39 protein-coding genes, 1 tRNA gene and 1 pseudogene are annotated in these 46,064 nt (G+C 60.1%); 25 read left to right on the top strand and 16 right to left on the bottom strand.

Going from position 1 to position 46,064, the window contains the following annotated elements:
* Positions 1-579: 579 nt before the first annotated feature.
* Both HMPREF2975_RS03325 and HMPREF2975_RS03320 read right to left on the bottom strand, forming a co-directional pair.
* On the bottom strand, positions 580-2,304 hold the full coding sequence (locus HMPREF2975_RS03325; RefSeq protein ID WP_193599968.1) for a YihY/virulence factor BrkB family protein: 1,725 nt from the start codon (positions 2,302-2,304) through the stop codon (positions 580-582).
* Positions 2,305-2,431: 127 nt separating this feature from the next.
* A complete protein-coding gene (locus HMPREF2975_RS03320) occupies positions 2,432-2,974 on the bottom strand; it encodes a 2'-5' RNA ligase family protein (protein ID WP_070725743.1) in 543 nt (180 codons plus the stop codon).
* A 304-nt stretch (positions 2,975-3,278) separates the two neighbouring features.
* Here HMPREF2975_RS03320 and galT point away from each other — a divergent pair, with 304 nt between their 5' ends.
* From galT to HMPREF2975_RS03275, 9 genes are all read left to right on the top strand, one after another.
* Positions 3,279-4,487: a galactose-1-phosphate uridylyltransferase gene (gene galT / locus HMPREF2975_RS03315; RefSeq protein WP_058237845.1), complete on the top strand. Its 1,209-nt coding sequence runs from the start codon at positions 3,279-3,281 to the stop codon at positions 4,485-4,487.
* 1 nt (position 4,488) lies between these two features.
* A complete protein-coding gene (gene galK, locus HMPREF2975_RS03310; RefSeq protein WP_413772594.1) occupies positions 4,489-5,790 on the top strand; it encodes a galactokinase in 1,302 nt (433 codons plus the stop codon).
* 141 nt (positions 5,791-5,931) lie between these two features.
* Complete coding sequence (gene pth / locus HMPREF2975_RS03305) at positions 5,932-6,543, top strand: aminoacyl-tRNA hydrolase (protein WP_070725740.1); 612 nt, start codon at positions 5,932-5,934, stop codon at positions 6,541-6,543.
* A 94-nt stretch (positions 6,544-6,637) separates the two neighbouring features.
* On the top strand, positions 6,638-10,315 hold the full coding sequence (gene mfd / locus HMPREF2975_RS03300) for a transcription-repair coupling factor (protein ID WP_070725739.1): 3,678 nt from the start codon (positions 6,638-6,640) through the stop codon (positions 10,313-10,315).
* Positions 10,316-10,508: 193 nt separating this feature from the next.
* Positions 10,509-11,105, top strand: coding sequence for a hypothetical protein (locus tag HMPREF2975_RS03295; protein WP_070725737.1), 597 nt, complete (start codon positions 10,509-10,511; stop codon positions 11,103-11,105).
* A gap of 200 nt (positions 11,106-11,305) precedes the next feature.
* Entirely contained in the window at positions 11,306-12,586 is a 1,281-nt protein-coding gene (eno, locus tag HMPREF2975_RS03290; RefSeq protein WP_058237087.1) for a phosphopyruvate hydratase, read from the top strand.
* 162 nt (positions 12,587-12,748) lie between these two features.
* Positions 12,749-13,654, top strand: coding sequence for an FtsB family cell division protein (locus HMPREF2975_RS11920; RefSeq protein ID WP_193599967.1), 906 nt, complete (start codon positions 12,749-12,751; stop codon positions 13,652-13,654).
* Entirely contained in the window at positions 13,651-14,190 is a 540-nt protein-coding gene (locus HMPREF2975_RS03280; RefSeq protein WP_070725734.1) for a DUF501 domain-containing protein, read from the top strand. Before HMPREF2975_RS11920 ends, HMPREF2975_RS03280 begins: the two co-directional genes overlap by 4 nt.
* A gap of 62 nt (positions 14,191-14,252) precedes the next feature.
* Complete coding sequence (locus HMPREF2975_RS03275) at positions 14,253-15,266, top strand: Ppx/GppA phosphatase family protein (RefSeq protein ID WP_083314377.1); 1,014 nt, start codon at positions 14,253-14,255, stop codon at positions 15,264-15,266.
* A 105-nt stretch (positions 15,267-15,371) separates the two neighbouring features.
* Here the strand turns inward: HMPREF2975_RS03275 and nhaA are convergent, their stop codons facing one another.
* On the bottom strand, positions 15,372-16,793 hold the full coding sequence (nhaA, locus tag HMPREF2975_RS03270) for a Na+/H+ antiporter NhaA (protein WP_227469173.1): 1,422 nt from the start codon (positions 16,791-16,793) through the stop codon (positions 15,372-15,374).
* A 196-nt stretch (positions 16,794-16,989) separates the two neighbouring features.
* Between nhaA and HMPREF2975_RS03265 the strand changes: the two genes are divergently transcribed.
* The 3 genes from HMPREF2975_RS03265 to HMPREF2975_RS03255 all read left to right on the top strand — a co-directional run bounded on the left by HMPREF2975_RS03265 (position 16,990) and on the right by HMPREF2975_RS03255 (position 18,773).
* Positions 16,990-17,063: transfer RNA gene (locus HMPREF2975_RS03265), tRNA-Leu, on the top strand.
* Positions 17,064-17,372: 309 nt separating this feature from the next.
* A complete protein-coding gene (locus tag HMPREF2975_RS03260) occupies positions 17,373-18,332 on the top strand; it encodes a Bax inhibitor-1/YccA family protein (protein ID WP_070725732.1) in 960 nt (319 codons plus the stop codon).
* A 42-nt stretch (positions 18,333-18,374) separates the two neighbouring features.
* The gene (locus HMPREF2975_RS03255) at positions 18,375-18,773 is read left to right on the top strand and encodes an FKBP-type peptidyl-prolyl cis-trans isomerase (protein WP_058237082.1); all 399 of its coding nucleotides are present in this window, start codon (positions 18,375-18,377) and stop codon (positions 18,771-18,773) included.
* A 130-nt stretch (positions 18,774-18,903) separates the two neighbouring features.
* Here the strand turns inward: HMPREF2975_RS03255 and msrA are convergent, their stop codons facing one another.
* Complete coding sequence (msrA, locus tag HMPREF2975_RS03250) at positions 18,904-19,524, bottom strand: peptide-methionine (S)-S-oxide reductase MsrA (protein ID WP_070725730.1); 621 nt, start codon at positions 19,522-19,524, stop codon at positions 18,904-18,906.
* 301 nt (positions 19,525-19,825) lie between these two features.
* Here msrA and HMPREF2975_RS03245 point away from each other — a divergent pair, with 301 nt between their 5' ends.
* Positions 19,826-21,334 carry an AI-2E family transporter gene (locus HMPREF2975_RS03245; RefSeq protein WP_070725729.1) on the top strand — a complete coding sequence of 503 codons (1,509 nt, stop codon included), beginning with the start codon at positions 19,826-19,828 and terminating at the stop codon, positions 21,332-21,334.
* 199 nt (positions 21,335-21,533) lie between these two features.
* Here HMPREF2975_RS03245 and greA read toward each other — a convergent pair whose 3' ends face one another.
* Complete coding sequence (gene greA / locus HMPREF2975_RS03240) at positions 21,534-22,019, bottom strand: transcription elongation factor GreA (RefSeq protein ID WP_058237079.1); 486 nt, start codon at positions 22,017-22,019, stop codon at positions 21,534-21,536.
* Positions 22,020-22,223: 204 nt separating this feature from the next.
* Positions 22,224-22,907 (bottom strand): PAQR family membrane homeostasis protein TrhA, encoded by a 684-nt coding sequence (gene trhA / locus HMPREF2975_RS03235; protein WP_070725751.1) that lies wholly within the window; start codon positions 22,905-22,907, stop codon positions 22,224-22,226.
* Between the two features lie 249 nt (positions 22,908-23,156).
* On the opposite strand from trhA, the gene HMPREF2975_RS03230 reads away from it, so the two are divergent.
* Positions 23,157-23,918 (top strand): isoprenyl transferase, encoded by a 762-nt coding sequence (locus tag HMPREF2975_RS03230; protein WP_058237078.1) that lies wholly within the window; start codon positions 23,157-23,159, stop codon positions 23,916-23,918.
* A 15-nt stretch (positions 23,919-23,933) separates the two neighbouring features.
* Here HMPREF2975_RS03230 and HMPREF2975_RS03225 read toward each other — a convergent pair whose 3' ends face one another.
* The 3 genes from HMPREF2975_RS03225 to xseA all read right to left on the bottom strand — a co-directional run bounded on the left by HMPREF2975_RS03225 (position 23,934) and on the right by xseA (position 26,817).
* The gene (locus tag HMPREF2975_RS03225) at positions 23,934-24,887 is read right to left on the bottom strand and encodes a PfkB family carbohydrate kinase (RefSeq protein ID WP_070725726.1); all 954 of its coding nucleotides are present in this window, start codon (positions 24,885-24,887) and stop codon (positions 23,934-23,936) included.
* Positions 24,888-25,146: 259 nt separating this feature from the next.
* Positions 25,147-25,431: an exodeoxyribonuclease VII small subunit gene (locus HMPREF2975_RS03220; protein WP_070725725.1), complete on the bottom strand. Its 285-nt coding sequence runs from the start codon at positions 25,429-25,431 to the stop codon at positions 25,147-25,149.
* An 84-nt stretch (positions 25,432-25,515) separates the two neighbouring features.
* Positions 25,516-26,817 (bottom strand): exodeoxyribonuclease VII large subunit, encoded by a 1,302-nt coding sequence (xseA, locus tag HMPREF2975_RS03215; protein ID WP_193599969.1) that lies wholly within the window; start codon positions 26,815-26,817, stop codon positions 25,516-25,518.
* A 179-nt stretch (positions 26,818-26,996) separates the two neighbouring features.
* Here xseA and HMPREF2975_RS03210 point away from each other — a divergent pair, with 179 nt between their 5' ends.
* The 3 genes from HMPREF2975_RS03210 to HMPREF2975_RS03200 all read left to right on the top strand — a co-directional run bounded on the left by HMPREF2975_RS03210 (position 26,997) and on the right by HMPREF2975_RS03200 (position 30,910).
* The gene (locus HMPREF2975_RS03210) at positions 26,997-28,115 is read left to right on the top strand and encodes a 4-hydroxy-3-methylbut-2-enyl diphosphate reductase (RefSeq protein ID WP_083314372.1); all 1,119 of its coding nucleotides are present in this window, start codon (positions 26,997-26,999) and stop codon (positions 28,113-28,115) included.
* Between the two features lie 177 nt (positions 28,116-28,292).
* Positions 28,293-29,378, top strand: coding sequence for a redox-regulated ATPase YchF (ychF, locus tag HMPREF2975_RS03205; protein ID WP_058237074.1), 1,086 nt, complete (start codon positions 28,293-28,295; stop codon positions 29,376-29,378).
* 20 nt (positions 29,379-29,398) lie between these two features.
* A complete protein-coding gene (locus HMPREF2975_RS03200; protein WP_070725723.1) occupies positions 29,399-30,910 on the top strand; it encodes a recombinase family protein in 1,512 nt (503 codons plus the stop codon).
* Between the two features lie 540 nt (positions 30,911-31,450).
* On the opposite strand, the gene HMPREF2975_RS03195 is transcribed toward HMPREF2975_RS03200, so the two are convergent.
* Positions 31,451-31,855: a MerR family transcriptional regulator gene (locus HMPREF2975_RS03195; protein WP_048733850.1), complete on the bottom strand. Its 405-nt coding sequence runs from the start codon at positions 31,853-31,855 to the stop codon at positions 31,451-31,453.
* A 169-nt stretch (positions 31,856-32,024) separates the two neighbouring features.
* Between HMPREF2975_RS03195 and HMPREF2975_RS03190 the strand changes: the two genes are divergently transcribed.
* Positions 32,025-33,584, top strand: coding sequence for a SulP family inorganic anion transporter (locus HMPREF2975_RS03190; protein ID WP_034664651.1), 1,560 nt, complete (start codon positions 32,025-32,027; stop codon positions 33,582-33,584).
* A 169-nt stretch (positions 33,585-33,753) separates the two neighbouring features.
* On the opposite strand, the gene HMPREF2975_RS03185 is transcribed toward HMPREF2975_RS03190, so the two are convergent.
* Entirely contained in the window at positions 33,754-34,230 is a 477-nt protein-coding gene (locus HMPREF2975_RS03185) for a hypothetical protein (protein ID WP_034664648.1), read from the bottom strand.
* Positions 34,231-34,325: 95 nt separating this feature from the next.
* On the opposite strand from HMPREF2975_RS03185, the gene HMPREF2975_RS03180 reads away from it, so the two are divergent.
* The 4 genes from HMPREF2975_RS03180 (at position 34,326) to HMPREF2975_RS03170 (ending at position 36,823) form a co-directional block, all read left to right on the top strand.
* Positions 34,326-34,799, top strand: a complete 474-nt coding sequence (locus tag HMPREF2975_RS03180) for a recombinase family protein (RefSeq protein WP_080972893.1) — start codon at positions 34,326-34,328, stop codon at positions 34,797-34,799.
* A gap of 170 nt (positions 34,800-34,969) precedes the next feature.
* Complete coding sequence (locus HMPREF2975_RS03175) at positions 34,970-35,995, top strand: DUF4192 domain-containing protein (protein WP_070725722.1); 1,026 nt, start codon at positions 34,970-34,972, stop codon at positions 35,993-35,995.
* Positions 35,996-36,156: 161 nt separating this feature from the next.
* Positions 36,157-36,300, top strand: a complete 144-nt coding sequence (locus HMPREF2975_RS12455; RefSeq protein WP_193599966.1) for a hypothetical protein — start codon at positions 36,157-36,159, stop codon at positions 36,298-36,300.
* Between the two features lie 91 nt (positions 36,301-36,391).
* The gene (locus HMPREF2975_RS03170; RefSeq protein WP_070725720.1) at positions 36,392-36,823 is read left to right on the top strand and encodes a single-stranded DNA-binding protein; all 432 of its coding nucleotides are present in this window, start codon (positions 36,392-36,394) and stop codon (positions 36,821-36,823) included.
* 391 nt (positions 36,824-37,214) lie between these two features.
* Here HMPREF2975_RS03170 and HMPREF2975_RS03165 read toward each other — a convergent pair whose 3' ends face one another.
* Positions 37,215-39,155 carry a heavy metal translocating P-type ATPase gene (locus HMPREF2975_RS03165; RefSeq protein ID WP_070725718.1) on the bottom strand — a complete coding sequence of 647 codons (1,941 nt, stop codon included), beginning with the start codon at positions 39,153-39,155 and terminating at the stop codon, positions 37,215-37,217.
* 66 nt (positions 39,156-39,221) lie between these two features.
* Positions 39,222-39,467, bottom strand: a complete 246-nt coding sequence (locus tag HMPREF2975_RS03160) for a hypothetical protein (RefSeq protein WP_070725716.1) — start codon at positions 39,465-39,467, stop codon at positions 39,222-39,224.
* Positions 39,468-39,576: 109 nt separating this feature from the next.
* On the opposite strand from HMPREF2975_RS03160, the gene HMPREF2975_RS03155 reads away from it, so the two are divergent.
* The 3 genes and pseudogenes from HMPREF2975_RS03155 (at position 39,577) to HMPREF2975_RS03150 (ending at position 41,010) form a co-directional block, all read left to right on the top strand.
* The gene (locus tag HMPREF2975_RS03155) at positions 39,577-39,960 is read left to right on the top strand and encodes an ArsR/SmtB family transcription factor (protein WP_051904784.1); all 384 of its coding nucleotides are present in this window, start codon (positions 39,577-39,579) and stop codon (positions 39,958-39,960) included.
* Between the two features lie 208 nt (positions 39,961-40,168).
* A pseudogene (locus HMPREF2975_RS13055) lies at positions 40,169-40,306 on the top strand (Tn3 family transposase); the annotation flags it as partial.
* Positions 40,307-40,359: 53 nt separating this feature from the next.
* Entirely contained in the window at positions 40,360-41,010 is a 651-nt protein-coding gene (locus HMPREF2975_RS03150; protein ID WP_141757268.1) for a hypothetical protein, read from the top strand.
* Positions 41,011-41,687: 677 nt separating this feature from the next.
* On the opposite strand, the gene HMPREF2975_RS03140 is transcribed toward HMPREF2975_RS03150, so the two are convergent.
* The 3 genes from HMPREF2975_RS03140 to HMPREF2975_RS03125 form a co-directional block, all read right to left on the bottom strand.
* A complete protein-coding gene (locus HMPREF2975_RS03140) occupies positions 41,688-43,430 on the bottom strand; it encodes a coiled-coil domain-containing protein (RefSeq protein ID WP_227469171.1) in 1,743 nt (580 codons plus the stop codon).
* A 959-nt stretch (positions 43,431-44,389) separates the two neighbouring features.
* Positions 44,390-44,683, bottom strand: coding sequence for a hypothetical protein (locus HMPREF2975_RS03130; protein WP_070725707.1), 294 nt, complete (start codon positions 44,681-44,683; stop codon positions 44,390-44,392).
* Positions 44,684-44,854: 171 nt separating this feature from the next.
* Positions 44,855-45,163, bottom strand: a complete 309-nt coding sequence (locus HMPREF2975_RS03125; protein WP_070725705.1) for a helix-turn-helix domain-containing protein — start codon at positions 45,161-45,163, stop codon at positions 44,855-44,857.
* Between the last annotated feature and the right edge of the window lie 901 nt (positions 45,164-46,064).

The raw sequence follows: 46,064 nt of genomic DNA, 5'->3' as shown, positions 1-46,064 counted from the left end.
GCAGCAGAACCCTCTTCAGATCGACAGACGGGGAGGAGAGAAGAGGACAAGCATGCGGGAAGAAGAATTCCCAAAATGTGGGAAAGAACCACCCACGCTTGCACCCCGCGCGGAAGACCCCTCAGGCCCCGCAATGAGACACAAGGTTCACTCACCCCGCAAGCCGCGGGCCTTGTCTCCCCTCGACAATCACGCGAGCGACGATCACACGAGGCCCCGGGCATGTTCCCCCAGGTTCGAACTCGACACACACCCACAGCCCAAAGGACCCGCACTGACCCCACTGGCCAACCATTCCTGCAGGTCACAAGCCCACCCACCCAACGGCGCGTAGCACCCACAGCCTCACAACGAACCTACCGCCACGCCAAATCGAACCTCGGGGACGAAAAGAGGAAAGGCGCATCTCTCACCTCGCACTCGAGACAAAAAGCGAGGCACTCATGCCTTCGCGAAAGACGTTACAAGAGGGGGAGGACACCTACCCTCCACGCACGGTGACACGAGGGCCAGTCCTCACCCACGACGACACAAGGCACGAGGAGAGTGGACATCCCCGCGCGGGGCTTGAAACTACTGCTACTTGTCGGCGCGGTCGATAACCTCGGACGTACCTGACATGTCGGTGTTCTGAGCGGAATCCTTGCTTGACGTGCTCTCAGCATTGTCAGGAGCAGTGCCGGCAGCCTCGCGCTCCTGGAGCAGCCGTTCGCCCAGAGCCAAAGCATCACGCCGATTCTCATCTTCGTGACGCTTAGTGGCGTCATCTTTCAGTGCGTCAACTTGTTCGCGCGCATCGGCCTGACGACGCTTCTCCTCTTTTTCGCGCTTGGCGTCCTCGACGTTCCACGGAGTTTTTTCACCGCGAGCTTCACGTTCGTCAGCCAGATTCTCTCCACGTTTCATTGCCTGATGGAAGTTCATACGAGCCTGCTTCTCCTTACGGTGTTCAGAAATTTCTTCCGGCGACATGCTGGCTAGAGCCGCCAATTCGCCCTCGCTGAATGAGGGGTGGTATGAGGCGTCAATGGCCAGCGGAGCATCGGAAAGCTTGGGGGGATCGGGGGTCGGTTCGACCTCTCCGGTCACAGCGTGGTGTGGCCACTCCAAAGTACGAGGGACACCCAGCGTGACATAGTTCGGCGTCTCATTGAAGTGAATCAGAGAGGACTTATCGGTCGGCGGGATTGCAGGCGGATTCGCAACCCACGCACTGATCTGCAAAATGACACGCATCTGCAGGTTAATCCACAAAATGAGCGTGACCAGCGTCGTCGCAGTGGTCAACACTGCGCCCGACACGGCGCCAACAGCGGACGTTCCCAAGAAGCGCAGCACCCCGGCGGCGAGGGCAGCCAATGCGGCACCCCACATGAGGTCGCGTCGAGGTGGATGAACGAGCGCCACGATTCGAATCAGAACAATGAACACGCCGAAATCAACCGCAAAACCGACCAGCAGGCTCGCAATGTTCAATGCAATTTTACCGAAACCGGCGTCGATTCCCAGAGTCGAGAAAATCCAATCGCCAAACACTCGCAGAGCTACGGAGGAAACGGCGCTCACCAGCACTCCCACGCCCAGGCAGAGAGCGCCGACCAGGTTACGCGGCATCGACTTGTAGATGGGAACCGGGGCACTCACCAGCCCAAACATCGAACGAATCGCCATGCCCAGCGACCCCACAACCGACAGAGCGGACCACACCAAGCCGACGAAGGCAACGATCGACGTGATTGACATTGCGGTGGAGACCTGCAGACTGTCGGGGTTGACCAGTCCGCCGTTCGTGCCGTCATCTATGACGCCCGGCATCGCATTGTTGACACCGTTGATGACAGCCTCTTTGAGCTCCGCGTTATTGCCCAGCACCGCCATGAAGATGGTCCAGCCGACGACCAGTGCTGCGGACAGCGACAGGAGCGTTGTCAGCGCCATACCGCCTGACATCAAGCCACCGGAACGCTTACTGTATCGCGCCAATGCTCGCGCCAGGCGCGTCCGGTTCCACCACTGAATCAGTGCCTTGATCTTGTCGACCAGACCCGGAGTAGCGAGGGTCTCGCGCAATCCCGGGCCGCGCAGATGCGAGGCGCGCTTGGTTTCGTCGGAATATGTGCCGGCCAGTTCGGCTGAATGATAACCGGGAGCATTCGGAGATGGCTCATCACGATAGGTCAGATCCGATTCGCGCACGGTGCCCGTGAACGTTCCGGGTACTGAGCGCGGGCTCGGCGGCGCAACGGTGGATCCCACGTTGGTAGCCGACAAATCGTGTTGAGTATCGTTCGTGCTTGCCGTCATATTCATAATCTACGGTGTTGACGCGGCGCGCGCTCGCTATGCATAGGCAGAATTTGCTCAACAGGGGACGGCCGTCTCCCCTCGTCGATCACGAAAATTGACGAGGGAGGCTGCCGCATCCGCGTTCCTACTTCGTTTCGAAATCGAAAAGGGCGAGCGAGGAATACATGCCAGTGGGGTCCACGCGGTCCAGGCGAAATCCTGGAACCATCCAAGAGGCCTCGAAATCTGCGGCGACGTCGAGAGCCAGGTCAATGGCTGGGTCATCAACATCCTGAGCCAGTGTGACGTGAGGGTGGTAGGGGAATCGAAGGGTGTAGTCAAGTGGGCCGGTGCGCACATCGTCTGCAAGGCTGCGGCACTCATCCATGCCTTGCGTCACAGTCAGGAACGCCACCTGGGACAGAGGGCGGAACGTGTCAGTACCTTTAATGGTGATGCGGAACGGCTGGCGGCGTTGCGCGACGGAGCGGAGGTGGCGAATGATTCGGGTGCGATCTTCCACCGGCACGGCAATCGGCGGCATGACGGTGATGTGGGCGGGGACACGAGAGCCGTTGACGTCACCCAGCCCGAGACGCAACTCTGTCAGTTCGCTGACCCAAGGCTCCGGAATGGCGATGACTGCTCCCATCCATTCCTGGCCGTCAAGGCGCGGAGGCAGGAACATGGATCACCGCCATTTCTGCAATGAGGTAGCTGCGTGGCGAAGCGGCCGGGGTGCCGCTGCGCGACTGACCTTTTAAGAGTACATGGGATGGCGCGGCTGTGAGGTGAAGGCGGTGCGGCTGTGAGGTGAAGGTCGCAACGCAGGTAGATGCCATGACCTAGGTCACGAGCCGTCCCCGTGGTGGTGACAAACCTCTATGGCAACGTAAACTTATGACGTGGCCTGCCTGTGGGGACACGGACGGGACACCGAGAAATGAACGTCTCTCAAGAACTTCGTTGACAACGTGGAAGGACACACAGCGATGAGTGCTCAGGTGCGCAAAACTGCCACCAAACTTGCCGATGGGCGAGACCTCTTTTATTTCGACGATTCCCCCGAATATGTATCAGGACAGCGCACTCGTCGCCTCGATGACCCGCGGCCCTTGCCGGATCGTTTCGCACCGATTGAAGGGGAGGACGGGACCGTTCATCCCGTGACCGGACCTCAGATGCGCAAAGACCCGCTGACCGGGGACTGGATCCCGATGGCGACCCACCGCATGAACCGCACATTCCTTCCGCCAGCAGACGCGAACCCACTGGCGCCGGCACGACCGGGCGCCGAATACTCCGACGGGGAGATACCCGACACAGACTACGACGTCGTCGTCTTCGAAAACCGCTTCCCCTCCCTCATGGCAACCCCAGAACAGGCGCAGGAAATCGCAGCAGCTGACGGTGTGATCCCCGTGAACGGTCTCGACGGTGATGACCTGTACCGCAGGGCGCCAGCCGCGGGACGATGCGAAGTCATTTGCTTCACCCCGAACCTTGAAGACTCACTGGCCACCGTCTCCCATGAGCGCATGCGCACCGTGATCGAAGCGTGGGCGGACCGTACCCGCGAACTGTCAGCAATGCCCGGCATCAAACAGGTTTTCTGCTTTGAAAACCACGGCAAGGAAATTGGCGTCACACTCTCGCACCCACACGGCCAGATCTACGCCTACCCCTATCTGACGCCCCGCACCCGCCAAATGCTGACTCAGGCTCAGGCCCACCGCGAAGCGACTGGTCGCAACCTGTTCGACGATATCGTGGACACCGAGCTGCGCAGTGCGCGCCGTATCCTCGATCAAAGCGAACACTGGGTGCTGTTCACACCCGGAGCCGCGCGCTGGCCCGTCGAAGCTCACCTCGTCCCACGTCGCCACGTACGCGACATTGCGCATCTGACCGAGGAAGAACGTGAAGAACTGGCTGACCTCTACCTGCATTTGCTACAGGCAGGTAATCGCTTCTTCGTCAACCCGGACGGTTCGGCCATCGAGCTGCCGTACATCGCGGCCTGGCATCAGGCGCCAATCGGACCTGAAGGCGACGAACTGCGCCTGCACCTGGAGTTCTTCTCATTCCTGCGCGCGCCGGGCAAACTGAAGTACCTGGCTGGTTCGGAATCAGGTATGGGTGCGTGGATTTCCGACACGTCTCCCGAAAAGATCGCTGACCGTTTCAAGGAGGTGTGGTGATATGACCACCCCACACACACCCGAGCAGGCTGACTCCATGCACGAGGGCGGCTCAGCCAAGACAGAGGACCTCACGTTCAACGACCCCTTGACATTTGACGAGGGGGCCCTCGCCGCGCGCACCCTGTTCCGCGAAACATTCAACGCAGATGCGGATGGCGTGTGGCACGCACCTGGCCGTGTCAACATCATCGGTGAGCACGTGGATTACAACGGTGGCATCTGTCTGCCGATCGCGCTGCCACACCGTGCATTTATCGCTGCCACACCGCGATCTGACCGCCACGTACGCCTCGTGTCTCCGCAGACGCGCGACCATATCGACGAGTTCGACCTCGACACCGTTGACCGACGCGGGACTGACGGCGAAGTATCCGGCTGGGCTGCGTACCTTGTGGGCGTGGCATGGGCCCTGGAGCAGGCCGGCTTTGGGCCGCTGCGCGGCTTCGATGCGGCGCTGCATTCCTGTGTGCCTCTGGGTGCAGGACTGTCGTCTTCTGCCGCTTTGGAATGCGCGATGGCCGTGGCGATCAACGACATGGAAGACCTCAACCTGCTCGGTGGTGACGATGATGATGCGGGCCGCGCACTCTTGGTGGATGCCGCACGGCGCGCTGAAAACGACATTGCGGGCGCCAATACAGGTGGGCTGGATCAGTCTGCATCGATGCGCTGCACGAAGGGACACGCACTGGAGCTTGACTGCCGCGATATGTCCGTGCGGTCGATCCCATTTGACCTGGCTCACGACCGCCTGGCACTCCTGGTGATCGACACGCGCGCCGAGCATTCGCATGTAACCGGCGAATACGCCCAGCGCCGACAGGCCTGCGAAGACGCCGCAGGCATCCTCGGTGTCGATCTGCTGGCCGACATCGACGATGAACAAGCGGCATTGGATCAGCTGCCTGACGAGGTGATGCGCGCTCGCGTGCGTCACGTTCTGACGGAGATTGATCGCACACGCACGTTCATTGATGAGCTGGCTTCCGGCTCGCTGGTCGGGGAGCGGCTGGATCGCTGCGCCGCGCTCTTGGACGCGTCCCATGACTCGCTGCGTGATGACTATGAGGTGACCTGTCCGGAACTGGATGTGGCCGTCGATGCGGCGCGAGCCAGTGGAGCACATGGCGCACGCATGACAGGTGGCGGTTTCGGCGGCTCGGCGATCGCCCTCGTCGATGAGTCTGCTGCGCGAGACGTGGCCCGGGCTGTCGCTGATGCCTTTGCTGAGCACGGCTTCGAAGCGCCGCAGTTCCTGATCGCTACGCCTGAAGAACCTGCAGGAAAAGTCGCTGAGTAACGTGGCGCGTCACAGGGGTCGTCAATACCTCGATCAGTGGCTGAAACACCGCGGCGGCCCTTGTGGTGGCGAATCGTCGACAGATGTGACATTCGACCAGCCGTGGCAGCTGAAAACTCCCACAATGGCACAATCAGATCTATGAGTGATGAAACCCCATGGCTGATTGTGGGGCTGGGAAATCCCGGCGCCCAGTATTCGCGCACCCGTCACAATGTCGGTCACATGGTGATCGATGCTCTGGCGGAACGATGCAGTGCGACCCTGACCGCACACAAGAGCGGGACGCACATGGCGAGTATCCGCCTGGGCATCAGACCAGGGGGTGCGCCAGGACCGCAAGTTCTCGTGGCCACATCCGATTCATACATGAATACGTCGGGTCGCTCGATCAGTGCGTTGGCTCGCTTCGCACACATAGCGCCCGACCGTATCCTCGTCATTCACGATGACCTCGACCTGCCCGAACACGACCTGCGCCTGAAATTTGATGGGGGAGAAGGCGGCCACAATGGCCTGAAATCGCTCAGTCAGTGTCTGGGGACGCGGGCTTACCACCGGTTGCGTGTCGGAATCGGCAGGCCTCCGGGCAGGCAGGACCCAGCAGACTACGTTTTGGCACAGCTTTCAGCGCGCGACCGCACTGAGTGGGACGTGACAGTGGAAAAGGCCGCTGACGTGATTGAAGACGTGGCACTAAACGGTTTCCCGGAGGCCCAACAGCGCCTGCATTCGCATAGCTCGCCGCAGTAAAATCCTTTGTGTTTGCGCCATCGCAGTGATTCCGCCCGCCCACTGAGCGCCCTCGCCACATGTACCTATCCCAGTGAAACATGAGGAAGATGTCATGAAATTGAACGGCTTGATGGACCTGATCGGAGCCGACCAGGCAGTTCAACAATTCGCCACTTCACTGTCACGGTCCCTGAGCGGCACCATCGTCGCCCCGCAAGGCATTCGACCCGGCATGTACGCCCTCGCATCGCGCGAAAGGCTCATTGACGAGGCGGACCCGTCCGCCGTTGGACCTCTGATCATCATCACGGCATCGGGACGAGAAGCCGAAAGGCTGACTGACGCATTGTCTGCATGGGTGCCGAATGTGGGCATGTTCCCCTCGTGGGAAACCCTGCCGCATGAGCGACTGTCACCCCAGGTGGACACGATGGCTCAACGTATCGCCATCTTGCGCCGGCTGACACACCCGGATCCAACCGACCCGGCGACCGCGCCACTGTCCATTGTCGTCATGCCGGTCCGCGCATTCCTCCAGCCTGTCATCCACGGGCTGGCCGACCTGGAGCCGGTGCGCGTCAAAGTAGGGGACATGGTGGATCTGCCCAGCATGGTTGACCGCTTGACACAACTGGGATACGAGCGAGTGGATATGGTGGAGGCACGCGGACAGGTCAGCGTCCGAGGCGGCATCCTCGACGTTTTCCCACCTCAGGAAGCACACCCTTTACGCGTCGAACTGTGGGGCGATGAGGTTGACGAGATTCGCTGGTTCTCCATGGCTGACCAGCGCACCCTCGGCGCAGCTACCGACGGCCTGTGGGCGGTGGCGTGTCGAGAACTCTTGCTAACCGACGAGGTCCGTGAAAAGGCACGCCATGCTGCTGACACCCTGCCGGGCGCGGCGCAGATTCTGGAACTGGCCAGTGAAGGGATCTACAGCGCAGGCCTGGAGTCTCTGGCCCCTGCTTTGGTGGAGCGCATGGACACCGTCCTTGACATCGCTCCCGAGAGCAGCGTGCTCATCATGGATGAGCCGGAGCGGGTGCGTGCCCGCGCAGCCGACCTTGTGTCAACCACCGAGGAATTCCTCCAGGCAGCATGGACCGCAGCGGCCGATGGCGGCACTGTCCCACTGGAAGCGCGCGACGCTTCGTTCCGTGACCTGGACGAAGTGTGGCAGGCTTCCGGACTCGCGCGGTGGGAGGTCTCCTCACTGGCGCCGGCAGAACTGGCCGATGCGCTGATCGCTGTCGAGGATGACCGAGGTGTGGATACGGACGACGAGCCGGGTGCTTTGCAGGCCCACGAGGCGCACGCCGTGGTGGTCTCACCGACACTGATGGCAGTCGGTGCTCGAGAAGTACGCCCATATCGCGGTGACTTTGATCGAGCGTGCGCCGATTTAGCTGAGCTGTCACACGCCGGGTGGAACATGGTGGTGACCACTCAAGGCCCTGGGCCCGGGCGACGAATCGCCTCGATACTGAACGATGCGCACGTGCCGGCGCGAGTGGTAGAGGAGTTGACGCGCGCGCCTGAAGAAAGTGTCGTGCACGTGACGACCGCGCAAGCCGGCGCCGGGTTTGTAATGGCCGATCAGCACCTGGCAGTCCTTACTGAACAGGACCTGACTGGTCGCGTGGGAGCGACCACTCGCGATATGAGGAAGATGCCGTCGCGGCGCAGGAAGGGCGTCGATCCGCTGACACTGCACGCCGGCGACCTGGTTGTTCACGAACAGCACGGGATCGGACGCTTCCTCGAACTGGTCTCACGCACTGTCGGCAGGGGAGCGTCCGCCGTCACGCGCGACTACCTTGTCATTGAGTACGCTCCCTCGCGCAGGGGACAACCTGGGGACCGTCTGTTCGTGCCGACGAACTCGCTGGATCAGGTCTCCAAATACACGGGATCGGATCAGCCGACACTGACCCGGATGGGTGGGGCTGACTGGGCGAAGACCAAAGCCAAAGCTCGTAAAGCCGTCAAGGAAATCGCCGCTGAGCTGATCCGCCTGTACGCCGCGCGCCAGGCAACAAAAGGGCACGCGTTCAGCGCTGACACCCCCTGGCAGCGCGAACTTGAAGATGCGTTCCCATATGTGGAAACCCCTGATCAGCTCGTGACAATCGATGAAGTCAAAGCTGATATGGAAAAGTCCATGCCGATGGACCGGCTCCTGACAGGAGACGTGGGATACGGCAAAACCGAGATCGCTGTGCGCGCGGCGTTCAAAGCCATCCAGGACGGCAAGCAGGTTGCTGTGCTGGTTCCCACCACCTTGCTGGTCCAGCAGCACTATGACACCTTCAGCGCTCGCTATGCCGGTTTCCCCGTCACAATTGGGACACTGTCACGTTTTTCCACGCCGAAAGAAGCTGAAGAGGTCAAGGAGGCACTTGCGTCCGGTGGTATTGACCTGGTGATCGGCACACACGCCCTGCTGACGGGCACGGTCCGCTTCAAGGACCTAGGTCTAGTCGTCATTGACGAGGAGCAGCGTTTCGGTGTCGAGCATAAGGAGACACTCAAAGCGCTGCGCACTGATGTGGACGTGCTGTCCATGTCAGCAACACCTATCCCTCGAACACTGGAAATGGCGATTTCCGGTATCCGTGAAATGTCGATCCTGCAGACACCGCCAGAAGAGCGTCAGCCGGTTCTGACATTTGTGGGCGCATACACGGATGCGCAGGTTATCGCTGCAGTCCGGCGCGAGCTGTTGCGTGACGGGCAGGTGTTCTACGTCCATAACCGTGTCGAATCCATCAACACGGTGGCTGCTCACCTCAGCGAACTGGTACCCGAAGCGCGCATCCGTGTCGCTCACGGCAAACTGTCCGAACACGAACTTGAACGCGTCATCGTTGATTTCTGGAACCACGACTTCGACGTGCTGGTGTGCACGACAATCGTGGAAACCGGCCTGGATATTTCCAATGCGAACACACTGATTGTGGACAGGGCGGACGCGTTCGGACTCTCACAGTTGCACCAGCTGCGTGGCCGAGTGGGACGAGGGCGCGAACGCGCTTACGCTTACTTCTTTTACCCAGCTGACCGCACTCTTACCGAAACGGCCCATGAACGGTTGCGGACAATCGCCCAGTTCACGGATCTGGGCGCCGGGCTGCACGTTGCGCAAAAAGACCTCGAAATCCGCGGTGCCGGCAACCTGCTGGGTGGCGCGCAATCAGGTCATATCGAGGGCGTGGGGTTCGATCTGTACGTGCGTATGGTGGCTGGCGCAGTGGCAACATTTAAAGGGGAGCGCCCCGCCGAACAGGTGGACGTGCGAGTGGATCTGGCCGTGGATGCGCATATTCCTGCCGAATATGTGACGAGCGAGCGCCTGCGGCTCGAGGTATACGCCAGGATTGCAGGCGTGAGCACGCCTGAACAGGAAAGCGATGTGCGCGATGAGCTGGCCGACCGATACGGCCCAATTCCTCCTCAGGTGGATTTGCTGTTCGACATTGCGCGACTGCGTGAGCGCCTGCGCCAGGTCGGTGTCGAAGAGGTCGCCACTCAGGGACGGTACATCAAGTTCGCACCCGTCGAACTTGCTGATTCACAGATGATGCGCCTGAAGCGGCTGCACCCTGGCGCAGTCATTAAGACTGCGGTGCGTCAGATCCTGGTTCCCATCCCAATGACCGCCCACATCGGTGGGCAGCCCTTGGCAGACAGCGCCCTCATCGAGTGGACGCTGAATGTCGTTGACACGATCATCGTGCCTTTCGCCGCCTCATCAGAAGGCGGCGCCCCCGGCGTTAAAGACCGGTAATCACTCCCCGCGAACATAGAAGCCCGACACCTTGAAACGCCGAGTGGTCGCGTGCATGCGACCACTCGGCGCAAGTACCTGGGTGAGTCGTCCTCGTTCATGAGCGAGGGGAGCGGGACTTCTCACCCCTTGGTGCGGCACATCGGTCAACGTGACGTAGAATAGACACGCACAAGACCTAAGGAGGATCTCGGTGGCACAAAAACGGGGTATAGCTGGCTTCGTTGCAACTCTTGCCGGGCTGGCACTCGTCATTACGGGATGTTCAGCTCACCCAGGTGCGGCGGCGCGAATCGGAGACCACAACATCAGCGAAGAAACCGTCACGGAAGTTGCCACTGCGCTTCCCGATGTCCTGGCACAGCGAGTCAGTCGCGTGGATGCGCTCAGGCTCCTGACCTCCAGCTATTTCCAGAATCGCATGGGACACGACAAAGACGTGACGTTTACTGACGACCAGGTTCTTGACCTCATGAAGCAAGTAGCTGCATCTCGTGGTCTTGAAGCCCCGGAAAATGTACCCGCCAGCGTCCTCGACGTCTTCAGAGGAGAGATGGTCCTGCAGCAGCTGCAGGTCGACGGCAATGATCTCCAGACGATCCAGCAGGAACTGGAACAGTACTACACGAAGGAAAAAATCGACATTAACCCGCGGTACTACACTGCCCAGGCGAACACAAAGCAGGCCAGCACGCTTGCCGACATCGTGACACCCGCAGATGTCAAGGCGCCGAAGAGCGACGGGGATGCATCGACTGACACAGACAGCCAAAGCGGCCATACCCACTAAAATTTAAAACGTGAGACATACCTCGATGCACGCTGCGCGGCTCACGCCGAATGAGGGACCAATGTCGCTCAAGTGCAGGTCAACACGTACACGTGAAGGTCACGAGCACGTTTTTCGAGCATCAGGGGTGTGTTTTACAACCGTTGCGTACTACTGTGAGACGCGACAGCTCCACGCACACAATCACGAAGGAGAAAGACGTGGCAAGGATTGAGACAATCGGGGCACGCGAAATCCTCGACTCTCGAGGCAACCCGACCGTAGAGGTCGAGGTTCTGTTGGAGGACGGCACCGTTTCCCGCGCATCCGTTCCCTCCGGTGCATCAACCGGTGCCTTCGAGGCGGTCGAACGTCGCGATGGCGACAAGGATCGTTACATGGGCAAGGGCGTACAGGACGCTGTCGATGCAGTGACCGAGGTGATCGGCGCTGAGCTGATCGATGAGGACGCAACCGACCAGCGCGTCATCGACGAGGCCATGCTGGACCTCGACGGAACCGACAACAAGGGCAAGCTGGGCGCAAACGCCATCCTGGGTGTGTCGCTCGCAGTGGCCAAGGCTGCCGCAGAGTCTGCCGGACTGCCCCTGTACCGTTACCTGGGCGGCCCGAACGCACACGTTCTGCCTGTCCCGATGATGAACATCCTCAACGGCGGCTCTCACGCAGACACCAACGTGGATATTCAGGAATTCATGATTGCCCCAATCGGCGCTCCGACCTTCCGTGAAGCACTGCGCTGGGGTGCAGAGGTCTACCACACCCTCAAGGGCGTCATCAAGAGTCGTGGCCTGTCCACCGGCCTGGGTGACGAGGGCGGCTTCGCCCCCAACCTTGAGTCCAACTCGGCAGCACTCGACCTGATCGTGGAAGCCATCGAAAAGGCCGGTTACAAGCCGGGCGCAGACGTGGCACTGGCACTGGATGTTGCCTCCACCGAGTTCTTCGCTGATGGCATGTACCAGTTCGAGGGTGAAGGCCGCTCCACTGACTACATGGTGTCCTACTACGAGAAGCTCATCTCTGACTACCCGCTGGTCTCCATCGAAGACCCGTTGTCAGAAGACGAATGGGACGCATGGAAGTCACTGACCGCTCAGATCGGTGACCGTGTTCAGCTGGTGGGCGACGACCTGTTCGTCACCAACCCCGATCGCCTGCGCAAGGGCATCGAGATGAACGTGGCTAACGCACTGCTGGTCAAGGTCAACCAGATCGGCTCCCTGACCGAGACGCTGGATGCCGTTGAGGAAGCACACCGCAACGGATACCGCACGATGACCTCGCACCGCTCCGGCGAGACCGAGGATACGACGATCGCTGATCTTGCTGTTGCCACCAACTCCGGTCAGATCAAGACCGGTGCTCCGGCACGTTCAGAGCGTGTCGCCAAGTACAACCAGCTGCTGCGCATTGAAGAAGAGCTTGCTGAAGCAGCCGTGTACGCAGGTGCATCGTCGTTCCCGCGCTTCAAGGCCTGAGAACACTGAAGCCCTGACGGCTTATTTTTTTAATGTGCGCCGAGTGGTCGCTTGCATGCGACCACTCGGCGCACAGCTGTTTCACGGGAATATGACCAGAACGACTGTGACATGCCGCAAGCGGATCGCCCGGCTCGAAGTGTTTTAAGGCACGATGAGAACATGGCTGATTCGTCGCATCATGATCCGAGGCGCCCTCACGCGCCTCGTCGACGCACTTCTGGTGCGTCACGCCCCTCGTCGACGCCAGCCAGCCAGCAGCGTCGCTCTCGCCCAATCCGGCGATCCCATGGAGATCAAACGGATTCACATAGCGACAGCCAGATATCTACTCGGCCCTCTCTCGGCGCAGTAAACGACAGGGCAGATGAATCGCGTGAGTCGGGCGCCGAAGCGAGTCAGGATTCGCCGAAGGGCCGCTTCCATTCGGATCGCCTGCGCCGCATCGGCCTGGCGGGACCCCGCCTGAAAACAGGAGGCTCGGACTCTTCACGCTCAGCATCTGTCGCATCACGTTTTCGCCGGAACCGTCAACCGGACGCGGCGACGAAGACGAAGGAACGTAGTGGCGGACGGGGCGCAAAGACAGCACGCAGTGACGCTTCGTCGCGCAACATCTCTTTCGGCGGACTGACAATTTCGGTCCGATTCCTCGCAATCAGCATCATGGCTGCGCTGCTTGCTGTCCTACTCATTCCCTCCGCGTACCAATGGTTCAGGCAGAGCCAGGACCTGAAAGATATGCAGGTGCGTGTCGAACAGGCCAGGGAACGCAACGCCGAGCTTCACGAACAGCTCGACTTATGGAAGGACCCGACGTACGTGGCATCGCAGGCCCGCTCACGCCTCGGATATGTCCAGCCGGGAGAAACCCAGTACACGGTCAAGGACCCAGGGCCAGGATACGAGGATGCCTCCTCGCAGGAAAACGACAAACGAGGCCCGGATAAGCCGTGGATTCAGGTTCTTGCCCAATCGGTCATCGATGCGGACAACCCTGAAGAAGCAACCCACGACGCCAAAGACCAGACTCCACTGAACTTCAGTCAATCAGGAGACGAGAAATGAACATCCACGGCAGCGACACTGACGCAAGGCAGTTGCCGGAGCTGTCGCCGGCCACCGAAAAGGACCTGGAAGTGGTGCGCGAACAGCTCGGACGCTTGCCGCGTGGAGTGGATTCTATCGGCGCCAGATGTGTGTGCGGACGGCCCACCGTTGTCGTGACTCGCCCGCGCCTGGATGACGGTACGCCTTTCCCGACGACTTTCTACCTTACGTGCCCACCGATCGTGCGTGGATGCTCCACGCTGGAAGCAGAGCATGTGATGGAAGACCTCAATGAGTGGATCAGGATTGACGAGGACGCTGCCAGGCACTACCGCGATGCTCACAACTCCTATATCGCTTTTCGTCGGACGCTGGGTGAAGTGCCGGAGATCGACGGCGTATCTGCCGGTGGCATGCCAACTCGCGTGAAATGTCTGCACGCGCTTGTCGCGCACTCCCTCGTCGCAGGCCCCGGAGGCAACCCGGCGGGCGACAAAGCACTCGAAATCCTTGCCGAGCGCAATCTGTGGCAGTCTGACCGCTGCATGTGCTAGACGAGTCGCGACAATACGATGGCCTGCAGCGAGGCATCCACGCCGCCTTCAAACGTGACACAATGAGCGCCGTGACTATGACTGAACCAGAACAGCTGCGCCACCCTCGGCGTGTGGCAGCCATCGACTGCGGAACCAACTCAATCAGGCTCCTGATCGCAGACGTTGAGCGAGACGATACGGGATCTGTGCGGATGTGGGACATCACGCGCCTGATGCGGATCGTTCGTCTGGGCTACAACGTTGATAAGACAGGGCGTCTCGACCCCGACGCAATTGAACGCACGCTGGAAGCGGTGCGAGAATACGCGGAGCTTATTAAGCGTCACAATGTGGATTCCGTGCGTTTTGTGGCGACTTCGGCTAGCCGAGATGCGCAGAACCGCGATGTTTTTGTCGACGGGGTGCGTGAACTGCTCAACGTGGAGCCTGAAGTGGTGCCCGGCGAGGAAGAGGCCGCTTTGTCCTTTGCTGGAGCGATGAGCGCGTTGGATTCTCAGGCGAGGCGTCCGGCACTGGTGGTGGACATTGGTGGTGGCTCCACTGAGCTGGTCATCGGCACAACAGGCGTCGAACAGGCGATCTCGCTCAACATGGGGTCTGTGCGAGTGACGGAACGTTTCTTCGCGCACTGTGACTCTGAGCAGGGGATTGATCCGCAGGCCGAAGCCGAGGCCACCCGGTGGATCGACGAGCAGCTGGATCGTGCTGCCTCGGTCATTGATTTTGGCGCAGTGGGAACATTGGTGGGCGTCGCCGGCACGGTGACGACTATTGCCGCGCAGGCGCTGGGCTTGGATCGCTACATGCCTGAACGCATCCACGGTGCCGTGTTCACGATGGACGAGGGGGAACGCGCCATCCGCTTCATGATCGATCAGCCTGTCAAGGTCAAGGCTGCTCTGGGGTTCATGCCGAAAGGACGCGAAGACGTGATCGCCGCCGGCGCACTGATCTGGTCCCGCATTTGTGCGCGAGTGGTCGCGTGTACGCGACCACTCGGCACAATCGATCGCTGGGTGACGTCCGAGCACGACATTTTGGACGGGATCGCCTTGTCTCAGGTGAAGGAGTAGACGCTCAGCAGGTGTTTAGTGCGCCGGCGGCGTAAACCGCGCAGTGCTGACCAAGTCTGGGTCTGTGTCGCGATCGCTCAGCGTCGGATCGCCGTGCTCGGACGTTCAGCGCTGATTTGACGCGTGCGCTCCACGGGCGCGCACGCTTGTACGCTGGTGCAGGGCAATAGCCCCCAACAACGCGGCAGCAAACGTACCGAGAATCACGCCGAAGCGAGCATGGAACACTTCGGTTTCGCCCGGGAACGCAAGCCCGGCTACCAGCATCGCGACCGTGAATCCGATGCCGGCCAGCAGGCCGATCGCGGCAATGTCGGGCAGGTCCACTCCGTTGCCCAAGCGCAGGCGGGTGTAGCGCGTCAGAATAGCGACCGACCCCCAGATGCCGATCAGCTTGCCCAGCGGCAATGCGACTGCGACGGAAATAGTGATTGGGTCGGTCAGCGCTGCGCTCAGGCCACCCTCGCCACCCATGACGGGTACGCCAGCGGCGAAGAATGCGAAAACGGGAAGAGCCAGGCCCGCTGACCACGGACTGAGCTTCTCATCAAACTCGTGGGTGAGCTGTCGGTTCCTGATGCGTTTGGCGGGCACAACCATGCCCAGGCAGACACCCGCGATCGTCGCGTGAACGCCGGAGTTGAGCATCAGTGCCCACGCCACCACAGCCAAAGGTATGAGCAGCCACCACTTGGTGATCTGGCGCTGCACCAGGAATCCAAAGACCACGATCGTCAGCAGTGCTCCGCCCAGCGCCAGCCAGTTCAGGCCAGATGAGTAAAACACTGCGATGACGATGATGGCCAGCAGATCGTCGACAACTGCCAAAGTCAGCAGGAAGGTTCTCGCGGCAGGTGGGAGGCCTCGTCCAAAGATCCCCAGGAGTGCCACCGCGAAGGCAATATCAGTTGCAGTTGGCACGGCCCACCCGTGGAAGTGATCGGAACCAGTGATGGTTTGGATCAGCACATAGATGGTGGCAGGTCCGACCATGCCGAAAGCGGCCGCCAACATGGGCAGTGCCGCTTCCCGGATGTCACGCAGCGGTCCGGTCACAAAATCTGACTTCAACTCCAGGCCGACAACGAAGAAGAAGATGGTGAGCAGTCCGTCGGCCGCCCATTCGTGCACTGACAGATGCAGTCCGAGCGATTCAGGGCCAAATTCATAGTGCGAAATAGCGCTGTAGATCGGTTCCCAGGGGGAATTTGCCAGGAAGAGAGCGATGAGTGCAACGACAATGAGCAGCAAACCGGTTCGCGTCTCGTCAGCGAGGAATCGCGGAATGGCTTGGAAAGCATTGCGAATACGGTGCCCCACACTCGCGTTCGACGAGGATGCATAAACTCGTTTGCGCGGCAGAGCTGATACCAGGATCGGTGGGCGTTGTTGGAGGCGCGCACCAGGGAAGTTATGACGTGAGCGATGCACAATCCCATCACTGCGATACGGGATTCGAGGCATGTCGCGCTTTTCACGTGCGGCTCCACCGGTGGAGGTAGTTTCTTCAGACGAGCCGAGAGTCATTCGTATCGAACCTTCCTTCGCGACGAGGAACCGCTGTGATGGAGATGTGGCTATCTTCGATCATAAGGCACAGGCAATGTGTGGGTAATGCGTTGTCGAGGCGTGGGCGCGGCTCGTGTGGGATGACGGCCGGAAGTGCGTGTAAACTAGGCACGCTGCCGTCACGAGCCATGAGCCAGGCTTGTGAGGTTGGCATGCCCCCATGGCCCAATTGGCAGAGGCAATCGACTTAAAATCGATGTGTTGTCAGTTCGAATCTGACTGGGGGTACGGAGTCGGGCACGCAAGCGGCAGAAATGATGCTCGCCGGGTCTTTGCCGGACGCGGCAGGTTCATTGACGAGGGAGTCCCATGCGAATTCTGACTCGGAAACTCTTCTGTGGAGAGCTGGCCTTGGATTGGTGAAGGGCGAGAGGTGCGCCGAAAGGGATCGCCAGATCTCGCTGTCGGCTCAATAAGAAAGACCCCGATGGGCTAGCGGTCGGGCCGCAAACGTGAAAACCTTAAGACAGGTAGTAGTGGGTCAGTCTGTTTCCGGCAACGCCTGTTCCCGGGGCGCGCTGGCCAGAAGGAGGCACAATGTCCAACCCCGTGTTGAAGAAGCTGGTGAAAGACGAGACGCGCTCGGCGCAGACCACTCCAGCTGGCTATCCAGCAATGCCAGGGTATGCCCCCGGCAACAGCGGATATACCAATTACCAGTCGCAGCAGTACGCTGATCCTTACGCCCATCAGGCTGGCGCTGGCGCTTCGGCCGGCACCGCAACGCAGCAGGGGTACCCTCGTTACCCTCAGCAGGCGGACCAGTTTGACGAATTTGAGCAGCGTTACAACCAGCCGTCTGCTGATGCGGTGGATCGTGGCCGACTGACAATCGACGATGTCATCGTCAAGACCGGAATCCTTTTTGGGATTCTGCTTGTCGCAGCTGCCGGAGCATGGGCTGTCACGCGTGCCAACCCGTCGATGGGGCTTGGTTTGATGTTTGGCGGCCTGGCCGTCGGATTCGTGCTGGCTTTGATTATTTCGTTCTCACGTTCACCGAAGCCGGGACTGACGATGGTGTACGCAGCTGCTGAAGGCCTCGCGCTGGGCGGCGTGTCATCAGTCATGGAAATCGTGTATCCCGGGATCGTCCTTCAGGCGGTTGTGGGTACTCTGAGCGTTTTTGGCGTCACACTGGCTCTGTATGCGTCCGGCAAAGTTCGCTACTCATCGAAGATGGCCAGGTTTGCCATGATTTCTCTGTTCGGCATCATCACCTTCTCGATCGTGTCGTTCCTGCTCAACATCACCGGCGTGCTCGACTCGTCACTGCGCTCCATCACGGTTATGGGAATCCCGCTGGGGGTCTTCATCGGTGTCTTCTGCGTCTTCATCGGCGCGATCTGCCTGATTGGTGATTTCGAGGTGGCCAAGGTGGCCGTCGAGCAGGGGGCTCCATCAAAGTTTGCCTGGACATGCGCATTCGGGCTGATGGTGACTCTCGTGTGGATGTATCTGGAGATTCTTCGCCTCCTGTCATACTTCCGCGAGTAGACTCGCTTTCATCATTACACGTCACAGTAAGGACAACGCACTATGGAAAACGTTCACGTCGAAGGCGAGTTTGGACGCAAGCCGACTGTCGCATTCACAGATGCACAGCCCTCCGATGAGCTGCTGATTGAAGTGCTGCGCGCGGGTGATGGCCAGGAAGTGGAGCCGGGCGACACGATTCAGTGCCATTACCTGGGCCAGGTGTGGAACGGACAGGTTTTTGACAACTCCTATGACCGAGGCCAGGCACTGAGCTTCCAGATCGGTGTGGGAATGGTGATCCGCGGATGGGATGATGGCCTGGTCGGGCAGCGTGTTGGCTCACGCGTCTTGCTGTCAATTCCGGCAGAATACGGGTACGGCGACCACGGGGTACCGCAGGCAGGTATCCAAGGTGGAGACACCCTGGTCTTCGTGACTGACATTCTGGGAGTGCACTAGCACCACCTTGAGGCATCATCGATACGTCTCAATTCACTGGGTCCTTGCGGACACATCCGCAAGGACCCTTTTGATTTAAAAGACTGAGACCTCGGCTGAGATCAGAGCGACCCGAGCAGCAGCGCCAGCTTCAGGAACGGGACTTCAGAACGGGGCACGCATAGCCCGTGCGTGAATGGCACTGATAACCATCGGGGTTCTTAAACAGGTAGCCCTGGTGGGAATCCTCTGCGAACCAGAACTGCCCGCCATCGGCCGCCGTCGCAATATGGGTGGTAATGGCTCCGAAGCCATGCTCACTGATTGTGTCGTGGTAGGCCTCGCGCGTGCGCACGGCAAGGTCGTACTGCTCATCAGTGGTCGTCCAGATCGCCGAATGGTACTGATGGCCAATATCGCCGCCCTGTCGATCACCCTGCGTGGGATCGTGAATTTCAAAAAACGTGGCAATGATCTGGCCGGTGGAAATCTTCGACGTGTCATACACGACGCGCACAGTCTCGAGATGCCCGGTTCCGCCGGCACACACCTGCTTGTAAGTTGGATGATCAGCATGCCCGCCCATGAAGCCGACGGCAGTGGCCACAACCCCCGGTGTTTCCCAGAAAACCTTTTCGACTCCCCAGTAGCAGCCAGCAGCGAAATAGATCAGCTCCTGGCCCTCTCCAGGTTCCATATCCAGCGGAGTTCCCAGGACAACGTGACGGTTCGGATCATCATGCACATTGATGGCGTTGTGGAACTCAAACATTGTGGCTCGCTTTCTCTTGGTGCCGATATTGTCTCATTGCCGTACGCAAATGCCCACCCGCTTCCCCTTAATTGCGCTGAGAGCATGAATGTCACGTAGACTATCGTGCGACATTTAACCTGTGCCTCAAGCTCTCCTCGCACACATCCCACGATGAGAACTGTCTCGAGCTGGCACGTGCCGCCTCAGATCAGAGGCACCGTGCATATTTGACGAGGTGGGCCACGCTCGCCCCGCGACGCGAACTGCGCCAGCCAGATGCAGGTTGACTGTTGACGCTCCACTGAAAGTGAGGATCACCATGGCGCAAAGCCACGACACGCGGTATACCGAACGGCTGAATAACTGGATGGGCAAATGGCCACGACGCCGCTCCCATTCATCGTCTCGCGACCACGACGAAGTCGTGAGCTTCCATGAGCCTGATGTCTCGCCTCGGTCTCGTGACGCAAGCGAGGGCGTGACATGGTCTGTGCGTGTGGCTGCAGCATGGTCGTGGCGCCTCCTGATCATTATCGCTGCCGTTGCCGTCGTGGCGTGGGGAGCGGTCCAACTGTCCCTGATTGTCTTTCCGGTTGCGATTGCCGTCCTTCTGACAGTCCTGCTGGAGCCGCTGGTGCGCTTCCTGCACGTCAAGGTTCGCCTTCCGCAGACAGCCGCAGCTGCCACCGGATTGGTCGTCGCCCTCCTCGTCGTCGTGACAATCATCGCTGGAGCCGCCGGACAACTCATCCGGCAGGTCCCATCCCTTGTCTCCAAAGCCTCCCAAGGCCTCGATAAAGCGGTCGAATGGGTATCTAACGGCCCGTTCGGACTTGAGACGGCCACCATTGAACAGGGCATCGAGACAATCCGCACAGAAGTCACCCAGTTCTTGAGCGCACACTCCTCGGCCCTCGCAACAGGCGCACTGAGCCTGACGAGCTCTCTTGCGTCAGTTTTAACCGGATCCCTCATTATGTTGTTCTGCCTGTTCTTCTTCATGCGCGAAGGCAGGCGGATCTGGCTGTGGGTGGTGCGCCTGTTCCCGGCGCCAGCGCGCCGCCCGGTCCACGAATCAGCGATCCGCGGATGGGTCACCCTGTCGGCATACGTGCGCACGCAGATCAAAGTTGCCGCAATTGATGCAATCGGTATCGGTATCGGTGCGTGGGCACTGGGCGTGCCGATGGCGATCCCCATCACCGTGCTTGTCTTTTTCGGCTCGTTCATCCCGATCGTTGGTGCCCTGGTGTCTGGAACCATTGCCGTCCTCGTTGCATTGGTGGATCAGGGCGTGGCGCGCGCACTGTTCATGCTGCTGATCATCCTCGCCGTCCAGCAGATCGAAGGTAATATTCTGCAGCCCTGGCTCATGTCCTCTGCAGTATCCCTGCACCCAGTCGCCGTCCTGCTGGTTGTGGCAGGTGCCGGCGCGGTCGCCGGCATTCCCGGCGCTCTTTTCGGCGTGCCGATCGCAGCATTCCTGAACTCAACGTTCCTTTACCTGCACGGATATGACCCCATACCCGCCCTTCGCGATCAGGAGGACAGACCTGGAGGCCCGCCAGGAATGTTGGATGAGATGGTCGCGCAGTCCTATGCCTCTGATGATGACGAAGACGGTGACGGCATCAAGGACAACAAGAACGAAGCCGTCAAGTCAGATTCAGACGAGGATACTTCCCATAGCGGCAGCCACGCTGACGCTCATGATTCTCACGCTGATGATGATCGAGCGCAGGGTGACAGCAACGAAATTGCTGCAGCCCGGGGTGGATCATCCAGCGACGAGGGCGACCCAGCAGGCTCATCCTCCTCAACGCGGTGAGCTGACGCCTCGAGCAAGCGTTGATGCGCTCGGCGATCACGCTGAGCCGGCATCGACGCGGTGAACCAAAACTCTAATTAAACGTTCACTCGCAGGCTGGCAGGTGCATGCGCGTGGGCCCTTCATATAGCAAACTCCCCGAAAGAGACGGTTGAACACAGTCAGCCGCTCTTTCGGGGAGCACCCGTCTGGAGAGTAATTATCCTTCTTGTCCGTAAGGCACACACTCGAGAATTTCAACCTCGATGGTCTTACCGTTGGGCGCCTCATAGGTCAGCTTGTCGCCAGGCTTATGTCCCATCACCGCTGCACCCAGCGGTGCGCGAGCGGAGAACACCTGGATACCCAGATCGCCGCCGGCATCGCGTGAGCCGAGCAGGAACTTCTGCTCACGGCCAGCCACCGTTGCAGTGACGACCATTCCAGGCTCCACCACGCCATCGTTGGCGGGAGTTTCTCCCACCTCCGCATGCTCGAGCATCTCCTGAAGTGCGAGGATACGCGTTTCGTTCATGGACTGCTCATTTCGGGCAGCATGGTAGCCGCCGTTCTCCCTCAAATCGCCTTCCTGGCGAGCCGCATCGATCAGTTTGGCGATCTCCGGGCGACGCTGCTCGATTCTCTCAGTCAGCTCTGCCTTGAGGGCATCATATTGGGCTCGTGTCAGCCACTGAGTGTCCGCCATGGTTCCTTCCTTTCAATGAAAAAGTCCGGCACCGTGGTGTGGTGCCGGAGCGACAAAACGATGAACTGGGGTCAGTGTAACAATAAGAGCGACTAAAGCCATATCCAAAGCGGCGAAAGTCTCGTTTTCATCTCCGGACGAAACGGCGCATGGGCCACCCTCGTCAATGATGACAAAACAATCAACGCCGCTGGTGGCACACGCTTAAGCAGTCAGGACCGCGATGTACACGGCGACGCATTGACACGCCCACGCCAGGATCGTGAACGAGTGGAAGATCTCATGGAAACCAAACCACTTGGGCGAGGGATTCGGCCATTTCGTCGCATAGACGAGGGCACCCAGTGTATACAGCAAACCACCTGCAATGACGAGCCACACGACGGCGGGGCCACCACCAGCCCACAGAGCGGGCAGATACCATATGGCGGTCCAGCCCAACACAACGTACAGCAGCGTTGCCAGCCAGCGGGGCGCTGCCGGCCACAACAGGTTAATGAGAATGCCTGCGATGGCACCTGTCCACACGATCGAGAGCAGAACAACCTGATCATGCGGGGACAGGAGGGCGACAGCCAGCGGTGTGTAGGTGCCGGCGATCAGCAGGAAAATGTTTGAATGGTCGAGTCTGCGCCATAGCGTCTCCCATTTGGGAGCCCAGTAGAAACGGTGGTAAAGCGCCGAGATGCCGAACAGGATGAGCGATGCGGCAAGGTAGACAGCCGAGGCCCATGTAGTCGCTGTGGTAGGTGCCAGGCACACGAGAACGATCGAGGCGGCCAGTGACAGGGGAGTGGCGACCAGATGGAGCCATCCGCGAAAGTGCGGCTTGACGCTAATGAGCTGTTCTGGAACCCACTGGGTGGGGTGAATAGATGCAATCTTCATGTCTGACATCTCTCCTTACCGAACTCGCATTCTCGCAGGGACAGTGACGCGTTGGTGGGGGCCGCGGTGGCTCCGCGGTGGCGCTGTGATGGGGCCGTGATGACCACCCCGCCCTCTTCCCTACGATACCGTAAGTTAGGTAGCGGGACCGCCACAATCTCCATAGGCGAAATCCACGGGGCAATCCTTCGCCCTCTGAGTTCGAGGCGTGAGGTATACAGTTGGTGCAAGAACATATGGGAGGTCCCGATGGCGCAATGGAATTTGCTCTACGACCTGTATGAACGGCGAGTACGCTCTGAAATCGCTCATGGGTCGATTCCCCGTCACGTCGGGGTCATCTTGGATGGAAACCGCCGCTGGGCGCGTTCCATTGGAACCACAGCGTCTCACGGTCACCGCGCCGGTGCCGGGAAAATTGCAGAATTTTTGGAGTGGGCCGAAGAGGTCGGAGTTGAGATCGTCACGCTATGGATGCTCTCTACCGACAATCTGGAGCGCGATCAGCATGAGATCGACGAGCTTTTTGACATTATTGGACAGGCCGTGCGCGCCCTGGCCGCTCAGCGTCGCTGGAAAATCGGTGTTGTCGGTGATTTGTCACTGCTCAGCGAGGATCTTGCCGATGAGTTGCGCAGCGCCCAGGACGCGACGAAAGATATGGATGGACTGAGCGTCAACATCGCGGTTGGCTACGGCGGGCGTCATGAGATTGCTGATGCGGTGCGCTCTTTGCTGCGAGATGCGGCTGCGCAGGGGCGCACGCTGGAAGAAGTTGCTGATTCGCTCACTGACGAGGACATCACGAATCATCTGTACACCAAGGGGCAGCCTGATCCGGATCTTGTGATTCGCACCTCGGGTGAGCAGAGGCTATCCGGCTTTATGATCTGGCAGAGTGTTCACACCGAGTTGTACTTCTGTGAGGCGTACTGGCCTGACTTCCGACGCGTCGATTTTCTGCGCGCGCTACGCTCCTATGCGCAACGTGAACGGCGTATGGGGCGCTGATTGCGCGCAGGCGAGCTAGTCGTTCAGCTCCGACTCGTTCAGCTCCGACAGCCACGGTGGGTTGGCGCCGGCACGCGAAACAGTGATATCTGAAATTCGTGAGGCTCGCGTCAAAATCTTCATTGCGGTCGCCTCGTCAAGGGTCCGCAACGCTTCGCGCGCGTCAGCCCCCACGAGGCCAAGACCCCACAGTGCGTCAATAATGCCGCCGGTGAACGAATCACCCGCGCCGACAGTATCAACCACTGGGATATCAGCAGGGGTGGCCGCGCACTGCATGCCACTCACTGAACGAGCCATGGCACCCTTGCTTCCGCGGGTGACGATGACAAGCGACGGGCCAAGTCCGAGCCAATCAGACACGACCTCGTCCAGTGGTGCATCATTCGTCAGCCATGCGATGTCTTCATCTGAGACCTTCACGATGTCGGCTGCACGCACGAAGTCGAGGATCGTGTCGATCGATTCTTCCGGTGAGCCCATAATGTCGGGGCGGATATTCGGGTCGTAGGTGACGATGGCCTGATCGTGTGCGCGGTGCAGCGCGTCAAGAATGGCGGGGCCACCTGGCTGAATAACAGCGGAAATCGACCCGGCATGCACGATTTGGGCATGGGGAGAAACAGGGATAGGCGTGCGCGGAGCCCACTCAATATCGAAGGTGTAGGTCGCGGCACCTCGCTCATTCAGCGTGGCAGTTGCCGTCGTTGTGCGTGTTGCGCCGAAAGATTCCAGTGGAATATAGACGTGGGAGTCGCGGAAGTGTTCAGCCACTGTCCGCCCTCGTTCATCGCGGCCCAGCCACGTTTCCAGCACAATCGGACGACCCAGGCGACCCAGTGTCATCGCCGTGTTTGCGGGAGAGCCGCCGGGTGTCTCCACAACATCATCGGGGCGGTCGGGGCGGTGCAGAATATCCACGAGGGACTCGCCGATGGCGAGGATATGCGGGGCAGACAAGATATCCATTGAAACTTCCTGACTGGTGACGTACACGCTTCTGTGCGGGTGCGCCCGAACTGGTGGGGAAGAGCGCACGAGTGCGTTCTGTGCTTAGCCTATCGAATGTGGGTATGCAGCGGAAATTGGCAACGCCTGCAGACTCCATGGTCGAGGAGAACGGGGCGGAGTGCGGTCATGTGGCGCCAGGGGCGGCGTGCGCCCGAGTGGTGCTAGGGACGGTGTGCGCTCGGGCGGTGCTAGAGGCGACGTGACCGCGAGTGGTCGCCTACCTGAGAGCGCCGTCTGCTTGTTCAGATGAGCCGCTCGCATCGTCGTGTGGCTGGTCTGAGGCGTCTGCCTGTTCAAGGCGGGATTGAGCCTGATCCAGGATCGTGCGGCAGCGCGTGGCGAGAGCTTCACCTCGCTCCCACAGCTGAAGGGTTGCTTCGAGGGGAGCCTTGCCTGATTCAAGAACACCGACGATCTCAACGAGTTCATCGCGTGCCTGCTCGTATCCCATAGTGGAGGCATCCGGCCGGTTCTCCACAGGTGAGGTGCCATTCTGGCTCATAAGCTTTTCCTTCCCAGTTTTCTTGTGCGTGCCGAGTGGTCGCGTGCACGCGACCACTCGGCACAATGAACAAAGCTTTGCGCATTAATTGGCGAGGGGATCATCTTCTGATGCGGAGGTATCCGAGGTAGCAGGAGTGAAGCCGAACACTTGAGCGACCAGTCGGCCCGACGCTAAGACGCCCTCAAGTAAATCGCCTTTCGCTATCTGATCAGTGGAGCGAATCAGATCTCCACCCGGCGTGCGCAACAGGGCATACCCGCGATCCAACGTTGCCTGAGGGGACAGAGCCCTCAACGTGCCGATCGCTCGAGCCAACCCCGTCTGCTCGCGGGACAGCATTCGCGACAGCGCCACTGACAGACGGCCGCGCAAACCGTCCACAACCTGCACGTGGCGCTCGACAATCGCCCTTGGCTCGACCATCACTGGACGCGAAGTGACCAACGAGAGACGCTCGCGCTCCCTGCCCACCACGCGCGCAACCGCAGAACGCATGCGCGAGGCGGCCTGAGTCAGCCCAGCAGTCTCCTGCGCCAAATCTGGCACGACACGGCGGGCCGCATCCGTCGGCGTGGACGCACGAAAATCAGCAACCAGATCCAGCAGAGGAGCGTCGGCCTCGTGCCCAATGGCTGAAACAAGCGGTTTACGAATCGTTGCCGCAGTACGCACCATTGTCTCATCAGAAAACGGCAAAAGGTCCTCGACCGAGCCGCCACCACGGGCCACTACGATGACATCAACATGGCTCAGCCCGTCCAGCTCAGTCATCGCCGCGCACACCTCCCGCACCGCGTGCACGCCCTGAACAGCAACTTCACGGATCTCAAAGCCGATCGCAGGCCAGCGCGCGCTCGCGTTGACCACGACGTCATCTTTTGCCTTGGCGTTGCGGCCACACACCAAACCAATCACCTTCGGGGCGAACGGCAGCGGGACTTTGCGTTCGGGAGCAAACAGGCCCTCGGCCGAAAGCTTGCGGCGCAGCATCTCAATCTGCGCGAGCAAATCGCCCAGTCCCTGCAGATGGATCTCCTCAGCCCGCAGATTGAGCGTCCCGCGCTTCTCCCAAAACACAGGAGTCGCACGAATCACCACGCGCGCCCCTTCTTCAAAGCCCGGGCCGGTGCGGTCCAGTACCGAAGGGAACGCGGTCACAGTCATGGATGTATCCGCTTGCACATCACGCAACACGAAAAACGCCATACGAGTGCCAGGTCGCGGCTTGTATTCGACGATCTGGCCTTCAACCCACAGTGTCGACATCTTTTCGACATAGGTCTTGATGTTCTCAGTAAGCAGTCGCAGAGGCCACGGGTTCTCCCTCGTCGTCATCGCTGCCTTGGGGGCGAGCATGCGCGCACCGGGCTGGCCCGCGTTCATTGACGAGGGTGGCCGGCCGCTTCCGGGCTGGCGTCCATCTGGCATATGCGGAGGCTGTGAAAATGACACGATCCAAGGATGTCACATCACACGACGATGCGGACGGTGGAGCGCTGCCGTGACGTGGGATTCATTACGCTGAGGATGTCAATAGGTGTCATAGACGTTAGATTGGACGTATGAATCAGGACGCCGCTGCGCATCGCGCATCTCCCGTGTCGCTTCCGTCGCCCTCGTTCCCACGGCCGCCGCAAGATGATGGTGGGGCCGGATCAGGCCAGGGGCAGACGCCTGAAGGCGGGCGCGTGCTCGTCGCTGCGCCGCGTGGGTACTGTGCGGGCGTGGACAGAGCGGTCGACGTCGTGGAGAAAGCGCTCGAACTGTACGGGCCGCCTATCTACGTGCGCAAAGAGATCGTTCACAATAAATACGTGGTGGAAACTCTGTCTGAGCGCGGCGCGATTTTCGTGCAGGAAGTCGGCGAAGTTCCCGAGGGAGCTCGGGTCGTGTTTTCCGCGCACGGAGTGTCACCGCAGGTGGTGGCCGCAGCGCAGGAGCGTCACCTCGCCACTATCGATGCGACGTGCCCGCTCGTGACGAAAGTGCATCGCGAAGCGGTGCGTTTTGCGCGCGAAGACTATGACATTATCCTGGTGGGCCATCAGGGGCACGAGGAAGTCGAGGGGACGTTTGGTGAGGCTCCCGACCATATTCAGGTCGTTGGATCGCCTGACGAGGTTGACTCGGTGACGGTGCGTGACCCCTCGCGCGTGGTATGGATTTCGCAGACCACGCTCTCTGTTGACGAGACGCGGCAGACGGTTGACCGGCTGCGTGAACGATTCCCGGAGCTGACGGATCCTCCCAGTGACGATATTTGCTATGCGACGCAAAACCGGCAAGTTGCAGTGAAGTCGATTGCGCCTGACGTTGATGTCATGATCGTGGTGGGATCGGCGAATTCGTCGAATTCTGTGCGGCTGCTGGAAGTTGCGCTGGATGCCGGTGCCGGTTCAGCTCATCGTGTTGACCGAGCAAGTGAGCTGCGCGAAGAATGGTTTGAAGGTGCTCAGACGGTTGGTGTCACATCGGGTGCGTCCGTGCCGGAAGTGTTGGTGCGAGACGTCATCGCGTGGCTGAAAGAACGCGGCTTGACGCACGTTGAGCAAGTGCGCACCGAAACCGAGACGACAACGTTTGCATTGCCGCGTAATTTGCGTATGGAGCTCAAGAAGTCGGGGCTGATCGATGCGCGCCCGCACGCACCGCGGCAGTCAGGTGCGAACCACACGCATTGACGGTGACGCCCGGTGCAACGAAGGCGCGAGACGCTGCTGACTCACCACAAGATATCTGCGCGAATTTTCTGCTGTGTGCCGAGTGGTCGCTTGCACGCGACCACTCGGCACACACATGAATGAGGCGCAGGACACGGCTTTCCGCATACGCGCACAGGAATGCCTACAATAGGGCACGTGTCTTTGACTATTGGAATTGCGGGACTGCCCAACGTCGGCAAGTCGACCCTCTTTAACGCCCTGACGCGCGCATCAGCGCTCGCAGCGAACTACCCCTTCGCCACGATCGAACCAAACGTGGGAGTGGTACCGCTGCCTGATCCTCGTCTGGACGTTCTAGCAAAAATGTTCAACTCAGAAAAGATCATTCACGCCACCGTCTCATTCGTTGATATTGCGGGCATCGTGCGTGGCGCCTCTGAAGGCGAAGGCCTGGGCAACCAGTTTCTTGCCAACATTCGCGAGGCAGACGCAATCTGCCAGGTCACACGCGCATTCGACGACCCCGACGTTGTCCACGTCGAAGGCAAAGTTGATCCGGCCAGTGACATTGAGACCATCTCAACAGAACTGATCCTTGCTGATATTCAGACCCTTGAAAAGCAAATCCCTCGCCTCGACAAAGAGGTCAAGGGTAAGAAAACAGATCCGGCAGTTCTGGCGACGGCGAAAGCCGCCCTCGAACTTCTTGAACAAGGCACCGTACTATCCGGGCCCGAGGGAGCAGCGCTCGACCAGGATGCCCTTAAATCGTTCCAGCTGATGACGGCGAAACCGTTTATCTATGTCTTCAATATGGATTCCGAGGGGATGGCAGATCGCGCCAAGCAGGATGAACTGCGCGCCCTCGTCGCACCCGCTGACGCCATTTTCCTGGACGCCCAATTCGAGTCCGAACTCATTGAACTTGACGAGGATGACGCCCGCGAAATGCTCGAAGAGTCAGGGCAAGCAGAATCTGGCTTGGATCAGCTGGCGCGCGTGGGATTTAGCACCCTCGGACTGCAAACATTCCTCACCGCTGGTGACAAGGAATCACGGGCATGGACGATTCACCAGGGAGATACCGCCCCCGAAGCTGCCGGCGTCATCCACACCGACTTCCAGAAAGGTTTCATTAAAGTCGAGGTCGTTAGCTACGACGAGCTGGTTGAACTGGGCTCGATGGCGGAGGCGCGCGCTCACGGGCGGGTGCGTATGGAAGGCAAAGACTACGTCATGCAGGACGGTGACGTGGTGGAGTTTCGTTTCAATGTAACCTGAGGCGCGCTAGTGTTAGCGGCATGACAACACGTGCTGCTATTTACCTCCGTATCTCGCTCGATGCTGCCATGGACGGCCTCGCCATCGACCGGCAGCGTCAGGACTGCGAAGCCCTTGCCGAGCAACGTGGCTGGGACGTCGTGCATACCTACGTCGATCAGTCGATCTCCGCGTCAAAGAAGGACGTGGACCGCCCCGACTACGACGCCATGGTGGCGTCTTTCGAGCGCGGCGAGATCGACGCGATCATTTGCTGGGACCTCGACCGCCTCACGCGACAGCCCTGGCAGCTCGAAGAGTGGATCGACAGAGCAGAAGAGCAGGGGCTGAAACTCGTCACCGCGAACGGTGATGCTGACCTTGCCACCGACGGCGGCAGAATGTACGCGCGCATCAAAGCAGCCGTGGCGCGCGGCGAGATCGAACGTAAAAGCATGCGCCAATCCCGTGCGCAACAGCAGCGCGCCGAGCAGGGACGCTGGTACTCCGGCGGTGTGCGCCCAATCGGCTACACCTCGACCGGCGAGATCATCCCACCCGAAGCCGCCGCCGTGCTCGGGATGTTCCGGGCTGTCGAGCGGGGCAACTCCATGCGCGACATTGCACGCGCCCTATCTGGGGTCGATCAACCGGGCTTGCCGGATATCCCGACCACGCCGCGCCATATGCACACCGTGGTCACAGAGCGCAACGCTCGACGCCGCGCTGAAGGCCAGGAAGAAAAGCCAGTTCCCGACGCGCAGCCGTGGGCCTATACGTCGTTGCACTCGATTCTGCGCAACCCCGTGTATGCCGGCTATTCCACCTACAAGAAGGCCAAACGCAAAGGCGTGAAGAACAAATACCGCCGTGTAACGCACATTGTCCGCGACCCCGATACCGGCGAGCCGGTAAAAGGGCAGTGGGAGCCGATCGTCACACCCGATCTGTGGTGGCGTGTGCAGAACGTGCTCGATGATCCCGACCGGCTGACAAACAAGGAGCGCCGGAACACTCGCCGCCATCTCGGCTCGGGTCTGTATGTCTGCGACGAGTGCGGCAACCCCGTGCGCACGCATGCCGACCGCTACCGCTGCGCGGCCTGTGGCTTAGTGCGCACACATAGCGTCGATGATTTTGTCCTCGCCGTGATCCGTGCCCGTCTTGGTCGTGACGACCTGGCGGACCTGCTGCCGACTGCGGACGACGACGAGGTCAACGCCATCGACGACGAACTCGCTGAGCTTCGCGCAAAGCTCGCCCGCGTCCAGGCTGACTACGACGAGGAGCTTATCGAGGCCCGTGACCTCAAGCGCGCGCGAAACCGTTATGAGCCGCAGATCGAGAAACTCGAAACGCGCCGTGCCCGTCTTGCTGGCGCATCGGCGCTGCTCGACACAACCGGCTACGCCTCGCCCGTGGATGCCTTCGACAACGCAGAGCTTGCCGTGCAGCGCCGAGTCATCAATACCCTGTGCCAGGTGCGCCTGCGCCGTGGCGTGCGCGGCACCAAGACCTTCAACCCTGAATCGGTGCAGATCGTGTGGAACTAGGTTGCAGTGTGTGACACGTCAACAATCGCGCGCATGCGCTGCGGCGCGCAAAGCTCTTACGAAGGAACGCCACGGGAGCCGGCAGTTCGGGGGAGATCTGCCTTCGTGTATCGGGGGCGACACTGCTCAACCGTGGCGTTCGCAGGAAGTATGACACGGCTCTTGTTACCCCAGAGGTCGTAGGTTCGAATCCTGCCCCCGCTACCAACTTCCAAGCCCCTACCAGGAGAAACACTGGTAGGGGCTTTAGTTATTTCTCTTAAGGCGCACGTCCTGGGACTCAAATCGGGACTTTAGCGATGGCATTTTGTCACTTAAGCCGGTTTGGAAGTGATGGGGTTAAGTGACAATTTTCGATTTTGTGACCTTGGATGACTGTGTCGTTTTGAGGAGTCGTCTGCACGGATTTCAGAAGTCCTCTGTACTATCGCCATCCACTCCGGAGAGGCCGCGGGCGTTCGTCCACTTCATCTGGAACGCGATTCGACAGAGCGCATTCAATACGATGGTCTTTTTCTCCCTGCGAAGGATGGGGGCAGTTTAGGGTACCAGGGTGTTGACCAGATCGAGGAATTCCTCAGCGTAGGCAATTTGCTTGCGTAGCTTTTCGTAGCGGGTGCGCGTCTCCTCACGAATGTCGGCAAGGGTGGCCTTGGCATTACTCCGTGCCTGCTGTGCGGTATCACTGTCCTGCCCGCCATCTGAACTATGAAGAATCTCCGCAGCTTCCAGGAATTCCCGCATCTGATCCAGAGTAAACCCCAGCGGTTTCATCCGTCGCACCAGCAAAACACGACGTACATCAGCCTCACTATAAAGCCTGAACCCACCAGGGCTACGCCCCGATGGGGTAATCAGGCCGACGTTGTCATAATAACGCAAGGTGGGAATCGACAACCCCGTCTGGTCAACGACCTCGCCGATCTTGAAATTACTGTTTTGCATTGCCTGTTCTCCTTCACGGTGATGTTGCCCACGGGTTCCTGTGCCTGGGTTGGCGGTTGAGTAAAACTCCCGCTACCATGACCACCATCACCAAACCTAAAGTTACTAGAGGGTTGGATTCCTTTCGGGCGTTCGCCCAGTTACCTATCCCCTCAAAGATTGGACATCTATGACTGAAACTAGCACGGCGGCCCCCCGCCCCCTCCTGAGTCCAGACGGCGCTGATGCCCCTACCGGGATCATCGCATCCTTCCGTTACGCATTTTCTTCCCCCGCCCGTATCCGTATAGAGATTCTGGCCGGACTGGCGGTATCCCTGGCGCTGATCCCTGAGGCCATTGCCTTTTCCATCCTTGCCGGTGTTGACCCAGCCATGGGTCTGTTTTCCTCGGTAGTCATGGCCATTGCGATCGCCTTTACCGGTGGCCGCCCGGCAATGATCACCGGCGCCACCGGGGCTATTGCCCTAGTCATTGCTCCTGTGGCGCGTGGTTACGGGATGGATTATTTCATCGCCACCGTTCTGTTGGGCGGTGTCCTACAAATCGTGCTCGGCGCCCTCGGTGTGGCGAAACTTCAGCGTTTTATCCCCCGATCGGTGATGCTGGGTTTCGTCAATGCACTGGGCATTATGATTTTCACCGCCCAACTCGAACACCTCATTGATGTGCCTTGGATAGTCTACCCACTCGTCGGCTTGGGTGTGGTGATCATGATTTTCTTCCCCAAGCTCACCAGTGTGATCCCCGCCCCGCTGGTCACGATTATCGTGCTCACCGGTTTGGTCATTGCCGCCGGTTTGACTGTCCCGACGGTCTCGGACATGGGCAAGATGCCGGAGACCTTACCGTCCCTGTTTATTCCGAACGTGCCGTGGACGTTGGAGACCCTGCAGATCATCGCGCCTTATGCCCTGGCCATGGCCGTGGTCGGTCTCATGGAATCGTTGATGACCGCCAAGCTCGTCGATGACATCACCGACACTCATTCCGATAAAACTCGTGAATCCTGGGGACAGGGGGTGGCTAATATTGCCTCCGGTTTCTTCGGCGGCATGGGTGGCTGCGCGATGATCGGTCAAACCATGATCAACGTCCGCGAATCCGGGGCACGTACCCGCCTATCCACCCTGTTAGCCGGTGTGTTCCTGCTGGTCCTGGTCCTGGCACTGGGCGACATCGTTGGCATGATCCCGATGGCTGCCCTGGTGGCAATCATGATCATGGTCTCGGTCGGCACCATCGACTGGCACTCGGTGCATCCACGCACCCTTAAACTCATGCCGGTCTCTGAGACCATTGTTATGGCCGTGACGATTATTGCCACCCTAGCCACCAGCAACCTGGCCATTGGTGTGGTGTTGGGTGTGGTCACCGCGATGATCATGTTCGCCCGTCGGATGGCACATATCGCTTCCATTGAAAAGGTCTCCGAGATCGACGGCGACGGCGATGGAGAGATTGATACTCGTACCTACCGGGTGCATGGCCAGTTGTTTTGGGCATCAAGCAATGACCTGGTTTATCGCTTTGATTACACCGATTCTGCCCGTCATATCACTATTGATCTCACTGAGGCGGAGATCTGGGATGCCTCCACGGTCGCGACCTTTGACGCGATTACGCAGAAGTTCCAGGACAGAGGCAAAACCGTGTCCATTATCGGGCTCGACGGTCCCAGTCAGGACCGGCTGAACCGCCTGTCTGGCCGGCTTGGCACCGGCCACTAACATCCCCCGACTCGAGCACATCGACTTGGCGCCCCAACTTATAACCGGGGCGCCAGTTTATTGGTGCTGTTGCAAAGTTGGGGCATAGGAAGAGCATAAAAGAAGCGTAGCGGTTAACCGCTACGCTGTGTTGTGGGGATTTTTACTTTTTACGGTGCACGTGTTCTAGTTAGTGGTTCGTTTCTTTCCTCGGGTGATTGCGACGGTATTCCTCGACTAAGTGAGCAATACCCGGCGCAGCCTGGGACAACATCCAGGTCATAAGCGCTATAAGAACCCCTATGACGATAAGTGTTAACGCCAACCAGCCCAGTGTTGGGCCGATGCCGTTGGCCTCCTGGACGTGACCCCACAAGGCAGACACGCCGTCGGGTATGCCGAGCATACTTAGCAGCCCGTTCCCCAAGGCTCCGACAGCAACGAGTGCGATAGCAACGAAGAGAACACTGGCTGCAATCCACGAGGCAGACATGCAGGCCTTAATAAAGTTCGTGTTCGACTTTTCCATATCGTCGTTATACTGCTTGCGTTCTGCGCGTATCTCCTCCAGCAGCTTTTCGTTGGACTCCTTCTCCTGGAGCAGAGCGCTGCGAGCCTTCTTAGAGGCTTCTGCTGCCTCGTGCAGGCTCTTAGGCTCTTTCGACATTGCCTCAGATACAGCTACTTCTACCAGCGGTTCCAGGCTAGAAGTCAGGCTCGAAGTCATCTGAGCGTTCAGGCTCTGGCTGCGACCCGGACCACATCTACTCAGACACCATCTCCGGCACCAACTGGCAACGGCCTGGTCTTGATGACGCGCTGGCGTACATGCGCCCCGACGACACGCTCGTTGTCACGCGCTTGGACAGGCTCGGCCGCAGCCTCGCGGACACCGTGAACACCATCGCTGACCTCGCCGAGCGTGACATCAACGTCAAGGTGTTGGAGCCAGCGCTGGACACGTCGAAGCCCACCGACAAGGTGGTTATCAACGTCATGGCAAGTCTTGCCGAGTGGGAGCGTGACCTGCTTGTCCAGCGCACCCGTGAGGGCGTGGCGCACGCCCGCGCACAGGGCAGGGTCGCCGGCCCCAAGCCGAAGCTCAGCGCTGAGCAGGCGCAGATGGCCAAGGAGCTTATCGACGGCGGCAAGTCCGTCAGCGCTGTAGCGCGCACCTTTAACGTCTCGCGGCCGACGATCTATCGCGCTCTCAAGCGCATCGAAGCCGACGCTTAAGCACAGGCTGCGTCGCTAGCGCTCGCACCCGGCGAGAAGGCATCAGGCTGCGCTAGCGACGCTCGGCACACATGAGTGCTGCACTGCTGGGATACGCCTGCGACCGGCAGAGCCGGGCCGAATACGGGATTGACCACATACACCCCGTATTCGTGCAAAGGAGCACTGCCATGTCCACCCATTCTCACACGCTTGCATCCCACGGCGAGATCCTCGCGAACCTCCCCGGCATCCTCGGGTTCTACCCGAACAACTCGCTGATCCTCGCGTTCTTCGTCGACGACGAGGGCGTCGACACCGTCCGCCTCGGCCCGGTCGCACGGTTCGACCTGGACGAAGCAGTGGAGAAGCTCACCGAGAGCCGCGAGCGGTTCGCAGCGTGGGTCCACCACCTCGAACTCGACGCTGTTATCGCGTACATGATCAGCGATGACATTGCGCAGCCGGTCTTCGACGAGACGGCCACGTACCTCACCAGCGGGGCAGTGCACCTACCGCCGCTGCTCGGGGTGGTGCAGGTGCCCGAGATCGTCACCGGGGCTGCGTGGTGGTCTGTATACCAGCATCCGCTCATCGACGAGCCGCGCCACGGCGTTGTCGGCGAGGTCGCCGCATCGGCGGCGCTGCAGCAGATGCTAGAGCACACCGGCGAGCTGCCGGAGCCGAGCAAAGACGACATCGAGGCACGGTTGAACAGCACCGATCACGGCATCGACGCTGCCGAGCACGCCGACATCATCGAAGACGCGCTGGCGTATATCCCGCCCATGTTCTCCGACGTGCTGCAGCGTGAATACGAACAGGCGGCGGCAGGGATCACCCAGCCGAGCACGCGGGCTGTTCGATCGGCGCTGAAATGCTTCACCACTCCGCGCTTGCGGGACACGCTGCTTGCCGCACTGCTCGATGACCCGCAGGCTGGCCTTGCGTTCATAGAGAAGGTCATGCGTGCTGTCCCGACCAGCTGGCCGGGGATGCGGGCGCAGCTCACCGCCACTGTCGCAGTGCTCGCGCACGCCACCGGCCAGCCGGGGCTAGCTGGCGTGGCTGCGCAGCGAGCCACCGAGATCGGGCCAGACGAGAACTTCCCGTCGCTGGTGGCGAAGCTGACCGACATCGGCCAAGGTGAGCGGATGGTTGAACTCGTCCGCGAGGGCGCCGAGAAGACCCGCACGATCTTGTTTGCGGCCGAGTAGCACCACACACCCCGTTGCAGCGATGCAACGGGGTTTCTTTTTCGCTGTACCTCCGTGGCTGGCGACAACAGACACTTCAACGAGGCAGGGGAGTGGCCTTTAGACAGCAGAGCTGTATCCAACAGACGGATTGACCATCAATCCGAACAAGGAGGCACGTGATGCGCGACTTCATCCACACCGACCTGGAACTGCTCTACCAGCTCGCCGACGGCGTCGACGGCGAGGACGCCGATCCGGGCGCAGCGCAAGAACTGCGCGACCTAGAGGCGGCAGGCACACCGCTGCCTTGGGCAGTGCTGTAAGGACAGCGCAACCACCCCGCAGCAGCAAAGCCGCTGCTTAAGTACCCAAATTGCACGGCAATTCACACTCACTCACGTAAGGAGAACCATCGTGTCCAACCCCTTCAACAACGGCACCATCGTCGGCAACGCAGCTCGCGCACCGAAGCTGTTCGAGCACGCAAACGGTGGCGCGACGGTGAAGCTCAGCGTCTATGCGCGCAACACCTTCAAGAACAAGACCACCGGCAAGGTCGAGTCCGAGATCGTGGAGCTGACCGGCTACGTCCAGGACGCTAAGAACCCCGGCGTGTTCGGCTGCGTCGGCTCCGGCGATCGCGTTGCGGTGAGCTACTCGCTGAAAACCGACGTCTACACCGACAAGGACGGTGTGAAGCACTACCCGCTGGTCGCCCGTATCGACACCGTGCAGCTGATCGACTCCAAGAAAGAGTCCGCTGCGCGCGCAGCCCGTCGCGGAGGCGAGGCGGCGAACGCCGCCCTGGCTGGCGCTGACGCCGACAACGACGAAGCACCGTTCTAACAACGACACCCCGCAGGGAAACCTGCGGGGTTATTTTTTCAACTATTTCACGGCCTTACCCAACCGAACGCAAACATTCATGCTTAGATTGACGGGGGCTTTTTCGGTACCGGTAGGGCGGTATCGGGTACCGGGGTGGTGGTGGTTGCCGGTACCCGTTTTTTACCCCCCGGTTACGGCTTTCGGGGTTGACGTAGCCGTGTGGGGGTCGTAGGGGCCATCCTTTCTTGTTTGATGTCGTCGCGGGTTCGCATGTCTTCTCCTGTCAGGGTGAGTTTCGAGCCGTGGTTGGCGAGTCGGCCGGGATAGGCATCGAAGCGCTCGAGTGCGGCGGTTGAGCCAAGGAGTTTCGCTTCACGCAACCTTGTCTGTATGACCTTGTTGTCGCGGGCTATGCAGTTCGTTTTTGCCGGGTTTCGCCGCGGCCGGGGAGCATCATACGCAGGCCGTTGAGGATGATCAGCGCGGCGCTGCCTTCATTCAGCAGCAGTCCCGTGGTGAGGGTCATCCAGCCGGCGAGGGCCGCGATGATAAGAATGGCCACGACGGCCAGGCTGAGCGCGATGTTGATCTTGATGTTGTTCCGGGCCCGTCGGGAGAGGCGGATGGCTGCGGGGAGCCGGTCCAGTTCGTCGGCCATGAGTGCGACGTCAGAGGTTTCGAGTGCGACGTCGGTTCCGGCGGCGCCCATGGCGATGGCCAGGTCCGCGTTGGCCAGTGCGGGGGCGTCGTTGACTCCGTCGCCGACCATGGCGATAACCCCGTACCGTTCGCGCAATTCACGTACGGCGGCTGATTTGTCCTCGGGCAGCAGTTCGGCGCGGTAGTCGTCCAGACCCAGGGCATGGGCGGTGGTTTTAGCGACGGTGGCGTTGTCTCCGGTGAGCATCAGCACCCGTTCGATGCCTAGTTCGCGCAGTTCGGCGATAGTGCTGTGGGCGTCGGGGCGCAACTGGTCCGCGACCGCCAGAACGGCCAGTGGCCGGGTGTCCTCGCGCAGTACGACGGCGGTGGAGCCGTTTGCCTCGGCTCCGGCCACGGCCGCTCCGACTTGCGGGTCGGTGCGGTCCGCGTCCGAGGGCCGGCCGATGTGCATGGCTCGGCCGTCGACGACGGCCTCCATGCCGGCCCCGGGGAGGGCGCGGGCGTCCCTGGCGGTGGGGATGTCGAGGCCCCGGTCCCTGGCCCCGGCGGTGATGGCGGCGGCGATGGGGTGTTCGCTGCCGGCCTCGACGGCGGCGGCCAGTGCGAGGGCTTCCTGTTCGGTGGTGCCGCCGAACGCGGTGACCTGGGCCAGGGCAGGCCGGCCGCGGGTGAGTGTGCCGGTCTTGTCGAAGGCGACGGCCTTGATGTCGGCTAGGCGTTCGAGGTGGATGCCGCCCTTGATCAGGATGCCGTCCCGTGCTCCGCGGGCGATGGCGGTGACGACGCTGACCGGCACGGAGATGACCAGCGCGCAGGAGCAGGAGACAACAAGGATTACAAGGGCTCGATAGATGGCCTCACGCCATTCGAAGCCGAACAACGGCAGGACCAGGGCCACCAGGACCGAAAGGGCGAACATGGCGGGGGTGTAGACGGCGCTGAACCGGTCGGCGAAGCGCTCGGTGCGGCTGCGGTTAGCCTGGGCCTCCTCTACCTGTTCGATCACCCGGGCGAGGATGGTGTCGTAGTGCTCCTTGGTCACCTGGACGCGCAGCACGCCGTTGCCGTTCAGGCTTCCGCCGAAGACCTCGGTCCCGGCGGAAGCCTCCACCGGCTCGGATTCGCCGGTGACCGGGCTGGCATCGACCCACGAAGCACCCTCGGTGACGGTGCCGTCGGTGGGCAGACGCTCACCGGGGCGGACGAGGACGACATCACCGGGGTGCAGCGCCTCCACGGACACGGTTTCGGTGAAGCCCCCGTCTGTGAGCCGGTTCGCGTTCGGGGGTGCCAGCTCCAACAGCGCGCTGATGGAGCCGCGTGCCTTGTCGGTGGCGTAGGCTTCCATGGCCTCGCCCAGGCTAAAGATGACCACGAGCATCGCGGCTTCTTCGATCACCCCCAGCGCGATCGCACCGATGGCGGCCATGATCAGCAGCACGGTGATGGTCAGCTGCCTGTTGCGCACGGCGCGGATGGCGCTGCGCAGCGGGTAGGCGCCGCCGATGACGATCGTGGCCCAGAATAAGGTCAGGGCCACCGGCTCGGAGTGGATGGTCCACTCCACGGCCAGCCCCGCGGCCAGCAGCACCGCGGCTACCGCCAGGGCCACCATCTCGCTGCTCTGCCACCACCGGCGCCGGGACTGAGCGGTGAGCTGTGTTGAGGTGTCAAATTCGGCATTCATTCGGTGATTTCTTCTCTCTGTGAAACGTGAGGACATGACTCGTGAGGGTCAGCCCTCACCAGGTGATCAGGCGCGGACGGGGCGTGCCGGGCCGGCCGGCGCCAGGGACAGGCCGGCCTTCTGTGCCGCTTCAACGATGGCGCTGTCGGCCACGGTGCCGTCGTGCGTGACCAGCGCGACGCCGGAGGCCAGGGCGTCGACCTTCTGCACGCCGGGCAGGGCCTCGACGGGGGCAAGGTCTCTGGAGCAGCTTACGCATCCGCCCCCGAGCGCGCGGTACTTGGAACGGACCAGCTGGATGGGTGTGTTCACGGGTGTCTCCTTCACAATGTGCAGTACTTCGACAGACTTCGAAGTCCGGCTTCCACGATACTCACACTTCGATAGTTGTCAAACTATCGAAGTATGCTAGAATGGAGGCATGTCGATCCCATCCTTGGACCCTCCTGCGCCAAGTGCGCTGGGTTACTGTACGCCGTTGTCCGGTGAGCCAATCACGGCGGCCCAGGCCGAGGCCGTCTCCCGGATGCTCAAGGCCCTGGCGGATCCGGTCCGGCTGCGGCTGATGTCCATGGTGCTCTCGCACGAGGGCGGCGAGGCATGCGCAATGTGTGACCTGACCGAGGGCTTCGACCTGGCAGTTTCGACACTCAGCCACCACCTGAAAATCCTGCACGACGCCGGGCTCGTTGACCGTGACAAGCGAGGGGTGTGGGTCTACTACAAGGCCCGCCCCGAGGCCATGGATGCTCTGCGCACCCTCTTCGGTTCCGACCTTTCCACGCCGCCGGCAGAAGCTGGTTGAGCACGCAACCGCGCGGCACCGGGTATGGGCTTGCGATGCGCGAATCAGCTCAGAAGAAAGCCGTTTGCCGCATGCTCCTAAAACGATCCTTAGCGCTACTTTTCCGCGGAATGGTCCTCGACCCCCGCCTCGCGCGCACCGCCTGAGCAGCCTCCTACATCCGGTTGAGGATGGTCCTGCGGGACTGGGCGATCGGCCATAAAGAGCCGCAGCCATCGTTCTCTGGAGCACCGTCTACCTCGACCGCACGGTCGCCACCCTGACCAGCGACGGCGGTGACATCGACCCGGACGTCCTGCGGTTCCTCTCATCGCTGGGATGGGAACACATCAACCTCACCGGCGACTTAGATAAGTACGTCATTGCTTCTCACTATCTTCCCTGAAAGGAAGATGTATCGTGCCTGATGCCCGTGAACTGACTCGGATGCTCAAAGATTTCCGAGAATACATCCCAGCCGTAGTTGGAGCCATCGTCGTCATTGCAACCGTGATCGGTCTTCTCGTCCCAAACCTTGAAGGTGGATCCAGAAGCGCCGACGATGCCAATAACAGCGGTACGACTAACTCGGGCACGACTAACTCGGGCACGACTAACTCGCAGGGTGATTACTCGGATCCGTCTGCTGATTGGTATTGGTACCTAACCGATGATCTTGTTAATGCCCTCCATGAGGGGATTCGGTCGGGGGTAGATTTGTACGTAGACGGGAAGTGGCATGAAAGGTCAATCCTCGCCACTGATCGGGGTTCGGCTCGAGCGTCTTTTAGACATTATCGAGTACCAGACATCGCGAAAACGCTGCGCCTCAAGGCGACTTGGGTTGACGACATCCCGAACACAGGCGCACCTGGCCAGGTCACGATCCAGCATGAAGGGCAAACCATAGGCGCGTTCACTGTCCCGGTTGGGGAGATTGTCGAACACACTTTCGATATCCAGGGCGGAGGTATTATTAGCGTTTTCATCGCTGCTTACGACCCTTCGACTGAAGAACGAGTGCCTTCAGACGGTCTTGCACTCCTCACCCCGGTGGTTACGAACTACTGACATCAACAACGCACCGGATCAGGCCGTGAAAGAAAGCGCTGGGAGCAACACCCAGCGCTTTCTTTATGCGTGGGTCAAATCAGAGTCACAGTACGGACGCCGTGGGGGAGTAGCGACGGTACAGCTCCAAGTGCGCTGACACTTCACAGCGCATTTCACGCGCCACTTTGCTGCACATCATCCGTGCTGTTTCGTTGTGCGGTGCAGTGGCGCGTTTACTGGCTCTTCTGCTGCGCAATTCATTGCACTGCGTAGTGTCTGTGGCTGTTTAGTAACACGCAGGTTGCACTGTGTATTGGGTAGCCATTCCATCGGCACGTTTACTGCGCGATGAAATGCCCCGACACTTCAATGACACGTGAATTGGGCAATAAAGTGGCTCGCCAGTCTATTGACACTTTCGCTGCGCAACAGAATGACACCGTCATTCTGCCGGCCCTTCTGCGGACGTCTTTTCTGCGCAGCACACGCGCCATTGTCCCGGCCGACGTGCTGCGCAATATCTCCGCCACTCAACAGGCCAATTCGCTGCACAACGTAGTGACACTCCGCTCAGCGTGGCCCAGATTTCTTCGATTTTCGCTGAATCTCAGCGGTTTGCCTGCCGCCGATGACCTACGACGCCGACGGCACCCTATACGGCCCGCAGACGGGTGTGCAGTGCGCATGGTGTGCTGCTAAAGCTCCATACCGCCGTCACGATCACGCTGCCGTTGCTGCTGGCGGCGCTGTTTGATGCGCTCCTGGGCACGGCGGCGCGCTGCAGCGCTTTCCCGCTGAGTACGGTCGATGACCGTCTCGCGATACCGCTGCTTCATCTCCGGGTCACGATCAAGTTCGATCTGCAAGAAATCCTGATCTACGTTGGAAATATCCTGCAGGGACTCGACTGCCTCCTCAATGATGATTTTTGCTTCCTCTTCTGCAGCTGCGCGGCGCGCTTCGAGACTTTCGGTGAATGCACGTTTCTCCACGTCAAAGGCTTCACGCTCACTGTCCAGGGCTGCGCGATCACGAGCCACCTGCTCGGCCTCACTGCGTGCTGCATCGCGGATGTCTGTAGCGTCGCTCCGCGCTTCGCTACGTGTGTTTTCAGCGTCCCGCGTGGCCTCACTGCGGATCGTTTCTGCCTCACGCTCCGCCTCATCTTGTGCTTCGCTGCGGATCGTCTCGGCATCGCGCTCAGCCTGCTTACGTGCCTCGTCGGCTTGGCGTGTGATCGTCTCCGCCTCGCTGCGGGCTGCGGCTGTAATCTCGCTCGCCTTGGACCGTGCAGTCTCTTCGGCGCGTTCGAGCAGCTCGTCTGCTTGCGCTTCGGCCAGGCCCAACTCCTGCTCAGCACCCTTGCGTGCGTCACTGCGGATCTGCTCAGCCTCTTGCTCCGCCTTCTCTCGTGCTTCCTTGAGCACACGCTCGGCAACAGCGCGGGCCTGTTCTTCGGCGTGCTGCAGCACACCTTGCGCTTTTTCGTTGGCAGCTTTCGCCTCTTCAAGTTCTTTTGCTGCTTGCTCGCGATCGTGCTCAGTTGCGTCCATGTCGCGCTGTACGGAACGCTTCTTGACTTCCACATCATCCTCGCGCTTGGCGAGATCGCGCTCCCGGTCTTGTTGCTCGGTGTAGCGGTCGAGGTTGAGTGACTCGTCATGACGTTCGGAGACTTCTAGTTCCACCGGATAGCCCAGCGCGTGCATGTGCTCCCGGAGTCCCCGTTGCGCGTCGATGAACTTCTGGTTACCCGAGATCTGTTTGCCCTTCTTCGGGCCGGATGTGTACCGCACTGAGGTGTCAGTGTTGTACGCGATGCCGGGGCGGCAGCGGAGCTTGTCGGGATCTTCGGGCTTCGGTGAGAACGTGTCGGCCTGGAACTGGATATGTGGCGTTGATTCGTCGAAGTTCATGTCCCCGCCAGCGACTGCGTCGATGCCACCGGGGATGAAGTTTTCCGCGATCCAACGCATCGACTCTTCGAGATACTGCTTCGCTGCTTCGTAGTCGCGTGCAACGAGTCGCGGCCGTTTCACTTCGCGACCGTCTACCTCACTCGTGTAGAAATCCGGGATTTCTTTACACATCGACTTCGGTAGATGCACGACGAACAATGACGTTTCAAAACTGTTCTTCTGCACGCGCACGCCGTCCATCCGGGCGTCTTGGTACGCCAAGACTTCCTCGACGGACGCAGCGCGACGGAACGTTCCGTTGCCGTCGTTGACGAACGGAACACTCAAATGCGCATCGGCCACGACGATGTTTGAGTTCATTGCGGCCTGATGCGCGAGATCCTGCGGATCTAATTCTCGCATCGCCTCCTTGAGGAGTCGCTTGCGATCTCCACGTGTGTCTCCGCCGCAGTTGTCACGGCGGAGATGGCGCAGATTGAACGCTGCGCGTCCCTTCTGCGCTGTTGATGTCTCCGACATATCTGTGTTCCTTGTGTTGAGGTGCGCGCGTACACGGAGCCTCTGTCTTCGACCCCTCCATGTACGCGCCCACATGACGAACTTGAGTTTTTCGGGGACCCCTAAGAATCGTGCGGGTCCCTTGCTTCGCTGTCCCACACGATTCTACCCCAAAAAACTCAAGGTCTTTAGCCCCCTAAAGACCTCAGTCTAGACACCTCGCAAGCTCGGAGAACTGAGGTCTTGAGGGGGCGCCTGCAGCGGGCAATAGCTCGCGGAAAAACCCTCCCTATTCGGTCGGCTTTTTCCGCTTCGCCTTGTCTCCGAAACACTGCGTGACCTGCGAAGATCGCTGTGGCGATCTCCTTGGTCCCGCAACAGGGCAGTGGCCTTCGCGGCGCTGGCGCCCCGCTTCGCCACTGCTACGTTTCATTCGTTGCACTCACGAAAATGTCTCTCACCGGCCTACTTTTGTATGCCGGTCTTCGAGTGTGTCATTTGCACTGCTGTGCAGCGCAAATGCCAATCGCTGAAAAAGGGCGGCGTCGCACCCCCTTATACTGGGTTTGCACTTTTTCGCCCCGACACCCTTGACGTCGGTCTTAGTGCGGCGTTTTTTCGCACCATGACCTGCATGGATGCACACTTTAAGACCGCATGCCAGGCGTCGGACCCCCTTATACTGGTTTTGCACTTTAGGGCCGAAATCGGCCCCCTTTTTTCTGCAAACGCTGCATCGATGCAGCTCACGAGGTAAAAAAGTGGTCTTCGACCCCCTTGTTTTCTCCACCCCGGCGTTGCTTCTGTTGCATTTGCTGCTTCGCCGCTGACACCCGTGCAGCGGTGCCGCAGCCACCCGCACACACGCGAAAACCCCGCCCTTGCGAGCGGGGTGTGTGGCGACATCAAACGTGACGGCTGTACGTCGTCACGCCGCGTGGCCGTACACACATGAGGTGATTGCGTGTACGGCTAAAGGGTTAGTCGGGTACAACTTCTAGATGCCGCTTCGGCTTACTGCCTTCGGTGCTCTCAGGCATATTGCCATCACCGTTCTTAGGCGTATTGCCGTCACCGTTCTTCGGCGTATCGCCGTCATCTTCGGTCCCGGCGGGCTTGTCGTCGTCGAGTTTCACCTCGAACTCTTTGGCGTACTTGCGCAACTGCGCAAGACGCTCCTTTGCTGCTTTGTGTGCACGGCGCGCCTCGTTCACGGAATCTTTTGCTCGCTGCTCATCGCGGAGCGCGGCTGCGTAATCGTCTCTGAAAAACATGGTTTGTTCTCCTTGATTGAGTGAATTCTTTGTTTGGGCTCGGGGCACGACGGTGGAGCGCGCGTGTGTTGTAGCACGACCATCACCCATCAGCCCTCGCACTCAGCTCAAGACCCAGCCTGGCTAGCTGAGCTAAGCGGCGGGATCTCGTCGTAGGTGGGTTTGTCCGCACTAGTGCTTCGCACCACCCAGCACCGTGACGAGCTGCTGGCGCTGCTCATCTGTCAGTTGGGGCGCTGCATCCACGACGGCATCGACGAAGCCGTCAAATAGCTGCGGGGCAGGGCGGCGTGCGGCCGCGAGGTAGGCGTCGAGATCGTCTTGGCGAATCCGATAGGCGGTGCCGAAACGGTGGAATGAAAGACGGCCCTCTTTAATAGCTTTTCGCAACGTGGACTCGGAGCCGACGCCGAGATCGGCGAGTTCCTGCAGCGTGTAAAAGCGTGGCGCGACGGCGGTAGTCGTGTCCTTTTCGGACATAGAAAAACGCTCCTGGGCAGATTGATCTGTCCCGGAGCGGGGTGCTTTACCGGCTTGCTATTCAGGCGGCTTGGAGTGCCGTGCTCAACTCGCTAGAACGGTGGTCTGCCGTCCCATCGCTTTACGGGAGCGCTTACTCCCTACCTGACCGCTTTTGTGGTCGGCAATGCCGTTGCCGACCGGTCTATCTCGTCGGAGGAACCGCGCCTATCACGGTCGAGAGGCTATCTCTTTATGAATTATCCTCGGGGTTATCCCCCGTATGCGGCTGGCTAAACCAAAAACGAATTAAAACGCCACATACGGTCTGGGGGCCATCGTACGGAACTTATGCGTCGCGCACAATAGCCTGCGACCTAATCTTTACGAATCGAACCGAGCACGTTTCTACACGCCACGTGGCACGGCTGGGGTGTTGTGGTGGGGCAGCTGTTGTGTGGCGGCATGGTGACACGCAAGGGGCGCGCCTTTTTGTGACCTGTGACACGTCTATAGTGTGCTCGTTTCGTAGTTTTGACCTCGTTTCGTAATTTGCCGATCAAAATACGAAAAAATTACGAAACGCTCTACCTGCGGTTTCGTAGAACTACGAAAATCGGAAAACCAAATTACGAAACACGCGATAACGCTGTGACCTGCACAGACACGTCACATTTCGGGGATGTTTCGTAATTTTGCGGCATTTCGACCCAAACCTTTTAAGGGAGAGACACAGACACACATTGCGGGCACATGTCTACGACATAGACCGTCCTCATTGAGGGCACGCTGCAGGGGTTGTAGCTATGTGACACGGCCGGGATGCTGCGTCACGGTGACACGCAAGGGGCGCGCCTTTTTATGACCTGTGACACGTCTGTAGCGCGCTCGTTTCGTAGTTTTGACCTCGTTTCGTAATTTG

Source organism: Actinomyces sp. HMSC065F12 (assembly GCF_001814535.1).
GTDB lineage: Bacteria > Actinomycetota > Actinomycetes > Actinomycetales > Actinomycetaceae > Pauljensenia > Pauljensenia radingae_A.
The sequence above is the reverse complement of the archived record's forward strand: the minus strand, read 5'-3'. Positions and strand labels throughout refer to the sequence as shown.

Bases quoted from the DNA above. Each gene is read 5' to 3' on its own strand.
- HMPREF2975_RS12455 (WP_193599966.1), top strand. From the start codon at position 36,157: ATGCGCGACTTCATCCACACCGACCTGGAACTGCTCTACCAGCTCGCC.
- HMPREF2975_RS03210 (WP_083314372.1), top strand. From the start codon at position 26,997: ATGAATCAGGACGCCGCTGCGCATCGCGCATCTCCCGTGTCGCTTCCG.
- mfd (WP_070725739.1), top strand. From the start codon at position 6,638: ATGAAATTGAACGGCTTGATGGACCTGATCGGAGCCGACCAGGCAGTT.
- pth (WP_070725740.1), top strand. From the start codon at position 5,932: ATGAGTGATGAAACCCCATGGCTGATTGTGGGGCTGGGAAATCCCGGC.
- HMPREF2975_RS03200 (WP_070725723.1), top strand. From the start codon at position 29,399: ATGACAACACGTGCTGCTATTTACCTCCGTATCTCGCTCGATGCTGCC.
- HMPREF2975_RS03245 (WP_070725729.1), top strand. From the start codon at position 19,826: ATGGCGCAAAGCCACGACACGCGGTATACCGAACGGCTGAATAACTGG.
- HMPREF2975_RS11920 (WP_193599967.1), top strand. From the start codon at position 12,749: ATGGCTGATTCGTCGCATCATGATCCGAGGCGCCCTCACGCGCCTCGT.
- HMPREF2975_RS03225 (WP_070725726.1), bottom strand. From the start codon at position 24,887: ATGGATATCTTGTCTGCCCCGCATATCCTCGCCATCGGCGAGTCCCTC.
- HMPREF2975_RS03140 (WP_227469171.1), bottom strand. From the start codon at position 43,430: ATGTCGGAGACATCAACAGCGCAGAAGGGACGCGCAGCGTTCAATCTG.
- galT (WP_058237845.1), top strand. From the start codon at position 3,279: ATGAGTGCTCAGGTGCGCAAAACTGCCACCAAACTTGCCGATGGGCGA.
- trhA (WP_070725751.1), bottom strand. From the start codon at position 22,907: ATGAAGATTGCATCTATTCACCCCACCCAGTGGGTTCCAGAACAGCTC.
- HMPREF2975_RS03260 (WP_070725732.1), top strand. From the start codon at position 17,373: ATGTCCAACCCCGTGTTGAAGAAGCTGGTGAAAGACGAGACGCGCTCG.
- HMPREF2975_RS03165 (WP_070725718.1), bottom strand. From the start codon at position 39,155: ATGAATGCCGAATTTGACACCTCAACACAGCTCACCGCTCAGTCCCGG.
- HMPREF2975_RS03325 (WP_193599968.1), bottom strand. From the start codon at position 2,304: ATGACGGCAAGCACGAACGATACTCAACACGATTTGTCGGCTACCAAC.
- HMPREF2975_RS03220 (WP_070725725.1), bottom strand. From the start codon at position 25,431: ATGAGCCAGAATGGCACCTCACCTGTGGAGAACCGGCCGGATGCCTCC.
- HMPREF2975_RS03320 (WP_070725743.1), bottom strand. From the start codon at position 2,974: ATGTTCCTGCCTCCGCGCCTTGACGGCCAGGAATGGATGGGAGCAGTC.
- xseA (WP_193599969.1), bottom strand. From the start codon at position 26,817: ATGAACGCGGGCCAGCCCGGTGCGCGCATGCTCGCCCCCAAGGCAGCG.
- msrA (WP_070725730.1), bottom strand. From the start codon at position 19,524: ATGTTTGAGTTCCACAACGCCATCAATGTGCATGATGATCCGAACCGT.
- HMPREF2975_RS03185 (WP_034664648.1), bottom strand. From the start codon at position 34,230: ATGTCGAAAGAGCCTAAGAGCCTGCACGAGGCAGCAGAAGCCTCTAAG.
- nhaA (WP_227469173.1), bottom strand. From the start codon at position 16,793: ATGACTCTCGGCTCGTCTGAAGAAACTACCTCCACCGGTGGAGCCGCA.
- HMPREF2975_RS03175 (WP_070725722.1), top strand. From the start codon at position 34,970: ATGTCCACCCATTCTCACACGCTTGCATCCCACGGCGAGATCCTCGCG.
- greA (WP_058237079.1), bottom strand. From the start codon at position 22,019: ATGGCGGACACTCAGTGGCTGACACGAGCCCAATATGATGCCCTCAAG.
- HMPREF2975_RS03155 (WP_051904784.1), top strand. From the start codon at position 39,577: ATGTCGATCCCATCCTTGGACCCTCCTGCGCCAAGTGCGCTGGGTTAC.
- HMPREF2975_RS03275 (WP_083314377.1), top strand. From the start codon at position 14,253: ATGAGCGCCGTGACTATGACTGAACCAGAACAGCTGCGCCACCCTCGG.
- HMPREF2975_RS03255 (WP_058237082.1), top strand. From the start codon at position 18,375: ATGGAAAACGTTCACGTCGAAGGCGAGTTTGGACGCAAGCCGACTGTC.
- HMPREF2975_RS03195 (WP_048733850.1), bottom strand. From the start codon at position 31,855: ATGCAAAACAGTAATTTCAAGATCGGCGAGGTCGTTGACCAGACGGGG.
- HMPREF2975_RS03190 (WP_034664651.1), top strand. From the start codon at position 32,025: ATGACTGAAACTAGCACGGCGGCCCCCCGCCCCCTCCTGAGTCCAGAC.
- HMPREF2975_RS03230 (WP_058237078.1), top strand. From the start codon at position 23,157: ATGGCGCAATGGAATTTGCTCTACGACCTGTATGAACGGCGAGTACGC.
- galK (WP_413772594.1), top strand. From the start codon at position 4,489: ATGACCACCCCACACACACCCGAGCAGGCTGACTCCATGCACGAGGGC.
- HMPREF2975_RS03125 (WP_070725705.1), bottom strand. From the start codon at position 45,163: ATGTCCGAAAAGGACACGACTACCGCCGTCGCGCCACGCTTTTACACG.
- HMPREF2975_RS03280 (WP_070725734.1), top strand. From the start codon at position 13,651: ATGAACATCCACGGCAGCGACACTGACGCAAGGCAGTTGCCGGAGCTG.
- HMPREF2975_RS03130 (WP_070725707.1), bottom strand. From the start codon at position 44,683: ATGTTTTTCAGAGACGATTACGCAGCCGCGCTCCGCGATGAGCAGCGA.